The organism is Micromonospora sp. NPDC003241 (assembly GCF_053589795.1).
This window is the reverse complement of the sequence record NZ_JBSFSO010000035.1, coordinates 1-57,671: the sequence shown is the minus strand read 5'-3', so window position 1 is coordinate 57,671 and position 57,671 is coordinate 1. Positions and strand designations below refer to the sequence as shown.

General features: G+C 71.5%; 42 protein-coding genes (1 of these 42 running past the window's edge). 13 read left to right on the top strand and 29 right to left on the bottom strand.

The window, feature by feature from the left end; all coding sequences use genetic code 11:
- The 3 genes from ACWDVW_RS23880 to ACWDVW_RS23870 form a co-directional block, all read right to left on the bottom strand.
- Positions 1-200, bottom strand: the start of a protein-coding gene (locus ACWDVW_RS23880; protein WP_449952684.1) for a hypothetical protein. The gene continues 319 nt to the left of window position 1, outside the view; the window shows 200 of its 519 coding nt (coding positions 1-200); it begins with the start codon at positions 198-200; its stop codon lies off the left edge, out of view.
- Positions 201-312: 112 nt separating this feature from the next.
- A complete protein-coding gene (locus ACWDVW_RS23875; RefSeq protein WP_449952681.1) occupies positions 313-2,097 on the bottom strand; it encodes a DUF4012 domain-containing protein in 1,785 nt (594 codons plus the stop codon).
- Between the two features lie 70 nt (positions 2,098-2,167).
- A complete protein-coding gene (locus ACWDVW_RS23870) occupies positions 2,168-3,427 on the bottom strand; it encodes a glycosyltransferase family 4 protein (RefSeq protein WP_449952678.1) in 1,260 nt (419 codons plus the stop codon).
- Positions 3,428-3,589: 162 nt separating this feature from the next.
- Here ACWDVW_RS23870 and ACWDVW_RS23865 point away from each other — a divergent pair, with 162 nt between their 5' ends.
- Positions 3,590-4,144, top strand: coding sequence for an arsenate reductase/protein-tyrosine-phosphatase family protein (locus tag ACWDVW_RS23865; RefSeq protein ID WP_449952675.1), 555 nt, complete (start codon positions 3,590-3,592; stop codon positions 4,142-4,144).
- Here ACWDVW_RS23865 and ACWDVW_RS23860 read toward each other — a convergent pair.
- Positions 4,125-5,591: a polysaccharide biosynthesis tyrosine autokinase gene (locus tag ACWDVW_RS23860; RefSeq protein WP_449952672.1), complete on the bottom strand. Its 1,467-nt coding sequence runs from the start codon at positions 5,589-5,591 to the stop codon at positions 4,125-4,127. The genes ACWDVW_RS23865 and ACWDVW_RS23860 overlap by 20 nt on opposite strands.
- Before the next feature lie 366 nt (positions 5,592-5,957).
- On the opposite strand from ACWDVW_RS23860, the gene nhaA reads away from it, so the two are divergent.
- A complete protein-coding gene (gene nhaA / locus ACWDVW_RS23855) occupies positions 5,958-7,286 on the top strand; it encodes a Na+/H+ antiporter NhaA (RefSeq protein ID WP_449952670.1) in 1,329 nt (442 codons plus the stop codon).
- Positions 7,287-7,302: 16 nt separating this feature from the next.
- On the opposite strand, the gene ACWDVW_RS23850 is transcribed toward nhaA, so the two are convergent.
- The 9 genes from ACWDVW_RS23850 to ACWDVW_RS23810 form a co-directional block, all read right to left on the bottom strand.
- Entirely contained in the window at positions 7,303-7,581 is a 279-nt protein-coding gene (locus tag ACWDVW_RS23850; RefSeq protein ID WP_396747554.1) for a hypothetical protein, read from the bottom strand.
- Positions 7,578-7,940 carry a DUF1622 domain-containing protein gene (locus tag ACWDVW_RS23845; protein WP_396747551.1) on the bottom strand — a complete coding sequence of 121 codons (363 nt, stop codon included), beginning with the start codon at positions 7,938-7,940 and terminating at the stop codon, positions 7,578-7,580. Before ACWDVW_RS23845 ends, ACWDVW_RS23850 begins: the two co-directional genes overlap by 4 nt.
- A gap of 43 nt (positions 7,941-7,983) precedes the next feature.
- Positions 7,984-8,571 carry a TMEM165/GDT1 family protein gene (locus ACWDVW_RS23840; protein WP_350697298.1) on the bottom strand — a complete coding sequence of 196 codons (588 nt, stop codon included), beginning with the start codon at positions 8,569-8,571 and terminating at the stop codon, positions 7,984-7,986.
- Between the two features lie 246 nt (positions 8,572-8,817).
- Positions 8,818-9,783, bottom strand: a complete 966-nt coding sequence (egtD, locus tag ACWDVW_RS23835; protein WP_449952666.1) for an L-histidine N(alpha)-methyltransferase — start codon at positions 9,781-9,783, stop codon at positions 8,818-8,820.
- A complete protein-coding gene (gene egtC, locus ACWDVW_RS23830) occupies positions 9,780-10,568 on the bottom strand; it encodes an ergothioneine biosynthesis protein EgtC (protein ID WP_449952663.1) in 789 nt (262 codons plus the stop codon). The genes egtD and egtC overlap by 4 nt, the downstream gene beginning before the upstream one ends.
- Positions 10,569-10,590: 22 nt before the next feature.
- On the bottom strand, positions 10,591-11,925 hold the full coding sequence (gene egtB / locus ACWDVW_RS23825; RefSeq protein ID WP_449952660.1) for an ergothioneine biosynthesis protein EgtB: 1,335 nt from the start codon (positions 11,923-11,925) through the stop codon (positions 10,591-10,593).
- Positions 11,922-13,157: an ergothioneine biosynthesis glutamate--cysteine ligase EgtA gene (gene egtA, locus ACWDVW_RS23820; RefSeq protein ID WP_449952657.1), complete on the bottom strand. Its 1,236-nt coding sequence runs from the start codon at positions 13,155-13,157 to the stop codon at positions 11,922-11,924. Before egtA ends, egtB begins: the two co-directional genes overlap by 4 nt.
- A 143-nt stretch (positions 13,158-13,300) precedes the next feature.
- Positions 13,301-14,062: a hypothetical protein gene (locus ACWDVW_RS23815; RefSeq protein WP_449952654.1), complete on the bottom strand. Its 762-nt coding sequence runs from the start codon at positions 14,060-14,062 to the stop codon at positions 13,301-13,303.
- Between the two features lie 16 nt (positions 14,063-14,078).
- Positions 14,079-14,687: an RNA polymerase sigma factor gene (locus tag ACWDVW_RS23810; RefSeq protein WP_449952651.1), complete on the bottom strand. Its 609-nt coding sequence runs from the start codon at positions 14,685-14,687 to the stop codon at positions 14,079-14,081.
- Between the two features lie 499 nt (positions 14,688-15,186).
- Here ACWDVW_RS23810 and ACWDVW_RS23805 point away from each other — a divergent pair, with 499 nt between their 5' ends.
- Together ACWDVW_RS23805 and ACWDVW_RS23800 are read left to right on the top strand one after the other, a co-directional pair.
- A complete protein-coding gene (locus ACWDVW_RS23805; RefSeq protein WP_449952648.1) occupies positions 15,187-16,545 on the top strand; it encodes a serine/threonine-protein kinase in 1,359 nt (452 codons plus the stop codon).
- A gap of 97 nt (positions 16,546-16,642) precedes the next feature.
- Complete coding sequence (locus ACWDVW_RS23800; RefSeq protein WP_449952645.1) at positions 16,643-17,905, top strand: nucleotide sugar dehydrogenase; 1,263 nt, start codon at positions 16,643-16,645, stop codon at positions 17,903-17,905.
- 92 nt (positions 17,906-17,997) lie between these two features.
- Here the strand turns inward: ACWDVW_RS23800 and ACWDVW_RS23795 are convergent, their stop codons facing one another.
- From ACWDVW_RS23795 to ACWDVW_RS23775, 5 genes are all read right to left on the bottom strand, one after another.
- On the bottom strand, positions 17,998-20,433 hold the full coding sequence (locus tag ACWDVW_RS23795; protein ID WP_449952642.1) for an ABC transporter permease: 2,436 nt from the start codon (positions 20,431-20,433) through the stop codon (positions 17,998-18,000).
- A gap of 47 nt (positions 20,434-20,480) precedes the next feature.
- Positions 20,481-21,272 carry an ABC transporter ATP-binding protein gene (locus ACWDVW_RS23790; protein WP_449952639.1) on the bottom strand — a complete coding sequence of 264 codons (792 nt, stop codon included), beginning with the start codon at positions 21,270-21,272 and terminating at the stop codon, positions 20,481-20,483.
- A 132-nt stretch (positions 21,273-21,404) separates the two neighbouring features.
- A complete protein-coding gene (locus ACWDVW_RS23785) occupies positions 21,405-22,088 on the bottom strand; it encodes a response regulator (RefSeq protein ID WP_449952636.1) in 684 nt (227 codons plus the stop codon).
- On the bottom strand, positions 22,085-23,302 hold the full coding sequence (locus ACWDVW_RS23780) for a sensor histidine kinase (RefSeq protein ID WP_449952633.1): 1,218 nt from the start codon (positions 23,300-23,302) through the stop codon (positions 22,085-22,087). Before ACWDVW_RS23780 ends, ACWDVW_RS23785 begins: the two co-directional genes overlap by 4 nt.
- Before the next feature lie 43 nt (positions 23,303-23,345).
- On the bottom strand, positions 23,346-24,044 hold the full coding sequence (locus ACWDVW_RS23775) for a DUF305 domain-containing protein (RefSeq protein ID WP_449952630.1): 699 nt from the start codon (positions 24,042-24,044) through the stop codon (positions 23,346-23,348).
- A 141-nt stretch (positions 24,045-24,185) separates the two neighbouring features.
- On the opposite strand from ACWDVW_RS23775, the gene ACWDVW_RS23770 reads away from it, so the two are divergent.
- The 3 genes from ACWDVW_RS23770 to ACWDVW_RS23760 all read left to right on the top strand — a co-directional run bounded on the left by ACWDVW_RS23770 (position 24,186) and on the right by ACWDVW_RS23760 (position 27,473).
- A complete protein-coding gene (locus ACWDVW_RS23770) occupies positions 24,186-25,640 on the top strand; it encodes an LVIVD repeat-containing protein (protein WP_449952627.1) in 1,455 nt (484 codons plus the stop codon).
- Positions 25,641-25,799: 159 nt separating this feature from the next.
- Positions 25,800-26,021, top strand: a complete 222-nt coding sequence (locus tag ACWDVW_RS23765) for a DUF2188 domain-containing protein (RefSeq protein WP_449952624.1) — start codon at positions 25,800-25,802, stop codon at positions 26,019-26,021.
- A gap of 237 nt (positions 26,022-26,258) precedes the next feature.
- Complete coding sequence (locus ACWDVW_RS23760; RefSeq protein ID WP_449952621.1) at positions 26,259-27,473, top strand: SLC13 family permease; 1,215 nt, start codon at positions 26,259-26,261, stop codon at positions 27,471-27,473.
- Between the two features lie 29 nt (positions 27,474-27,502).
- Here ACWDVW_RS23760 and ACWDVW_RS23755 read toward each other — a convergent pair whose 3' ends face one another.
- The 6 genes from ACWDVW_RS23755 to ACWDVW_RS23730 all read right to left on the bottom strand — a co-directional run bounded on the left by ACWDVW_RS23755 (position 27,503) and on the right by ACWDVW_RS23730 (position 42,806).
- Entirely contained in the window at positions 27,503-29,113 is a 1,611-nt protein-coding gene (locus tag ACWDVW_RS23755; protein ID WP_449952619.1) for an asparagine synthetase B family protein, read from the bottom strand.
- A gap of 2 nt (positions 29,114-29,115) precedes the next feature.
- Positions 29,116-30,087, bottom strand: a complete 972-nt coding sequence (locus tag ACWDVW_RS23750) for a DUF5715 family protein (protein WP_449952616.1) — start codon at positions 30,085-30,087, stop codon at positions 29,116-29,118.
- Positions 30,088-30,190: 103 nt separating this feature from the next.
- Positions 30,191-30,475, bottom strand: a complete 285-nt coding sequence (locus tag ACWDVW_RS23745) for a hypothetical protein (protein ID WP_449952613.1) — start codon at positions 30,473-30,475, stop codon at positions 30,191-30,193.
- A 790-nt stretch (positions 30,476-31,265) separates the two neighbouring features.
- Positions 31,266-31,907, bottom strand: coding sequence for a hypothetical protein (locus ACWDVW_RS23740; protein WP_449952611.1), 642 nt, complete (start codon positions 31,905-31,907; stop codon positions 31,266-31,268).
- Positions 31,908-32,592: 685 nt separating this feature from the next.
- Complete coding sequence (locus tag ACWDVW_RS23735) at positions 32,593-32,865, bottom strand: hypothetical protein (RefSeq protein ID WP_449952608.1); 273 nt, start codon at positions 32,863-32,865, stop codon at positions 32,593-32,595.
- Positions 32,866-33,077: 212 nt separating this feature from the next.
- A complete protein-coding gene (locus tag ACWDVW_RS23730) occupies positions 33,078-42,806 on the bottom strand; it encodes a LamG-like jellyroll fold domain-containing protein (RefSeq protein WP_449952605.1) in 9,729 nt (3,242 codons plus the stop codon).
- A 719-nt stretch (positions 42,807-43,525) separates the two neighbouring features.
- On the opposite strand from ACWDVW_RS23730, the gene ACWDVW_RS23725 reads away from it, so the two are divergent.
- A complete protein-coding gene (locus ACWDVW_RS23725; RefSeq protein WP_449952602.1) occupies positions 43,526-45,556 on the top strand; it encodes a tachylectin-related carbohydrate-binding protein in 2,031 nt (676 codons plus the stop codon).
- A gap of 51 nt (positions 45,557-45,607) precedes the next feature.
- Here ACWDVW_RS23725 and ACWDVW_RS23720 read toward each other — a convergent pair whose 3' ends face one another.
- Together ACWDVW_RS23720 and ACWDVW_RS23715 are read right to left on the bottom strand one after the other, a co-directional pair.
- Complete coding sequence (locus ACWDVW_RS23720) at positions 45,608-46,213, bottom strand: response regulator (protein WP_449952599.1); 606 nt, start codon at positions 46,211-46,213, stop codon at positions 45,608-45,610.
- The gene (locus tag ACWDVW_RS23715; protein ID WP_449952596.1) at positions 46,210-47,373 is read right to left on the bottom strand and encodes a sensor histidine kinase; all 1,164 of its coding nucleotides are present in this window, start codon (positions 47,371-47,373) and stop codon (positions 46,210-46,212) included. Before ACWDVW_RS23715 ends, ACWDVW_RS23720 begins: the two co-directional genes overlap by 4 nt.
- Before the next feature lie 133 nt (positions 47,374-47,506).
- Here ACWDVW_RS23715 and ACWDVW_RS23710 point away from each other — a divergent pair, with 133 nt between their 5' ends.
- Together ACWDVW_RS23710 and ACWDVW_RS23705 are read left to right on the top strand one after the other, a co-directional pair.
- The gene (locus tag ACWDVW_RS23710; RefSeq protein ID WP_449952593.1) at positions 47,507-48,394 is read left to right on the top strand and encodes a hypothetical protein; all 888 of its coding nucleotides are present in this window, start codon (positions 47,507-47,509) and stop codon (positions 48,392-48,394) included.
- 104 nt (positions 48,395-48,498) lie between these two features.
- Entirely contained in the window at positions 48,499-50,196 is a 1,698-nt protein-coding gene (locus ACWDVW_RS23705; RefSeq protein ID WP_449952591.1) for a DEAD/DEAH box helicase, read from the top strand.
- Between the two features lie 223 nt (positions 50,197-50,419).
- Here the strand turns inward: ACWDVW_RS23705 and lon are convergent, their stop codons facing one another.
- The gene (lon, locus tag ACWDVW_RS23700) at positions 50,420-52,756 is read right to left on the bottom strand and encodes an endopeptidase La (RefSeq protein WP_449952588.1); all 2,337 of its coding nucleotides are present in this window, start codon (positions 52,754-52,756) and stop codon (positions 50,420-50,422) included.
- A gap of 265 nt (positions 52,757-53,021) precedes the next feature.
- On the opposite strand from lon, the gene ACWDVW_RS23695 reads away from it, so the two are divergent.
- A complete protein-coding gene (locus ACWDVW_RS23695; RefSeq protein ID WP_350697268.1) occupies positions 53,022-53,366 on the top strand; it encodes a histone-like nucleoid-structuring protein Lsr2 in 345 nt (114 codons plus the stop codon).
- Between the two features lie 77 nt (positions 53,367-53,443).
- Here ACWDVW_RS23695 and ACWDVW_RS23690 read toward each other — a convergent pair whose 3' ends face one another.
- Together ACWDVW_RS23690 and ACWDVW_RS23685 are read right to left on the bottom strand one after the other, a co-directional pair.
- Entirely contained in the window at positions 53,444-54,721 is a 1,278-nt protein-coding gene (locus ACWDVW_RS23690) for a hypothetical protein (protein ID WP_449952585.1), read from the bottom strand.
- 267 nt (positions 54,722-54,988) lie between these two features.
- Positions 54,989-55,897 carry a hypothetical protein gene (locus ACWDVW_RS23685; protein WP_449952582.1) on the bottom strand — a complete coding sequence of 303 codons (909 nt, stop codon included), beginning with the start codon at positions 55,895-55,897 and terminating at the stop codon, positions 54,989-54,991.
- 78 nt (positions 55,898-55,975) lie between these two features.
- Here ACWDVW_RS23685 and ACWDVW_RS23680 point away from each other — a divergent pair, with 78 nt between their 5' ends.
- Positions 55,976-56,701, top strand: a complete 726-nt coding sequence (locus ACWDVW_RS23680) for a helical backbone metal receptor (RefSeq protein WP_449952580.1) — start codon at positions 55,976-55,978, stop codon at positions 56,699-56,701.
- A 254-nt stretch (positions 56,702-56,955) separates the two neighbouring features.
- Positions 56,956-57,516, top strand: coding sequence for a hypothetical protein (locus ACWDVW_RS23675; protein WP_449952734.1), 561 nt, complete (start codon positions 56,956-56,958; stop codon positions 57,514-57,516).
- Positions 57,517-57,671: the final 155 nt, after the last annotated feature.

The following is a 57,671-nucleotide window of genomic DNA, read 5'->3' as shown; positions in this document are numbered from 1 at the left end:
GTGCTGCCGTCGCTGCGGCGGGCGGTGCCGGCGGCGGGTGCCGCCAGCGGCTGGGTGGTGACGGTGATGTCGACCGTCTCGTTCGGCCCGAAGTTGCGGCCGGTCAGGACGACCGTCTCACCGAGGAAGATGGTCGGTCGGTTCACCGTGAGCGAGGCCAGCACCGGCGGGTAGGGCGGTGGCTGGGGCGTTCCACTCACGGATGGCGTCGGCTGCGGCTGCGCCGCCCCCGCCGCGGTCGGCACGGCTACCACGGCCAAACCGACCGTGAGCGCCATGATGATGCGGGATAGCCGCATTGTTGGTTCCCTCCTACTGAGTACAGCTTGGTGCGGTGACAACATGGGTGGTCCATGGGGTGGCGGTGGGCGTGAGCCACAGCTCGGCCGTGCCGCTGTCCGTCTTGCCGGTCAGCAGCGAGACCTGCAGCGTCCGGGTGTCACCCGGTCCTGTCTCGACGTTCACCGTGGCCACCTGGCGGCGGCGCTCGGTCCCGTTGCCCACCGACGTCTCGACACCGTCGAGGTGGGTGTCGAGCACCGCCCCGCCGGCCGGGCCGTAGACCGAGACCAGGGTCCGAACCGTGTACGGGTCTCCTGCCTGGGCCAGTCCGAGCACGGACTCGGTGAGGCCCGAGGCCGGCGCGGTGGATCGCAACGTCACCCGGAGGTGCAGTTCGCGACGGCCGTCGGCGTGGCAGTCGCCGACGGTGAGGTCGGCGGTCTGCCGGAGGTAGTAGCCGAGCTTCGCGCCACTGCCGTCGTTGAGGAACACGCCGACAGTGGGCACGGTGTCCTGTTCCGGAAGCGTCCCGGCCATCCGGCTCTCGCCGAACACCCGCTGTTCCTCCGGATGGGCACTCCAGAACAGTATCCGACGTTCTTGTATAGAGCGGCTAAAAGCGGACAATAGCCCGTTCGGGTGTGTGTTACGGGCGAAAAGGGTGTCGAACACGGTCGCGGCGGCGGCGGCGAAGAAGGTGTCCTGCTCCTTGGGGGCCATCTTCTGATAGGTGTCGCTGAGCAGGGTCCGCACCGCGTTCTCCGCGCTGAGCGACACGCCGCCGGGCACCCGGACCGGCCCGGTGGCCTGCAACAGGTACGACAGCACCACCGGGTCGACGGCGAGCACCCCGTCCACGGTGTCGCCGCTGTGCCGCCGGTACATCTCCCGATAGAGCGCGGCGGCGGTCGGGAAGTGCGGGCTGAGGTTGACGTCGGCCGGGTACATGCCGGGCAGCTCACCCCAGAGGACGCGCTGCTCGGCCGGGACCTTCAGTGGTTTGGCGAACATCCCCATGCCACTGCTGGCACCCTGGTCGCCCATCTCGATGCGGCCCTTGTTGGCCCGGATCACCGCGTACGCGCCGAACATGCCGCCGGTGGAGCGCAGCTCGGCGGAGTTCTGCGACACCAGCAGGTAGCGCCGGGCGCCGTCCACTCCGAGCAGCGGCGGCAGCAGTCGGGTGGCCTTACCGGCCGCCGAGGTCATGGCGGCCAGCCGGTCGATCTCGCCGCGCAGTTCCTGGAGGGCCTCGCGTACCTGCCCGACCAGCCGGTCGGCGGGCACCACGGACAGTTCGGCGCGGATCCGCTGGACGGTGGCGTCGACCTCGACCAGATCGTCACCGACGCCCCGCAGCCCGCTCAGGTCCAGCCGCCCCTCGCGCGGCACCAGACCGCCGAGGTCGACCCGCAGCAGCGCCGGAAACGCCTGGCGGGCCAGGTCGTCGACGGCGACGGAGATCTGTCGGACGGCCGCGAGGTTGGCGCCCGCGTACGGCGCGTGCTGGGCCGTCCACCAGCCGGGATCGGCGGTGGCCTGACGGGCGGCACCGGACTGCGCCTGCAACGCGGCGAGGGTCCGCTGCGCCCGGTCGGTGTCGCCACCGACCAGGTGCGCGCTCAGCTCACCGGCCAGCCCGGCGGCGTTGACCAGGTGCGCGCGGGCCTGCCAGCCCCGGAACCCCACCCATCCGACGACGCCCGCCAGCAGCGAGCCGACCACCAGCGTGACGAGCAGGGCACGGCGCAGTCGGGCCCGCCGTCGCCGGCGGGACCGGCTGCGGGTACGGCGCGTGCTCTCGCGTTCCGTCACACCACTCTCCACTCCGAAATTCGGACAGAAGCCACCATTGTTCCTAACAGGTAACGATCCTGTTGGTGCTTTAATGACGCTCTTGGGCCATATGTGAGTTTCGGTCGCGACTCGTGTTCCGCCGCGCGTCGGCGGCCGCCGCCCGCAGCAGCGCCTCGATGCGGTCCACCCCGGCCGGCAACGCCATCTCCCGCAGGTACGCCTCCCGGCCGCGTCGGCCCATCTCGGCGCGCGCCGGTGCGGGGATGTGCGCGGCCAGCCAGAACCGGTCCGCCAGGGTGGCCCAGTCCTCCGGCGGACAGGAGAGCCCGGCACGGGTGCGTTCGACCAGGGCCGCCGTGTCGCCGCCGGTCGACGCCACGACCGGCGCACCGCAGGAGAGCGCCGCTTGGAGCTTGTCCGGCACGGCGCTGCGCAGCGCCGGCAGGTCCCGGGACATGACCAGTTGGTAGTCGGCGGCGGCGTACAGCTCCGGCATGTCCAACGGCGAGCGGCGGTCGACGAACCGGACGTTGTCGGCGCGCAGTTCGTCGGCGAGCCCCCGCACCCGCCGCTCGTCCGCGCCCGAGCCCACCAGGACCAGGTCCACGGTCCTCTCCAGCGCGGCCGCCGCGCGGACCGCGGTCTCCAGTCCCTGCCGCGCCCCGATGGTGCCGGCGTGCATCACCACGCACCGGTCGTCACGGCGCACCAGGCGACGCGCGGCCGGACCGGCCGTGGCGGGTTGGAAGATCCGCTCGTCGGTCCAGTTCAGCACCGTCCGGACCTTGGCCGGATCCACCCCGACCCCGACGACCGCGTCCTGCAACGAGGGCGCGGTCACCGCCACCACGGTGGCGGCCCGGTAGGTCAGGGCCATCGCCGCCCGCACCCGGGCCGCCCACCGCCCGTCGCCGCCGTCCGGCAGGTCCTCGGCCCACACGTCCGGCACGTGCAGCACCAGCGGGACCGGGCCGAGCAGGCGCAGCAGGGCCGCCGTGGCGAACGCGGTGGGCGGCGGCTGGTGCACGTAGAGCACGTCGACCCCGGCGAGGAACCGGCGTCCGACCAGCGCGGCGCTGCCGGCGAAAGAGAGCCAGGAGGCGATCCGGCCGCGCGGTGTGAGGTCACCGGTGCTGTACCGGGGCACCCGCCGCACGGTCAGACCCCGGCTGCGCGTCTCGTGACGCCAGCGCTGGTGCCACCCCGGGTACACGTGCCCGCCCGGGTAGTCCGGGAAGCCGGTCAGCACCCGTACCTCGTGGCCACGGGAGGTCAGCTCCTCGGCCAGGCTGCCGGGGATGAAGGCCGGTTCCGGCGGGAAGTGGTACGTCAGCAGGCCGATCCGCATCCCGCCACCTCCCTGGCCGGGCGTTCGTCCGGCGCGGCGGCCGGGTACCACGGCGGCCCGGCTGCGTACGATCTCGGCAACCCCTCACCGGACGGTCGCCACCGGCGGTCGTCCCCCGTCGCGGCGCTGCCGCCGGCGGCCACGTCGTCGAAGGGGTCACCCATGCTCACCGGGGTGCTGTTCGTCTGCCACGCCAACCTGTGCCGGTCGCCGATGGCCGAGTACACCGCGCGGCGTCTGCTCGCCGGGCGTCCGCTGACCGTCGCGAGCGCCGGCACCGACGCCGTCGAGGGCCTGGAGATGCACCCGCACGCCGCCGAGATCGCCGCCGGGGCCGGTGCGGATCCGGCGGCCTTCCGCAGTCGGCGGCTCGCCTCCGCGCACCTGACCGAGGCGGTGCTGGTGCTGACCGCCACCCGACGCCAGCGCAGCATCTGCACCTCGCTGGCGCCGGCGGCGCTGCACCGGACGTTCACGTTGCGCCAGTTCGGCCGGCTCGCCGCGGCGGCCGAGCCCGCGACGGACGAGCCGGACGACTCGCTGGAGGCCGCGGTGGCCGCCGCCGCCCTGGCCCGGGGACGGCTGCAACCCGCCCCGGCCGACGCCGACGACCTGCGCGACCCGGTCGCCGGTACGCCCGCCGACTTCCGCGCCTGCGCGGAGGAGATCGAGCGGTCGCTGCGCCCACTGGCGGCGCTCATCGGGGCAGCCGGGTGAGTTCCTGGGTGTGATCGGGCAGGTCGGCCACCGGCTTACGCTCGGCGTGCCGACCGGCACCGGCCCGCTCGCCCGTCGCGGTCGTCGTCTCCGGTGTCTCGGCGACCACCCGGTACGCCTCGTACTGGTATGCCTCCGCCTTGGGCACCCGGGCCATGTTCAGCACGCAGCCGAGCAGCCGTACCGAGACCGAGTGCAGCGCCCGGGCCGCGGCGGCCACCTGCGCCCGTGAGGTACGCCCCTGCTGGGTGACCAGCAACGCGCCGTCGGCCTGCACCGCGACCACCACACCGTCGGTGACCGCGAGCAGCGGCGCGGTGTCGATGACGACGATGTCGGCGGACTCGCGCAGGGCGATCAGCAGGTCGGACATGGCCTTGGAGCCGAGCAGTTCGCTCGGGTTCGGCGGGGCCGAGCCGCTGGGCAGCACCAGCAGGGACTTGTCGCCCCAGCGCTGGACCACGTCGCCGACCTGCACGTCACCGACGAGCACGTCGGTCAGCCCGACACCGGAGTCGATGCCGAGGTAGTCGCCGACCTTCGGCCGGCGCAGGTCGGCGTCGACCAGCAGGACCCGCCAGCCCGCCTCGGCCAGGGCGATGGCCAGGTTGCACGACATGGTGGTCTTGCCCTCGCCCTGCAACGCGCTGGTGACGGCGATGACCCGGGCGGGTTCGTGCACGTCGACGAAGCGCAGGTTGGTGCGGAGCTTGCGGACCGCCTCGGCCCGCGCGGAGGTGGCGGCGTCGCCGACGATCAGCGGGGCGGTGCGGGCGCTGGTGTCGATCGGGATCTCGCCGAGCAGCGGGCTGCCGGTGACCCGTTGCAGACCGGCGGCGTCCCGCAGGCGTACGTCGGCCATGCCGCGCAGGATCGCCAGGGCCACACCGGCCAGCAGGCCGATCAGGGTGCCGATGGCGGTGTTGCGCAGTGGCTGCGGCGAGACCGGGGTGGGGGTGACCCGGGGGCCGCTGACCACCTCGATCTTGATGGGTCCGGCGCTGCCGTCCGGCCGGGCCTCGACCTTCTGTACGAGTTCGACGAACTTCGCCGAGAGCGCCTCGGTCACGCGCAGCGCGCGGGTCTGGTCGGTGTCGGTCACCGACGCCCGCAGCAGGACGGTGCCGGTCTCGGTCGAGGTGCTGACCCGCTGCTGGACCTCCTCGGCGGTCAGCCCGAGCTGGTTGTCCGCGACCGCCGCCTGCGCCAGCCGGTCGCTGGTCAGCAACTCGGCATAGGACTTGACGCGCTGTTGCAGGAAGAGACCACCCTGGTAGGCGTCGGTGACGCCCTGGCTCGGGGTGGTGACGAAGAAGGTGACCGAGGCGACGTAGCGAGGCTGCGCCCGAACGGTGACCAGGGCGGTCAGCCCGAGGGCCACCACGAGGGTGACCAGGACGATCCACCAGCGCTGGCGCACGAGACGCAGTTGGCGGTACAGGTCCATCAGGCGCGCCTCCGTACCGGGCCGGTAACGCCAAAGAAACTCACGAAAACCCCCAAGGTCTCTTCAATCTCGTGAACCATTAAAGCCGCTCATAAGCGTTATGTCCGGAGTTAGGGGTTTTCCTCGGTGGAGGACCGCGCCCGCAATGCCCAACCGGACCGACCGTCCGTCGGAATCGCCTCTCCACCGGGAAAAATGCGATTTCTCCGTCGGGATGTGCCGGATCGGCACACGGTGACCAGGTGCGGGGCACTCCCCCGGGCTCGTCGCCACCGGCGCCGCTGGATAAGGTCGTGGACGGTGTGCCGGGAAGTCTGGTCGGCGTGGCAGTCGTGCTGTCCCCGACCGGCGAGGTGAGAACCAGGCATGTCCACATCCACCCCACCACCCCGACGCCGCGGCCTGTGGCGTCTCTTCGCGCGTACCTCCTGGCCGGAGGCCCGGTTCCTGGGCGAGGTGCTACGCACCGAGACCGTCGGTGGAGCGCTCCTGCTCGTCGGCGCGGTGATCGCCCTGGTCTGGGCGAACTCCCCCTGGTCCGACGGGTACGCCGCGCTCGGCGCCTGGGTGCCGTGGCCCGGCGGCGCGCCCCTGCACCTCGATCTCGACCTGGCGACCTGGGCCGCCGACGGCCTGCTGGCGGTCTTCTTCTTCGTGGTCGGGCTGGAACTGAAGCGGGAGTTCGTCGCCGGTGGGCTGCGCGACCCGCGCCGCGCCGCGCTGCCGGTGGTCGCCGCCGTGGGCGGGATGGTGGCCCCCGCCCTGATCTACGTCGGGGTGAACCTCGCGGCCGGTGGCGAGGGGCTGCGCGGCTGGGCCGTGCCGACCGCCACCGACATCGCCTTCGCGCTGGCCGTGCTGGCGGTGATCGGGGCGTACCTGCCGCAGGGCCTGCGGGCCTTCCTGCTCACCCTCGCCGTGGTCGACGACCTGCTCGCGATCACCGTCATCGCGGTCTTCTACACCGACCACTTCGATCCGGTGCCGCTGCTCGGCGCCGTGGTGCCGATCGCGCTGTTCGGCCTGCTGGTGCAGCGCCGTCACACCTGGTGGTGGGCGCTCGGCCCGCTCGCGCTGCTGGCCTGGACGCTGGTGCACTCCTCCGGCGTGCACGCCACGGTGGCCGGTGTCGCGCTCGGCTTCACCGTGCCGGTGCTGGCCGGGCGCGGGCGCGACGGCCGCCACCGGCCCGGCCTCGCCGCCCACCTGGAACACCGCTGGCGGCCGATCTCGGCCGGGATCGCCGTGCCGGTCTTCGCGTTCTTCGCCGCCGGGGTGTCGCTGCGCGGCGCCGACCTGGGTGCGGTCGTCACCGATCCGATCGTCGTCGGCATCGTGCTCGGGCTGGTGGTCGGCAAGTGCGTCGGCGTCCTCGGCGCCACCTTCCTGCTGGCCCGGTTCACCCGGGCCAGGCTGGCCGAGGACATCACCTGGCCGGACCTGCTCGGCGTGTCGCTGCTGGCGGGCATCGGGTTCACCGTGTCGCTGCTGATCGGCGAGCTGGCCTTCGGCGCGGCCGGCACAGCCGGGGACAACGTCACGGTGGCGGTGCTCGGCGGTTCGCTGCTCTCGGCGCTCTGCGCCACCCTGGTGCTGGTCCCCCGCAACCGCAGGTACCGGGCGATCGCCCGCAAGGAGCGGGTGGACGCCGACCGGGACGGCGTACCCGACGTCTACCAGCGGCCCGCCGACTGAGCAGGTCCGCGCGCCGTCAGCCTCCGGACGCCCGGCCGACCCGTTCGGCCGGGCGCGCCGACCAGCGGAAGTTCTCCGTCAACGCGCTGCTGAGGATCCGCCGCAGCAGCACGATCACGACGGCGGCGGCGAGTTCCCGCCAGGTCTGCTCCCCGGTCAACCGCAGCAGACCGGCGGCGACGAGCATGTCCAGCAGTACCCGCAGCGCCGTCGACCGGGACCCGGTGGTGACCAGCACGACCCCGGCACCGAGTACGCCGAGCGCCGCGACGACCGTCGCCAACGCCTGGATCACGAGGCCCGCCCCGGCCGACCGACCTGCTCCTGCTCGTGCTCTATCTCCCGGCCGAGCACGTGGTTCAGCACGGTCCGGATGGCGGCGATCGCGGCGAGCTGGCCGATCTGGGTGAAGGTCGGCGACAGCGCGGTCCGCAGGATGTCCGCCGCCAACTGGAACTCCAGCCCGAGCACCAGGAACCGGCCAAGGGTCAGCCGGATCCGGGTGAACACGGTGGCGTCGCGGTAGCGGATCCCGTCGACCACGAACCGCAGCGCGGCCCAGGCCGCCCCGATGACGATCACCGCCGCGCCGACCAGCTCCACCCCGATCACCAGCGTGTGGTGACCGCGCTCCAGGAGCACGTCGACGTTCACGCGGGCGACTACCCGGCGAGGCTCCGGGTAGTCGCCCACCGGATCAGGTCAGCTCCGCGACCGCCTCCACGAGCAGCCAGATGCCGCTGATCGCGAACAGGGCGGCGGCACCGTACTTGATGGTCCGCTCCGGCAGCTTGCGGCCGAGCAGCCGGCCGACGACGATGGCGAGCGCGTCGGCGGCGACCATGCCGATGGTCGAGCCGATCCAGGTGCCGAACCAGCCGTACTGGGTGGCCAATGTGATCGTGGCGAGCATGGTCTTGTCGCCCAGCTCGGCAAGGAAGAACGCGACACCGACGGCGAAGACGGCCGACTTGCCGCCCTTGGCCGCCTTGCGCTTCTCCTCCTCGGTGAGCGTGTCCCCGCGCAGGGTCCAGAGGCCGAAGCCGATGAAGGCCAGACCCGCCAGGAGCGAGATCCAGCCGGTGGGCAGGGCGGCACCCAGCCCGACACCGATCGCCACCGAGGCCAGGTGCACCACGGCGGTGGCGACGGTGATGCCGATCAGGATCGGCACGGTGCGGTATCTGGTGGCGAATGCCAGGGCCATGAGCTGGGACTTATCTCCCAGCTCGGCAACGAAGATCACGCCGAAGCTGACCGCCAGCGCGACGAGGAACCCCTCCATGACGTCCTTCCGGGTCAGGCCGGGAGGAGGATACGGGGTGCCCTCGACCCGGCTGTTAAGCCTGGGTCGAAGGTCTCGCCCGCCCCGTCATGACGAGGCCGCGTGGCCGGATGCGGAACGCACCAGTATGTCGACCACGGCGTTGCGGGCTACTCCCCTTCGCTGCGGCACAGCCTAGCCGATCGTCGGCCGGCCGGGCCGCCGGGTGACCCGACACACCCCCGTCAGTCCGCTTGCCGGCCGCTCTCAGTCGGCGCGGGCCAGGGTCACGCCGAACAGGTCGTCGGGGTCGGTCCAGAAGCGCTCGGCGTGGAACCCGGCCGAGGCAAGCTCCCCGGCGATCCCCTCCGGGCGGAACTTCGCCGACACCTCGGTCCGCAGTTCCTCCCCCTCGGCGAAGGCGACGTCCAGGTCGAGTACGCGTACCCGGACCGGCCGCTGCGCCCGCAGCCGCATCTCGATCCACTCCTGCTCCGGGTCCCAGAGCGCGACGTGGGCGAAGTCCGCCGGGTCGAAGTCGGCGTCCAGCTCGCGGTTGAGCACCCGCAGCACGTTGCGGTTGAACTCCGCGGTCACCCCCGCCGCGTCGTCGTACGCGGGCACGATCACCGCCGGGTCCTTCACCAGGTCGGTACCGACCAGCAGCCAGTCCCCCACCTCCAGCACGGCCCGCATCCGGGTGAGGAACTCGGCCCGCTCGGCCGGCAGCAGGTTGCCGATGGTGCCGCCGAGGAAGATCACCAGTCGCCGGCCACCGGCGGGCAGCCGGTCCAGGTGCCGGGTGAAGTCGCCGACGATGCCGCGTACCCGCAGCCCGGGGTAGTCGGTGGCGAGTGCGGCGGTGGACGCGGCGAGCGCGCTGGCCGACACGTCCAGGGGCACGAACGTGCCCAGACCTCGTCGCCGGGTGAAGGCGTCCAGCAGCAGCCGGGTCTTCTCCGACGACCCCGACCCGAGCTCGATGAGCGTCTTCGCGCCGGTCAGCTCCGCGATCTCGGTCGCGTGCGCGGCCAGCACCGCGCGTTCGGCCCGGGTCGGGTAGTACTCCGGCAGCCGGGTGATCTCCTCGAAGAGGTCACTGCCCCGCGCGTCGTAGAACCACTTCGGCGGCAGCCACTTCGGCGCGGCGGTCAACCCGACCCGGACGTCGTGCCGGAGGCTGCGGCCGATGTCCCGGTCGTCGAGGTGGATCTCCAGCGGCTCGGTGCTCATCCGTCTTCCCTTCCGTCGGGCGGTCGGTGGTGGTGTTCGGGCCGGGTCAGGGGGCGCAGGTGCATCCCGGTGGCGGAGGCGGTGACGAGGTGGTCGTCCGGCACCTCCCGCCAGGCCGGGTCGTCGTCGTGCGGTTCCGAGGCCAGCAGCACCGAGTCCGGCGTGGTGCGGACCGACAGGGCGTGCCCGGCCACGCTGGCGACCACCGTCGCGCCGTCGGTGAGCAGCAGGTTGAGCCGCGACCCCGGGGCCGCCGCGGCGACCGAGGTGACCGTCTCGGCGACCGCCTGCTCGGGCGGCAGACCGGCGCGCAGCCGGTGCCGGACCAGGGCCCACAGCAGCGCCGAGTCGGTGGTGGCGTCGAGGGTGAGCAGGTCGCGGACGGGCAGGGTGGCGGCCAGTGGCACCACCGTGTCCGGCCAGCCGCGCACCACGCCGTTGTGGCTGAACAGCCACCGGCCCTCGGCGAAGGGCGCGGCGGCGGCATCCACCACCGCCATGCCGACCGTGGCCGAGCGCACCGCGGCCAGCACCGCGCCGGTCGAGGTGGCCGCCGCCAGGTCGGCGATGGTCGGGTCGCTCCAGATCGGCTGCGCCCGCCGGTACCGCACCGGGTCGCCGCCGGACGGCGGGTACCAGCCGACACCGAACCCGTCCGCGTTGATCGTCCCGCCGCCCCGCATGTCGCGGGGCGCCCAGGACTGGCGGACCAGCGAGTGCGGCGGGTCGAACAGCAGCTCCCGCAGGGTCAGCGGCGGCCCGAGGTAGGCCAGGTGGCGGCACATCAGGCCACCCTGTGCACGACCGTCACCGGTCGGCCTCCTCGGGTCGGGCGTCGCGGGCGCAGCGGAAGCCGCTGAAGATCTGCCGACGGATCGGGTAGTCCCAGTTGCGGAAGGTGCCCCGACAGGCGGCCCGGTCGGTGCCGAACGACCCGCCGCGCAGCACCTGGTAGTCGTCGCCGAAGAAGACCTCGGAGTACTCCCGGTAGGGGAAGGCGGCGAAGCCGGGATAGCCGTGCAACGGCGTCGACACCCACTCCCACACGTCGCCGACGAGCTGGTGCACGCCGAGCGGCGACGCCCCGGCCGGGTACGCGCCGACCGGCGCCGGCCAGAGGTGTCGCTGGCCCAGGTTGGCGTGGGCCGAGGTGGGGTCGTCGTCGCCCCACGGGTACCGGCGGGACCGACCGGTGGCCGGGTCCCACCGGGCCGCCTTCTCCCACTCCGCCTCGGTGGGCAGCCGCTTCCCGGCCCAGGCGGCGTACGCCCGCGCCTCGTGGAAGCAGACGTGCACCACCGGCTCGTCGTCGCGGACCCGGTCCCACCGGCCGAACCGCCGGTACGCCCAGCCGTCGCCGTCACGCCGCCAGTGCATCGGCGCGCCCAGTCCGGCCTCCTGCCGGTGCCGCCAGCCCGCCTCGCTCCACCAGCGCGGGTCGTCGTAGCCGCCGTCGGCGATGAACTCGCGGTACGCCCCGTTGGTCACCGGGGCGGCGTCGATGACGTACGCGGGCAGCTCCACCCGGTGGGCCGGACGTTCGTTGTCCAGCGCCCACGGGTCGGTGTCGGTGCCCATGGTGAACGGGCCGGCCGGCACCAGCACCTCCCCGGCCACCCGGGCGGCCGGTTCCGGCGGCGGCGGCGCGTGCAGCACCACGGGACCGGAGCGCAGTTGGTGGGTGGCGAGCATCGTCTCGTCGTGCTGCTGCTCGTGCTGCACGATCATCCCGAACGCGAACCCGTCGGTGACCAGTCGACGCTCCTCGAAGGAGACGCTGTCGAGCAGGTCGTACACCTTCTCGCGGACGGTCGACACGTACGCCCGGGCCTCGGTCGGCGGCAGCAACGGCAGCGACGGACGGTCCTTGCGGGGCTGCTTGAAGGCGTCGTAGAGCTCGTCGATGTCGCACCGGACCGGTTCGCGTCCGCCGACGTCCCGGACCAGCCAGAGTTCCTCCTGGTTGCCGATGTGGGCGAAATCCCAGACCAGCGGGGACATCAGCGGCGAGTGCTGGCGGGTCAGGTCGCCGTCGTCGACCGCCTCGGTCAGCCCGACGGTGCGGGCCCGGGTGCGGTCCAGCTCCGCGGCGATCCGGGCGCGCAGTTCCTCCGCGCCGAGGCCGGTGGTGGTGTCGGTCATCGCTGCCTCCTCCGGGCGGCGTCGCGCCGTCGTCGTATTCCGTGGTCGATCTCGTCGTGCAGGGCACCCGGCAGGTCGAGCCGGGGCAACGCCGTCAGGGCCAGGTCGAGCAGGCCCACGGCGACGGGGGCCAGGCACGGGTCGTGCAGTCCGTGCCGGGCGGCGATGAGCCAGCGGTCGGCCACCGGGGCGGCCAGCGCCATCGCGGTCTCGGTGGTGTCGGTGGCGCCGAGCAGGGCGGCGAGCACCGCCAGCGGCAGCGTCCAGTCGCGCCCGGGTTGGGCGTCGAAGTACCGCAGTTCCAGGTAGCCACGGGGCCGTACCGGCGGGAACAGCGTGCTGACGTGGTATTCCAGGTCGTCGGTGGTGGGCGGGCGGGGCAACGCCCCGTCGACCCAGTCGGCGAACGTCACGTCCGGCGGCGGGGTCCAGTCGCCGCTGTCGTCCCGTACGCAGAGCAGCGGGGCGGCCAGCGCGTACCGGACCCAGGCGGCGACCGGATCGACGCCGGCCACGTCGGGCGTCCAGACCGGCGCGGTGCGGGCCGGGTCGATGCGCGCCCAGGCACCCATCCGGGCCGACGCCCACCCGGTGTTCCGGCCGGCGTGCCGGTCGGCGGTGGCGAAGGCGGCCAGCAGCGGTGGCCCGACCGCGTGCACCAGCGCCCAGCGGGCGGCGACCTGCTCGGGCCGACCCGCGTCGAGGCAGACCTGCAGGCCGGCGGTGCTGTACATCATCGTCCGGCCGTCCGGTCCGTGCCGGTCGAAGACCCGGCGCATGGCCCGGTAGCGGGGCGTGTCGATCACCGGTCGCGGTGGCCGGTACGCGTCGATGCCGGCGCGGCCCAGGCGCAGGCCGGCGGCGTCGAGCAGGCGGGTGACCTGGTCGATGTCGGACTGGGTGGCGTCGATCAGAGCGGTGACGGAGGCTTGCGGCGGGGTGGAGATCTCCACCTGCCCGCCGGGCTCGACGGTCACCGTGCCGCCCCGCAGCAGTCTGCGGGCGGGGCTGGTCCGATCCAACGTGATGGGGCTGTAGGGCCCCAGTGCCGCTCTCAGCCGGGCGGCGTCGACGGGACGTGTGGGGTCGACGGCCTCGTGGACCGTCCATTCGAGCTCGACGCCCGTGTAGGTCGGTGGGCCGGTCTTGAAGCAGATCCGGGCGAGATGTCGGGCGGCTGCGGCACGGTCCCGCAGCACGGGGATGTGATCGACGTCCGGTGAGGTGACCACGCAACGGCTCCCTTGTCCGATGCCGGCTCGGTAATCGCCACCGTAACGCGTCGCAGTGACATCTTCACGCTGTCGGCGCTTCCGTCGAACCGAATTCACGTTCCCGTCGCAATCGGTGCGCGGGGCGCCGGTGGCCCCCGCCGCTATCCCGTGGCGGGGGTGGCGTCCGGGTCGGTGCCGTGCTTGGCCAGCCAGTCCGGGTCGACCTCGGCGAGCAGCGCCCGGCAGTACGCCGCCACGTGCTCGGCACCGCCGGCCGCGTCCCGCAGGTCGGCGAAACCGGTGCTGTCCATCGCCTTCTCCCGCTGCCGCTCGGACTTCGACAGGTACGACCGGCAGTGGCCGGTGTGGCCGGAGTCGAGCGGTCCGCCGTACGTCGACGCCTCGGGGGTGCCCGTCTGGGACGGGCTGGGCGAGCCGGTGGGCGACGCGGTGGGCGACGGCGACACGGAGGTGGACGTACTCCCGGTCGGGTCGGCGGTGGTGTCCGGCCGGCTCTCGGACGGGGTCGGGGTGGCGGGCGCGGAGGTCTCGGCGGGGGCGGAGGTGGCCGGCGGCACCGGCGGCGGGGCCGGGCGGTCGAGGTTGACCGCGGCGAGGGCGGCCCCGGCGGTGGCGGTCGCCGCGACACCGGCGATCCAGGCCACCGCACCGGCGGTGAGGCGGCGACGGCGCGGCCGGGCCGACGGCGACGTGACCGGCGCAGCCCCCTGCCGGGCGGCCCGGAACGCGGCGAGAGCGGCCTGTTCCCCGGCGAGTTCGTGGTCGCGCGGTGGGGCGGTGGCGGCCCGCAGGAGTCCGGCGAGCGGGTCGCCGGTCCCGGCTGACGAGGGCGCGGCGGCGGTGTCGAGCAGCCGGTCGGACTCGGCCCGGGAGACGGCCGTACCCGACCGACGCCACCTCATCCACAGTCCTCTCACGTCAGCCGTCCACCGGCTCGGCGTGCGGCGTCTGCGCGGGGCCGGTACGCGGACGCGGCGGGACGTCACCCTGGGTGGCCTGCCGGTCCAGCATCAGCGCCAACCGCCGCAGTCCCCGGTGCGCGGCGGTACGGACCGCTCCGGCGCGGCGGCCGAGCACGCGTCCGGCGGTCGCGGCGTCGAGCCCGACGACCGCACGCAGCAGGACCGCCTCGGCCTCGCGGGGTGGCAGGCTGGCGATCATGGCGAGGGCGGCCTCCGTGCCGATGGTCTCCCCGGCGCGTTCGGCGGTGTCGGCGTCACCGGCCAACTCGCTGAGTTCCTGCACCGGCACCGGGAGTGCCGGTCGGCGGCGCTGCCGCCGCAGGTGGTCCATGGCCCGGTTGCGGGCGATGGTGACGACCCAGGCACGGAACTCTCCACCCGTGAAGTTGGGCAGGTCGCGGGCGACCTGCAACCACGTCTCCGAGGCGACGTCCTCGGCGTCCGCGCCGACCAGCGCGGTCAGGTACCGCAACAGCCCCGGCTGCAGGCTGCGATAGAGGAAGCGGAAGGCTTCCTCGTCCCCACTCTTGGCCGCCTCGACCGCCTGGCTCAGTTCACCGGTCATGGCACTGCCGCTTCCGTCCACCGGTTCTCTCGCGGGACGTGGGCCGGGCGGACGATCCGGTGCCGGCCCGGTCCACGACCCGGACCTCTTCCCGCACCCCGCCCCCGTGACCTGTTCGCCTACGGACCGCCATGGCCCGGAAGCGGATTTTTCCCGACAGCGTCGCGATCCACAACCACACCGGCGGAACTTTCACGAGCTCTCCGGATCGGGCTGACGTTAGAGCGTCCGCCCAGGTCGGACAAGCTACCGGAGGCCGTTCGACACAGTGACAATTCTCAACCGGCCCGGACGGTGTTTCGCCGTAACGCACCGCGGTCCGCCGACGCTACCTCCGGCGGGCCCGGCCGCCTGACCTCGACGGGTCGGCGGGCCACCCGTACACCGTGACTCACGGTACACGTCACGATACGACACGCCCCGTGTCGGACGCGGTCGGCGGTAAGATGCGTCGCCATGCCGGCGCGCCTCTCGGTCCCCTAGTGGGTACGGTGGTGCCGTGTTGTCTTCGGAGGTCGTACTCAGCGGTCGGTACCGCCTGGACGAACGCGTCGCCACCGGCGGCATGGGTGACGTCTGGCGCGCGTCCGACCTGATCCTCGGCCGGCAGGTCGCGGTGAAGGTGCTGCTGCCCTCGCTGGTCTCCGACCCCGATTTCATCGCCCGCTTCCGCGCCGAGGCCCGGATCATGGCGGCGCTGCGCCACCCGGGCATCGTCCAGGTCTACGACTGCGGCGAGGACGACCTGCCCGACGGTGGCCGGGCCGACTACCTGGTCATGGAGTACGTCACCGGCCAGCCGCTGTCCAAGCGGATCGAGGCCGAGGGTCGCCTGGACGTGGGTCTGGCGATGTCGGTGGTGGCGCAGGCGGCGCAGGCGCTGCACGCCGCGCACCTCGGCGGCATCGTGCACCGCGACGTGAAGCCGAGCAACCTGCTGGTGCAGGAGGACGGCACGGTCGTCCTGGTCGACTTCGGGGTGGCCCGGTCCGCCAACGTGACCAGCATCACCAGCACCAACGCGGTGCCCGGCACCGCGCTCTACATGGCGCCCGAACAGGCCGCCGGACGCCCGGTCTCCGGCGCGACCGACCTGTACGCGCTCGGCGCCGTCGCCTACTGCTGCCTGACCGGCAGCCCGCCGTTCACCGGGGACAACCCGCTCCAGGTCGCCGTCCGGCACCTCGACGACCCGCCGCCTGACCTGCCGCCCGAGATCCCGGAGGCGGTACGCCTCCTGGTCGCCCGCGCGCTCGCCAAGGACCCGGCCGACCGGTTCAGCAGCGGCGCGGCGATGGCCGAGGCGGCACGGGCCGCGGTCTCCGACGGGTCACTGCCGACCGCGCTGGTCCCGGCTGCCGCCGGAGCACTGCGCGAGGCCGGCCCGGACACCCGCACGGACGTCCCGGCGGGTGTCGCCGCCCCGGCCGGTCGGCGTCGACGCGGCGCCCTGGTCGGCGCGCTCACCGCCGTGCTGGTCGGCTTCGTGGCCCTCGGCGCCGCGCTCGGCGCGACCAGCGATGCCAACACCCCGGCGGTGAAGCTGCCGACCAGCTCGCCGAGCCCCGACGCCACCGGGCCCGCCGAGACGTCGGCGAGCACCGACGAGAGCAGCCCGGCCCGGGTTCCGCCGCTGCGCCCGGCCGGCTCCACGGCCAGCCCGACCGAGTCGCCGTCGGCGCAGCCGAGCAGCCCGCAGCCCAGCGAGCCGAGCGGGTCCGCGTCGCCGACGCCGAGCGCGACCAGCCCCGAGCCGACCACGCCCAGCCCCACGCCGTCGCAGACGCCCGGCAGCACGCCGACCACCACCACGCCCCCGCCGCCGGTCGACCCGCCGGACAACGGCGAGGCGAGCTGAGTCCCACCAGCCCCTATATCACCGAAACGGATGTACGGGGTCACACTCCGCTCTAGGCTCCTGACCAGCAGGTATTTTCTACCGGTCAGGAGCTCGGGTGAGCCTGGAGAAGTTGGTCGTCATCGGGCAGGGGTACGTCGGCCTGCCGCTGGCCATGCGCGCCGTCGAAGCCGGCCTGGACGTGGTGGGTCTCGACGTCGACACCGACCGGGTCAAGCGGCTCGCCTCGGGTGAGTCGTTCGTGGCGGACATCCCCGCCGACCGGCTCGGCCGGGCCCTGTCCAGCGGCCGGTACCGGCCCAGCAGCGAGTACGCCGACGCGCAGGACTTCGACATCTGCGTCATCACGGTGCCGACCCCGCTGCGCGACGGCACCCCGGACCTGAGCTACGTGGAGCAGGCCGGCACCGGCATCGCGCCGTACCTGCGGCCCGGCTGCACGGTGATCCTGGAGTCCACCACGTACCCGGGCACCACCGAGGAGCTGCTGCGCCCGCTGCTGGAGTCGGTCAGTGGGCTGCGCAGCCCCGGCGACTACCACCTCGGGTACAGCCCGGAGCGGATCGACCCGGGCAACCCGAGCTGGCGGCTGGAGAACACCCCGAAGGTGGTCTCCGGGGTCGACGAGGTGTCCCTGGCCCGGGTCGACGAGTTCTACCGGCGGCTGGTGGAGCGGACCGTGCCGGTCGACTCGACCCGGGTGGCCGAGTTGACCAAGCTGATCGAGAACACCTTCCGCCAGGTCAACATCGCCCTGGTCAACGAGCTGACGATGCTGTCGCACCAGCTCGACATCGACGTCTGGCAGGCCATCGACGCGGCCGAGACCAAGCCGTTCGGTTTCATGCCGTTCCGGCCCGGCCCCGGCGTCGGCGGGCACTGCCTGCCGATCGACCCGTGCTATCTGTCCTGGCAGGTCAAGCGACGCCTGGGCCGGCAGTTCCGGTTCATCGAGCTGGCCAACGACATCAACCACGAGATGCCCGAGCACGTGGCGCAGCGGGTGATGGCGGGGCTGAACCGCTCCGGCCGGGCGGTCAGCGGCGCGCGGCTGCTGCTGCTCGGGCTGGCCTACAAGCGCAACACCGGCGACATGCGCGACTCCCCGGCGGTGGACGTGGCCCGCCGGCTGCGGGACCTCGGTGCCGAGGTCCGCGCGGTGGAGCCGTACGCCGAGGCGCACCACCTGCCCGACGGGGTGCTGATCGTGGACCTGACCGAACGCGAGCTGCGCGAGGCCGACGGTGTGGTGGTGGTGACCGACCACGACGCGTTCGACTACGACCTGGTGGCCCGGCAGTCCCGCTACGTCTTCGACACCCGCAACCGCTGCACCGGCCCCACCGTCGAACGCCTCTGACAGCCCGGACACCATCGTGGCGGTGTAGCTGTTCCCGCGTCGGCGTGTCGAGCAGCCACACTGCCACGATCAGCGCTGTCAGGGTCTGACAGTCACTGGTCGGCCAGCGCCTCGACGACCGGCCGGGACAGTGCGCGCCGTGCCGGCAGCACCGATGCCAGCAGCGCGGCCAGCACCGCGACGGCCAGCACCCCTCCGAGCCGTGCCCAGGGCACGACCAGGGTGAACTCCCCGGCGAGCCGGGCCAGTAGCGCCATCGCCCCGGCGGTGACGCCGGTGCCGAGCGCGACTCCGAGCACCGCGCCGACCAGTGCGGTGAGGACCGCCTCGACGGCCAGCATGGCGCGCATCCGCCCACCGGTCAGCCCGACGGCACGCAGCACCGCGTTCTCCCGGGTCCGTTCCACCACCGACAGACTGAGCGTGTTGGCCACCCCGACCAGGGCGATCACCACGGCCAGCCCGAGCAGCGCGACCACGAAGGCGAGCAGCATGTCCACCGTGGAGGTGAGCATCCGCTTGTACGCCGCCTGATCGAGCAGGTTGACCGTCGGGTAGTCGACGAGTACCGCCTCGATGGCGGCCCGTGCCGTGCCGACCGGGACGCCCTGGGCCGGGTCGACCTCGGCCTGGAAACCGCGCTCGCCGGGGAAGAGCCGGGTGTGGTCGGCGTCGACCAGACCCACCGCGTGTCCGGGAGGCACCGTCGACCCGGTGCCGCCGGAGGCCAGTCCGTCGACCACCGCCGCCACCTCGAACGGCTGGGACCGCAGGGTGACCCGGTCCCCCGCCGACCAGCCGCGTCGCTGGGCCAGCTCGCGGTCCGCCAGGATCCGCCCCGGACCGAGCCGGTCGAGCTGCCCGGTCACCACCCGCTCGATCCGGTCACCGACCAGTGCCGGGTGGACCGCCCGGTACTCGACGTCGTCGGCGGTCCGGGCCCGTGCCTCGTGCACCACGCCCAGCTCGGGCCGGGCGGCCAACGCGCCGGTCAGCCCGACGGGCAGGTCCACACCGATGCCGGTGACCAGGAAGTCCACCCCGACCTCGGTGTCCACGGTCCGCTCGATGGCCACCTTGGTGCTCTGCGCACCGACCAGGAACGACGACACCAGACCGATGCCGATCACCAGCGCGGTGGCGGTCGCGGCCACCCGTCGGGGGTTGCGCACCGCGTTGGCCACCGCCAACGCGCCGGTGACGCCGAGGAGCCGCCGCACCGGTGCCCCGAACAGGCGGACCAGCGCCGGCACCAGCACCGGACCGAACAGCACGATGCCGAGGAAGCTCAGCACCCCGCCCAGGGCGACCAGCACGACCTGTCCGGCGGAGGCCGCACCGGCCAGGGCGGCGATCCCGGCGACGAGGACCACCGCGCCACCGGCCAGCCGTACCCGGCCGGCGGGGCGGGTGACCTGCACGGCGGCGTCGGTGAGGGCCGCCACCGGGGCGACCCGGGTGCCCTGCCAGGCCGGTACGCAGGCGGCGGCGACGGTGAGCGCGGTGCCGACGACCAGGCAGCCCAGCACGGTGCCGGCGGTCACGGTCAGCTCACCGCTCAGCGGCATGTCCAGTCGGGACACCAGGGCGGTCAGCGCGGCGGCGAGTCCGGCCCCGGCCAGGACGCCGAGCGCCGAGGCGGCCAGTCCCACCACCGCCGACTCCAGCACGGCGGCCCGGAACACCTGCCCCCGGGTGGCCCCGACCAGGCGCAGCAGCGCGGTCCGGCGGGTGCGCTGGGCCAGCACGATGGTGAAGGTGTTCGCGATGACGAAGGCCGCGACCATCACCGCCACCCCGGCGAAGGTGAGCAGCACCAGGTGGAACTGGTCCACGTCGCGGACCGCGTCGGCGACGGCGGCGTCCAGGATCTCCGCGCGGGTCCGCACGGTGGTGCCCGCCCCGGCGACGTCGGCGAGCCGGGCGGCCAGCTCGGTGTCGGTGATCCCGGGCTCGGCCGCGACCATGATCCGCCCGTACCCGGACCAGCCGGTGACGGCGAGCGCGTCGGCGCCGACCAGCCCGACGAACGGCCCGCCGATGTCGCGCGGGGTGTCGGCCACCTCGACCACGCCGACCAGCGTGTACGGCTGGGCCACCCCGGCGGCGCCGCCGACGCGTACCGTGCCGCCGAGGCGGAACGACTGGTCGTCGACGGTCCGCCGGTCGAGCACCACCTCGCCGGCCCGGACGGGCAGCCGCCCGGACAGCACGTCGTAGGACTGGAGCACCGGATCGGTCGGCACGGCGGCGAGGACGCCGAAGCCGAGGACCGGCCGCCCGTCCGAGCCGACCACCCCGGCGGTGTCGGTCAGTTCCCCCTCGGCGGCGCGGACCCCGTCGACCGCGCGGACCCGGTCGACAAGCGCCGGGTCGATCGGCTCCCGGTCGGCGTAGATCCCGGCGTCGGTGTGCCGGTCGAAGGTGCCGGCCCGGTCGTACGCGCCGGCCCGCATCCCGTCGACGAAGATCAGCGTGCCGGCGATGAAGGCCACACCGAGCACCACGGCGAGGGTGGACATCACCATCCGTGCCGCCTCGGCGCGAAGCGAGCGAAGTGTCAGCCGGAGCACGGTCACCGCCCCCGGGTCGACGCGCCGGCCGCAGCGGCGGACGGGTCCAGCCCGGCGAGCACGTCGAGGACCAGCTCGGCGGTGGGCTCGGTCAGCTCCCGGACCGGACGCCCGTCGGCGAGGAAGACCACCCGGTCGGCGTACCCGGCGGCGACCGGGTCGTGGGTCACCATCACCACCGTCTGGCCGAGGCTGTCGACCGCCGCGCGCAGCAGCCGCAGCACCTCGGCCCCGGCCCGGGAGTCCAGGTTGCCGGTCGGCTCGTCGGCGAAGATCACCCACGGTGTGGTGATGAGTGCCCGGGCCACCGCGACGCGCTGCTGCTGGCCGCCGGAGAGTTCGGCCGGCCGGTGCCGGACCCGGTCGGTCAGCCCGACGGCGGCGACCACCTGACGCAGCCAGGCCGGGTCGGCGCGGCGACCGGCGATGTCCAGCGGCAGCGTGATGTTCTCCGCCGCGCTGAGCGCGGGCAGCAGGTTGAACTTCTGGAACACGAAGCCGACCCGGTCCCGGCGCAGCAGGGTGAGCCGCCGGTCGTCCAGGCGGCCCAGCTCGGCGTCACCGACGCACACCGTGCCCGCGGTGGGCCGGTCCAGACCGGCCAGGCAGTGCATCAGCGTCGACTTGCCGGAGCCGGACGGTCCCATGATGGCGGTGAACCGGCCGGCGGCGACGTCGAGGTCGACCCGGTCGAGCGCGACGACGGCGGCCGGGCCGTTGCCGTACCGCCTGGACAGGCCCCGGGCGGTGACGGCGACACCGGCGACGGCATGGGCGGGTGGGGCGAGGGACACGTGCGACTCCCCGTGCGGAGGACGGACCAGGACTCCTCCGACGCTAGGAAGTCCACCGGCCGGTCGAGATCCACCCGCGCGCTCGACCTCGGTACGCCGCAGGTCGTCCCGGACCTGGCGGACCCGTACGCCTCAGGTCGTACGCCGGTTCTCCGCGCCCGGGGTGACCAGGCCGCTCTCGTACGCCAACACCACGGCCTGCACCCGATCGCGCACTTCGAGCTTGGCCAGGATCCGCCCGACGTGGGTCTTCACCGTCGCCTCGGCGACGTGCACCCGGGTGGCGATCTCGGCGTTGGCCAGGCCCTGCGCGACCAGCAGCAGGATCTCCCGTTCCCGCTCGGTGAGCCGGGTCAGCCGGGGGTCCTCGGTCGGGCCGGCACCGAGCTGCCCGGCGAACCGGTCCAGCAGGCGTCGGGTGATCGACGGGGCCACCACCGAGTCGCCCTGGGCGACCACCCGGATCGCGGCGAGCAACTCCTCGGGCGGCACGTTCTTGAGCAGGAATCCGCTGGCACCGGCGCGCAGCGCGGCGAAGGCGTCGGCCTCGGTGTCGAACGTGGTCAACACCAGCACCCGGGGACCGTCGGCGGGCTGGTCGGCGCAGAGCCGTCGGGTGGCCTCCACTCCGTCCATGGTCGGCATCCGGACGTCCATCACCACCACGTCGGCCTCGACGCGGGTGAGCAGCCGCAGGGCGTCGGCACCGTCGATCGCCTCGCCGACCACCTCCAGGTCGGGCTGGGAGTCGAGCACCATCCGGAAGCCGGCCCGGACCAGGGCCTGGTCGTCCACGATCACCACCCGGACCGTCATGCCGTGACCACCTCCGTCCCGGGGGACGAGGGTAGCGGCAGTCGCGCCCGCAGCAGCCATCCCCCGCCCGGGCGGGGGCCGGCGGTGAGGCTGCCGTCGTACACCGAGACCCGCTCGCGCATGCCGACCAGGCCGTGACCGCCGGGCGGTGCCGGGGTGGCCGGGGCACGGCCCCGCCCGTCGTCGAGGACCTCGAGCACGACGGCGTCGGCGCGGTGCGCCAGGTCGACCTCGGCGGTGGCGCCGACCCCGGCGTGCTTGAGCGTGTTGGTCAGCGCTTCCTGCACCAGCCGATAGACGGTCAGCTCCAGCGCGGGCGGCAGTGCCCCGGAGTCGCCGGTGACGGTGTGGCGCACCCGGAGACCGGCGGCGCGGAACCGGTCCAGCAGGGCGGGCAACTCGGCGACGGAGGGACGCCGATGCGTCGGCTCGGCGGGTTCCGGTGCCGGGCCGCGTCCGGCCGTCGGCTCCGGCGGGCTCGGTTCGCGCAGGACGCCCACCAGCCGCCGCATGTCGGCCAACGCCTGTCGGCCGGTGTCCGCGACGATCCGGACCGCCTCCCGGGCCGCCTGCGGGTCCTTGTCGAGCACGTACCGGGCGCCGTCCGCCTGCACGATCATGACCGCCATGCCGTGCGCCACCACGTCGTGCAGCTCGCGGGCGATCCGGGTGCGTTCCTCGGCCACCGCCGCCCGCGACTGCGCCTCGCGCTCCCGTTCCAGGGTGGCCGCCCGCTCCTCCAGGCTGAGCACGTACAACCGGCGGGTCCGCACGTTCAGCGCGGCCAGCCAGACCGCGCCCACGACCAGCCCGTAGAAGACGGCGGTGAAGGGCCAGGCGACCTGGGACGGCGTCCGTGCCGCAGCGAACACCACCCCGACGGCGGCGACGACCCCGGCCAGCACCCCGTCGCGCAGCCGGTCGGCGTACTTGACCATGCTGTAGAGGGCGATCAGCACCGCCACGTCGTACGGCAGGGGCGCCCAGTCGAGGGCGACCTGGACGTACGCCAGCACCGCCACGACCACCGTCACGCCGACCGGTCGTACCCGCCGCCACAGCAGCGCCACCGCCATGCCCAGCCCGAGGACGGTGCCCGGCCAGCCGGCGGCGCTACCGGCGGTGGACCCCAGCGCAAGCAGCGCCACCAGGCCGGAGACCGCCACGTCGAAGGCGACCCCGCGCAGCGGGCGGCCCAGGACCGTCGCTCTCATCGTCGCCCAGCCTACGGGTGACGCGGGGTCATCCCGGTGCTGGTCAGGGAGTGAGGTCGCGCATCCGGACGATCTCCACGCCCTGCTCGGTGGCGACCGAGGTGGCGAACTCCGACATGCGTTGGTCGAGGCCGACCTTGAGCAGGTCGGTCGCCATCACCACGGCGCCCTCGTGGTGTTCGGTCATCATCCGCAGGAAGAGACGGTCGAAGTCGACGCCCCGGGCCGCGGCGAGCCGGCCCATCGCCTCGGGCGACTGCATGCCCTTCATCGTGGCGTGGTCGTGCCCGGACACCTCGGTGGTGAGGTGGCGCTCGGCCAGCCAGGCTCGCAGCACGCCGATCTCGGGTCGCTGGCCGGCGCGGATCCGGTCGGCCAGGGCGCGTACCCGGGGGTCGGCGGCCCGGTCCGGGGCGAGCGCTGACATCTCCAGCGCCTGCTCGTGGTGCGGGATCATCATGCGCGCGAACCAGGCGTCCAGGGTGTTGAACCGTGGTGGCGAGTCGTCGCGCACCTCGGTGCCGGGCCGCTCGACGGCCGGTTCGCCGGGACGTCCGGGCACGATCACCAGTGGCGCGTCCGGATCCGGCGACGAACCGACCGACGACGAGGCCTCGGCGGCGGCGGGCGCCGGCCCGGGTGGCGCGGACTCGTCGCCGTCGCGCAACGCGAACGCCGACACCGCGAGTACCACCACGACCGATGTGACGACAGCCAGCAGGCGTCCACGTCGGGCGGTCATGCGACACCCCCTCAGGGTCGAGGTCGCAGCGATCGTATCCATTCACGATGTTTGCTAGATGTGAGCCAGGTCACATCGATGAGCGTCGTCGCGGAGTTATGGTACGGCCCATCGCCACTCGCCTCTCGAAGGGCATCGCCGATGGTCGGATCGACCCCGCCGCGGGGGCGGCAGCTACGCGTCGTCAGCGTGGCCGCCACCGGGCTCCTCCTCGCCAGCATCGCCGTCGCCTCACCCGGCAACGCGCAGACGGTCACGCGGACGGCCACCGAGTCCGCCGCCGTCGAGGCACCCCTCGGTGTCGACGAGATCTCCCACAGCCCCAACCTCACACAGATCGCCAACCTGCCCAAGCAGGCCCCGTTCGACACCACGGCGGCGCTCGGCACCGACATCGCCTTCCAGGGCAAGTACGCCTTCGTCGGCAACTACGACGGCTTCGTCATCTATGACGTCGCCAAGCCGAGCAAGCCGAAGATCGTGTCGCAGGTGCTCTGCCCGGGCGCGCAGAACGACATCTCCATCTATGGTGACCTGCTCTTCCTGTCGACCGACGCGTCCCGCAGCGACGACTCGTGCAGCAGCGTCTCCCAGCCCGCCACGATCAAGGAGTCGTGGGAGGGCATCAAGATCTTCGACGTCAAGGACAAGAAGAAGCCGCGCTACCTCAAGGCGGTCGAGACCGCCTGCGGCTCGCACACCCACACGCTGGTGCCGGCGAAGGACAAGAAGTCGGTCTACCTGTACGTCTCCTCGTACAGCCCACAGGCCACCTTCCCCGACTGCCAGCCGCCGCACGACTCGATCAGCATCGTCAAGGTCCCGCTGAAGAAGCCGACCGACGCGGCCGTGGTCGCCACGCCGAACCTCTTCCCGGACGGCGGCTACGAGGGCCGGACGGGCGGATCGGCGACCAGCGGCTGCCACGACATCACCGCCTACCCGGAGAAGGACCTCGCCGCCGGGGCGTGCATGGGTGACGGCGTGCTGCTGGACATCAGCAAGCGGGAGGCCCCGCGCGTCCTGCACACGGTGCGCGACACGGTCAACTTCGCGTTCTGGCACTCGGCCACCTTCAACAACCGCGGCACCAAGGTCGTCTTCACCGACGAGCTCGGCGGCGGTGGCGGAGCCACCTGCAACGAGGAGATCGGCCCGAACCGGGGCGCCAACGCGATCTACGACCTCACCGGCCGGGGCGACAACCGCAAGCTGGAGTTCCGCAGCTACTTCAAGATCCCGCGCACCAACGGCGACACCGAGAACTGCGTGGCGCACAACGGCTCGCTGATTCCGGTCCTCGGCAAGGACATCATGGTCCAGGCCTGGTATCAGGGCGGCATCTCGGTGTGGGACTTCACCGACTCCCGCAAGCCCAAGGAGATCGGCTTCTGGGAGCGGGGCCCGCTCTCGGACAGCCAGCTGGTCGTCGGCGGCTCCTGGTCGGCCTACTACTACAACGGGCACATCTACTCCTCCGACATCCAGAAGGGGCTGGACGTGCTCGAACTCAACGACTGGCGAACGTGGTCGGCCAAGCTGGTCCACTACCGCGAGTTCAACGTCCAGACCCAGCCCAGCTACCTGAGCTGGTAGCACCACCCGCGCCCACCGGGCCCGGTCCCCTGCTCGGGGGCCGGGCCCGGTCACGTGTACGGGGCGGAAGCGGTCAGACGCACCCCGCGTCGTGTTTTGCCCCGTCCGTCCCGGGTACCTCGTCCGGCACGTTCCGTCACGCAGTTAAGGGGTGCAGCAATGGCGCGGACCGAGTACCACGTGGTGCCGAACGGCGACGGCTGGAAGGTCGAGCAGGGCGGGACCGTCGTCGGCACGTACGACACGAAGCAGCACGCGGTCGACGCGGGGCGGAAGGTGGCGCACGGCAACGAGCCGAGCCAGCTCGTGGTGCACACCGCCGACGGTCAGATCGAGACCGAGTACACCTACCAGGACGACCCGTACCCGCCCGCCGGCTGACCGCGATCCCCCCGGCGGCCTGCCGACCGCACCGATCCCGGTGCCGCCGGCAGGCCGCCATCGTGTCTGCGCCACGATCCCGGCGGGCCGCCGCCGCACTCCGCAGGTCTCCGGCTCGCCGCCGTCGCGTCCGGGGCGGCACCCGCCCGCGCCACCGTCGCACGACCCGGCGGTACCGGTCGTCACCTCGCCCGGCACCCGAGCGGATGAGGCCGCCCGGCCGTGCGAAGATGCGCCGTGACCTCCCCAGAGGCTGTCCCGGCCGGACCCGGCCGACGCCGGCCGCACCCGCTCGACGTGATCGCCGTCGGGCTGGCCGTCCTGGGTGCCGCGTGCGTGGCGACCGGTCTGCTGCCCCGCGCCGACGCCGCCGACACCCTCGCCCGCGTCCTGCCGCTGCTGGTCTTCCTCGGCACCGTGGTGGTCCTCGCCGAACTGACCGCCGCCGCCGGTGTCTTCGACGTGCTCGCCACCCGGCTGGCGGTCGCCGCCCGGGGCCGCTGGCCGCTCCTGTTCGCGCTCTGCGTCGGCTTCGCCGCGCTCACCACCGTCGTACTCAACCTGGACACCACGGCGGTGCTGCTCACGCCGGTGATGCTCGCGCTGGCGGTCACCCTGCGCACGGCGGTGGCCCCGCTGGCGGTCACCACGGTCTGGCTGGCGAACACGGCGAGCCTGCTGCTGCCGGTCTCCAACCTGACCAACCTGCTGGCCGCCGACCGGATCGGACTCGACCCGCTGGCGTACGCGAGCGTCATGTGGCTGCCCCAACTGGCCGCGCTCGCGGTCACCACGGTCCTGCTCTGGTACTTCTGGTGGCGACGCGACCGGCCCACCGACGGCCGGTTCCCGCCACCGCCGGTGCACCGACCCGCCGACCCGGTGCTCTACCGCACCGCGCTCGTCGCCTGCCTGCTCTTCGTCGGCGCGATCGCGGCCGGCGCACCGGTCGGCCTGGCCTCGGCGGTCGCCGCCGGCCTGCTGCTGATCGCCTTCGCCTTCCGCTCCCCCGGTACGCTGCGCCCCGCCCTGCTGCCCTGGCGGCTGCTGCTCTTCGTCACCGGCCTGTTCCTGGTGATCCAGACCATCGGCGCGTTCGGTCTGAACGACCTCGTCGCCCGCCTCGCCGGTGACGACGGCGGGGTGCCCGGCCTGCTGCGCGCGGGCGGCACCGGCGCGCTGCTGTCCAACCTGGTCAACAACCTGCCCGCCTACCTGGCCGGCGAGGCGGTGCTGCCCGCCGGTGACCGGCAACGCCTGCTCGCCCTGCTGATCGGCACCAACATCGGCCCGCTGGCGCTGCCGTGGGCGTCCCTGGCCACCCTGCTCTGGCTGGAGCGCTGCCGGGCCGCCCGGGTACGGGTGCCGGTGGCCCGCTTCCTCGCCACCAGCGCCGCCGTCGCGACCCTCGGCACCCTCGCCGCCGTCAGCGCCCTCCTGCTCACCACCTGACCCGCCCGCACCCCCACGACGAGGCCGGGTCAGCCGGGCAGGGGTGCCTCGTCGCCCCGGGTACGGCGTGGGGTGACCAGCCGGCGGACCATCGGGGTGGCGTTCCAGCGGGCCGCGCCCACCAGGTCACGCGCGTGCTCCAGCACCGTGTAGTCCGGTCGGGTCCGGCCGGCGGCGATCGCCGCGTCCAGGTCGTTGCCGCAGCGCGTCAGCACGCTGTCGAAGTCACGCCGGACCGGTTCCAGCAGGTCGTAGCCGAACGAGCGGTGCAGGCGGGCGAAGAGCGGCTTGTACAGCCGGGCCCGCTCGTGCAGGCCCGAGGAGTACGACATCGGGTTCTTGGGACGGCGCCGGATGTACTCCGGCAGCAGGTCGGCGAAGGCCCGGCGGACGATCCACTTCTCCTGACCGTCGCGCATCTTGAGGTCGAGCGGCAGCCGCATGGCCAGCTCGACCAGGGCCAGGTCCAGGAAGGGCACCCGAGCCTCCACGCCGAAGCCCATGCTGGTGCGGTCGACCCGCTGCAACTCGGTACGACACAGGTTGCGGATCTTGTGGAGGAACAGCCGACGGGACGCCGCCGGGCCGACCTCGTGGTACATCGGGTAGCCGCCGAACAGCTCGTCGGAGCCGTCCCCGGTGAGCACCACCTTGACGCCCAACTCGCGCAGCCGACGGAAGATCGGCACCGAGACCACCGCGTTGATGATGTCGCCGTACTCGGTCAGCTCGGAGATCCGGATCGCCTCGCGCACGTCGGCGAGGCGGATGTCGCGCGGACGCAACTCGACCACCTCGTGCGGCACCCCCAGTTCCTTGGCCAACCGCCGGGCGTACGCCAGGTCGGGGCTGCCCGGCGCGCCGACGGTGACCGCGACGCAGTCCGGGTGCGCCTGTGCCGTGTGCAGCAGCGCCAGCGAGCTGTCCAGCCCGCCGGAGAGCACCACGCCCACCGTGAGGTCGGTGTCCAGGCGTACCCGGATGCTGTCGGTGAGGGTGTCCCGGACGAGCAGGGCGGCCTCGTCCGGGTCCGTCACCGGCGGCAGGTCGGCGCCGAGGGAGAGCAGGTCCACGTACGGGCGGAGCCGGACTCGGTGCTCCCCGTCGACCCAGCCGTGGTGCCCCGGCGGCACCTCGGTCACCGGCGCCCGCGCCGGGACCAGCGCCTTGACCTCGCTGGCCACGTGCAGACATCCCGGTACGCGGGACCAGTACAACGGTTTCACGCCGAGCGGGTCCCGCACCAGGTACACCCGGCCGGTGGCCCGTTCCACGACGGCGAAGGCGTACTCGCCGCGCAGCCGGGTGACCATCCCCTCGCCCCAGCGCTCGAAGGCGGCGAGCACCACCTCGGTGTCGCTGGCGCTGGTGAAGCGGTGGCCCAGGGCGGTCAGCTCGGCGCGCAACTCGTGGTGGTTGAAGACCTCGCCGTTGTAGCAGAGCAGCCACCGCTCGTCGGCGGAGAGCCAGGGCTGGACCGCGCGGTCCCGGTCCACCACGCGTAGTCGCCGGGTGCCGGCGAGCAGACCGCTCTCGGACCGTGTCTCGGTCACCTCACCGCGCGGGACCAGCGCGGCGAGCATCCGTCGGAAGATCGCCGGGTCGGCCTCCGGACCGACGCTCAGCGCGATGCCGCACATCGTCAGATCCCCATCTCTGCCTCGTACGCCCGACGCAGCCGCCGCGTCGCCGAGGGCGCGAGGCAGATGTGCCAGGCCTGCCCCTCGTCGATCACGTTGAGCTCGCCGGAACGCTGCCGGTCCAGCAGGATCCCGGCCAGCGTGTCCCGCGCGCCGAAGCGCTCGTACCAGGTCATCTCCACGTCCACCGCCCAACCCAGGCAGTGCCCGCTCGGCACCATCGCGGCGTACCCGAGACGGCGCAGCCGGTACTGGTGCTCGGCGCTGCGGACCAGGCTGGTCACCCAGAGCGGCGGAGTGCCGACCGTGGTGGCCGCGGTGAACTCCCGGCCGATGTCGTTGAGCAGCGCCACGACCTCCCGCCGGGCCCGGCGGAACAGCAACCCGGCGGTACGCGGGGTGGCGTCCGGCAGTACCCGGCGACGCACCGCCCGTACGCCACGGCCGAGCACCGTGCGGGGCTGTTCGGTGTAGCGGAACCGCAGCAGCCCCCGGCGACGCAGCCACTCCAGGTCGACGAGTTGGGCGCTGTGGTGCACCTCGGCGTCGGTGACGAAGGTGGACGCGTCACGCCACCACATCACGTCGATGCGCGACAGCAGATAGATCCGCACCAGCGCGGCCAGGTCGCTCGCGGAGCTGCGGGCGTTCGGCTGGTACCGGGCCATCTCCAGCAGCAGGGTCTCCCGCGCGCCGATCAACCCCTGGGGGGTGTCGTCGAGCACCGCGGCGATGGCCGGCTCCCGCAGCCGCTGGTCGATCAGCACCTGGCGGGCCTTGGTGCTGCTCGCCGACGCGAGCGCGCCCACCTCGACCAGCAGCTCCCCCACGGCCTCCCGGTAGGCGTCCAGGTCCGGCCCAGCCGGGGAGGAGTTCGCGGGGCCCCGCACTGACATGCGACGCCCGACCGGTGCCGCGTACGGGACAGGAGGACGCGGTTGCTGCCGTCTGGGGCTACGATTGGGCACACGCATGGCCGGTCCTCCCTCAGTCGCGACATCACGGTGTATGTCACCCTCTGCGGCACCGTAACCACGCAGACGGGAAGGACCCCGAACAATCCTTCTGTATTCCTCCCTAAGGGGTCAGAACAGACCTCAACGCACGGTCATCCTGGTGAAAACGGTCCCGGCCAGCCTTGCGGGCCGGCCGGGACCGATCAGCTCTTGACTCTGCCGGTGGCGGCAGAGTGTGGTGCTCGAACGACATCTCGGCGACCTCGGCGCCACGCAACCCCGCACCGCGATCCAGACGGCGCTCGGCCAGACCGATCGCGCCGTTGCGGTTCCGGTAGGCGATGACGAAGGACTGCGTGCTTCCAGTGGAGATCGTGGCCACGGTGGGATCGGTGGCGACGTTCAACGGGCGTCCACGGGTCCGGGTTGAGTGACCGCCACTGTCCCCACTCCCCGCACCGGAGTGCGCCGTCGGGATAGTAGAGCGCCGTCCTCACCGTGCTGGTGGTGGACCGCGCAACCAGCCGTACCGCGTTGTCACTCTCCTCGACCACGGCGACCTGACCGGCCAGGCCGGCGACACCGAGGCTCGTCCAAGACCAGGCGGTCCCGGCCTGGCGGTAGTGCCATAGGCGACCGTCCGCGTCGACGGCGAAGAGGACCTCGACGGGGCTACCGCCGTTGTCGAGGCGCACCCCTGTGGGCGGCCCAGCCATGGAACCACCGAGACTCGACGGCGCTTCGAAGACACCGCCGGCAGCGGACGTCTCGGCGGCAGACCAGATGTTGGTGCCGATGTTCTGCGCCGCCACCTGGACCTTGCTGTCGGGACGCTGGTGAAGCGACGGCAGACCGGTGTACGCCTGTTGACCGGAGATGGCCGTCCAGGCGATGAATCCCCAGGAGCTCGGAGCGGCCGAGCCCATCCGCAGCACTCCCGCATTGTCGGTGTAGGCGAACGTCACCTTGCGGACCGCCGTGCCGTCCGGTGAGCCCTGCATCACTGTCGTACGGGTGAATGGTTCCGGCGTGAGCTCCTGCACCGGGCTCCTGCACCGGGTTGGCGAACCAGCCCTGGAGGTCGACCACCACGTGCAGCGTGTCGCTACTGCCGTTCGGGATCCTGATCTTGCCCTCGGTGCCGACCTTGGTGACGGTGAGGCTTCCCCTAGCCACCTGGCCGGTGCTGAAGTTCGTCACCGAGGCACTGTTAGCGGTCGCCCCGAGCGGCCAGACCTCAGGTAACCGTTGTTGCTCGGGCTGGCCGCAGTGATGTTCAGTAGCGCGGCAGCGATACCCCGAGTCGGCAGACCGTTGGTACCGCCGATCGCCACGTCGACCGTCCCGTTGGCGGGTATCGGCGTTCGTGCCCCGACACTTCGGGTGTCCAGCAGCCGGCTGGCCGCCAGCGTGCGCAGACCGGCACCGGTGGTCGGCGCGGCCGTGAAGTAGTCCTGCACCGAGATGACTATGTGGACACTGCCACTACCACTATTAGTGATCACTACCCGACCGTCGGCGGGCAGCTTCACGCTCATGCCCATTGACGTCATGCCCATCTGATAATCCAGGGCGTTCGCGGCGCCGGCCTGGTTCGCCGGTGCGATGGTGACGAAGCTCGTCGTGGTCGCGCCCGTCACCACCACGTCGATCATCGCCACCGAGGCACCGGTGGGAATGACACCACCGGTCAAGGTGACCGTACGGGTACCACCGCTCGCACCGATCGGTCCCGTCGTGGTGCCGAGGCCGCTGCGGGTATCGACGACCTGGACAGGGGCGATCAGCACGAAGCCCCCGCCCGTAGTGGTCGTGACACTGGTGAAGTAGCCCTGCACGTCGAGCTTGACGTGCGTACTGCCGCTGTGGTTGTAGAGGCTGAGCTTGCCGTCGCTGCCGGGGCAACGACGACCGAGTTGGTCAACACCTCATCTTTGGACACGTTGAGCGAGGCCACGATCGGCCGGGTCTCACCGTTCGGGAAGACCGTCAAGTAGGTGTTCCCAGACGGGGTGACGGCGGTGACGTCGATCAGCAGGGCCCGCACTCCGCTCGTCGGCACCCCGCCCACGCCAAGCGCGGTGAAGGTCGTCGTGGACGCCGCGCCACGCGCCCCCGTCACTCCACCTACGCCGCTACGGGTGTCCAACAGAACGGTATTGACTGGAACGAAATGCCCACCTCTTCCGGCCGCATCGGCACCCGCCGGCCCCGCCGGAACCACAAGCACCGGCCCTAAGACCAACGACGCGGCTGTCGACACGATCATCACTCAAGGTTTCTGAATCCTACCCAAAATCCACCTATCGCCTCAATCAAACGCCAGCCGCTAAACGAAAAGAACCAATTCCCGGTAAGCTAACCACGATATTTATCCGGAAATTCCTCGTCACGCATCTGCTAGGGCGCATGTGACGCCAACTAGAAGTCGAGAGAGCTCAACTTCGATCAGAGGCGTGTTCGGGGAAACAATACCATCAACATTGAACAAAACGACGAACTTGAGTTGAGGTATCCGAAAAATCATGAATCAACTCCATCCGACAGCCCGGCGTCGGCCAGCGTAGGTTGAAATCCACGGCCTACCGCCCAAGCCTCGGCCCTCACCAGGAGGCCGCCCACTTCAGCAGGAGAGAGTTTGAGATCAGCTGCGATCGACGCAAAGAGCAGCATCTTCAACCCCTCACGCCTATCCCCAGAAATTCCGACCAATGACACGTGCTCACCCAGCGCATCGCGCATCACCAACTCCACCTCGTCGACGTCAAGGCGAGAACCCTTAAAGCGTGCCACCATCCTGCGTGCACACTTTCTTATGTCAGTTAGGCTCGGAGAGTCACCAAACCGCTCCGCCAAGGCGACGGCCAGGGCACCATCAACTACACCTGCCGCATCTATCCAACGTGCAGTCGCCAACCCTTCCCTCAGTCGCTCCTGGGCGGATCGGTCGCCCCGAATCGTAGCCAGGATAAACTGCGCCATTAGCGTCCTAGGACCATTATTCGGGTTCATGGACGATGTCTCCCCTTATAGCCACCACGCAGGACATGTCTAATTCCTATTCCGAACGCATACAGCACGATCCCAACGTTACTGACGCCGTCACCTACGGCCACATCCGCAATCTGCGGACCTCCAACGTTTTGATATACCTCGGCAAAGAACTCGGCACCCCCCTCGACGCTATCAACACGGCGCTCGATCTTATCTCTCCGCGCCTGATTCGGCGCATCAAAATCCGGCCGGCTGCGATCAACGACGACACCTTCGCCGTCAACCTCGAAGCGGGGAGATTTCCCGCATCGACAATCTTCAAGGTGTCCGGCGAGTTGGCCGCCGCAATTGTGTACGAGAACAGAAGTTTCAGCGGCCGCCACATAGTACGTGTGGATTTCGTCGACGGTGAGGTTGTGGACCTGCTGTTGCTCGATCCACTTCCGGACGGCCACCACAGAGGCAGGGCGGTGGTCGGCGGTCTCGAAGACGTAGCCGGGCCGAAGATCCTTCGCGTCGACCCAGCGGCCCTCGCTCGCCACCCAGAACGGGTGTTCGTCGGTGGCCGTGAGCTTGCCGGTCTGGTCACCCTTGTCACCGTCGGTGTCCACGGTGATCTCGACCAGGTTCTTGCTGCCCGATCCGACGATCAGAGCGGTGACCGGTCGGATGGCGGTCCGGCCGGTGGTCGGGTCGGTGGCGACCACCTCGTCGCCGACCCTGACCTCGTCGATTCGCTTGCGGCTGCCGTCGGCCATCAGCACCCGGGTCTCCGGGGTGAAGCTGTTCCGGCTCAGGCAGCTCTTGCCGACGAGACCGCGACCGATGCTGCGAGCCTCCGCCATGCCCGCGCTGACGGCCTTGCCACCGGCGGCCCGAAGTCCGCCGCCGAGGGCGCGTACGCCTGCGCCGAGTGCTTGGCCCGCGACGGAACCCAGCGCACCACCGACCGCACCGGTCAAGGCGCCCAGCGCAGCGGTCCCGACCAGGTCGAGGCCGCGCTTGCCGTTCATGTAACCGGTGACCGCCGAGCCGACTGCCCCGGCCAGGGCCCCGCAGGCCACCGCGCCGACACCGGTCCAGCCGATCGCCGCGCCGCAGCCCAGGCCGACGACCGCGCCGACGGCGAAGCCGGCGATCTCGGCGGCGTGGTCCTCGACGAACTGGGTCGCCCTGTCCCACATCTCGCTGGCGCCCTCGACCAGGGGTGCGAGCTTCTCCGCCGCGGCGAGCATGAGGTTCTGCCGGAACTTCTCCGGGTCCTTGATCGCCTGTGCGGTGACCGCGACGACGCTCGCCGCCACCTTGACGCCGGCCGACACCAGCTTCGCTGCCGCGATCAGCGGCTTGGTCAACGCCTTGACCACCGGTAGCTTGGTGAACTTGATGGCCTGCCTGACCGCGGCCTTGGCGGTGTTCATGACCGCGACCTTGGCCTGGTGTATTCGTTGGGCTACGGCCTGGGCTTGTTGTCGTGCCCAGTCCTTGAAGTTGCCGTTGCGGATGGCGCTGACGCCCTCGCTGACCTTGCGCACCACGGTCTGTACACCGCTGGCGACCTTGTTGGCGACCCAGCTGATGCCGTTGCCGATCGCTTTCAGCGCGGACCGACCGAAGTTCCAGACTGCGGTGGCGGCGCTGCGCACGCCCTGGTACGCGCTGTAGGCGAAGTTGCTCACGGCACTACTGACGGTCGAGACCGTGTTGGTCACGGCACGGCCGACTCGCTTCATCCACCGTGGCCAGTGGCCGTCTGGGTCGTCGAAGTCGAGCGGCGCGCCGGCGGCGTAGGTGTACCGGTTGGCCAGGATCGACTCGCCGCCGCTGTAGTTGACGCTGTCCCGTGAGGTGAAGGTGCCGGTGCCGGGGTTGTACCAGCGGGCACCCATGTCGACCTGACCGGTGTCCGGATCCGTCCAGTCCCCCTGGAAACCCAGGTTGCCGGTGTTTCCGGCACTCTCGATCTTCTTGCCGAACGGGTCGTACGCGGTCGAGTCGTTCAGTGACGTGAGGGTGGTGTTGGCCGGATCGAAGGCGGCGACCACATCGCCGTGCGCGTCGGTCAGCGAGAGCCGCTCGGTGCTGCCCCGACTCGTAGCGACCAGCTCGCCGGCCGGTCCACGGGCGAAGTACTCCACCCCGTCGGCGACCACATTGTCGTCGAGGCCGGCGTAGGTGAAGGCCATCCCGTTGCGGGACACCACCCGGTCCAGGCCGTCGTAGGCGTAGTTCTGGTCCTCCGCGACGGTGAGCCGGTCGAAGGCGTCGAAGGAGTACGGCTCGGTCAGGCCGGAACTGGTGCGGCTGCGCAGTGTGCCACGGGCGGTGTAGGCATAGGTGTAGTCACCGTCGGACAGCAGCCGGTTGCGCTCGTCGAAGGTGGCGGTCTTGGTGCCGGCGCGGATCCGGTTGCCGCTGTCATCCCATTCGTAGTCGACCCGGCCCGCCGGGCCGCTCCAGGAACTGAGGCGGCCGGCCCTGTCGTATGTGTAGGTGTTGTTGCCGGCACCCGCCGTCCCGGTGTTGTTCTTGCTGGTCAGATGCCCGTTGAGGTCGAATCCGTACGTGATCTGGGCGACCACCGACCCGGTTCCGTTGCGGAGGGTGTCAGTCGTGAGGCGGCCGAAGTCGTCGTACCCGAAGCTGCGGACCCGCCCGGCACCGTAGTCGACGGTCTTCACCGCGCCGGTGGCGTCGTAGCCGATTTGCTGGCGCTGTCCGGTGACCGAGTCGGTGAGCGAGTCGAGCCGACCCTTCACGTAGCCGAAGGTGGCGGTGCCGGTGACGTCGGTCCGGGTGGTCATCTGACCGTCGAGGTCGTAGCCGAAACTGGCGGCACCGGAGGGACCGGCGCTGGCGAGCAGGGCCCCCCGGTCGTTCCAGGTGTAGGTGTTGGTGCCGTTCGGCGCGTTGACACTGACGAGGCGGCCCGCTCGGTCGTACCTCAGGCTGCGGGCCGCAGTGGAGGTCTCACCGCCGGAGCCGGTCTCCTCCGTGAGCCGTCCCGCCGCGTCGTAGGTCCGTTGCCGGCTGACGCCGCCCGGTGCGCTGAGCCGCACCGCGCGGCCCTCGGCGTCGTAGCCGACGGTCCAGGTGCGATCGGCCGCGGCCGGGTGGGCGGTGGTCGCCGGCTCGATCGCCGACTCCGGCAGGCCGAGGGTGTTGTACGTGTAGACGGTGGAGTTGCCACGGCCGTCGGTGTACCGGGTCCGGTTGCCGGCGACGTCGTAGCCGAAGCTGGTGGTGATCGACTTTCCGGCGGACACGGGCTCGATCTGCCGCACCAGTCGACTCGCCGCGTCGTACTCGTACCGGGTGACCGTGTCGTACGGGTCCTTCGACGAGGTCAGGTTGCCGGCCGCGTCGTACTCGTACGTCTGACTGCGCAGGATCGTGCCGTCGGAAGTGAGGTTGGCGTCGCTGACGCGGTTGCCGAAAAGGTCGTACCCGATGCGGGTGGTCCGGCCCAGCGCATCGGAGGCACGGACCTGCCGCCCGGCGTGGTCGTAGCCGAAGAGAGTCGCCTCGCCGGTCGGCGCGGTGCTGCGGATGACGTCGCCGACCGTGTCGTAGGCGTTGACCGTCGTGGCGCCCGACGGCGACACGATCGAGGTCAGATTGCTGTTGTCGTCGTAGACCATCCGGGTGACGAGGTTCTGGGTGACCGGATGGCGCTCCACCCGGGTCAGGGTGATTTGGCGGTCCAGGTCGTCGTAGGTGGACTCGATGACGGCGCCGGTCGGGTCGGTGACCGACAGCACCTCTCCGGTGCGGGTGTAGGCGTACCGGGTGACCGCCCGGTCGGCGTTGGTCGACGCTGGTTCGTCCCGGGTGACCAGGCGGTTGAGCTGGTCGTAGCCGAGACGGGTGGTGCCGCTCGGATCGATCCGCTCGACGACGTTGCCCAGCCCGTCGTAGGTGCTACGGGTCTCCGGCGTGATCAGTTCGGTGACGCCCGGCGGCAGGTACGACGGGGCGACGACCCGCTTCGACCGACCGAGCTTGTCGTACTCCGTTCGGGAGATCTGCCCCCGGGGGTCCCGGACGGCGATCTGCTCGCCGAAGGTGTTGTAGCTGATTCCGACCTCGGGGCGGGCTGTGGTCGGGGCGGCGCCGTTGCTCTCCACCGCGACGGCCGGGCCGGTCGAGCCGACCGGGCGGCCGAGTTCGTCGTAGCGGAAGGTGCTGGTGAAGGCCGCAGGATCGGCGCCGCTGACGTTGCCGCGCGGGTCGGTGACAGAGAGCCGCAGGCCACGGCGGTCGTACGTGTAGCTGGTGCTCCGGGTCTCGGTGCCGGCGACGACCCGCTCGGTGAGCAGGTTGCCGTCGTTGTCGTAGGTGTAGTCGACGGTCTCGTTGACAACGGGCACGAGCCACGGCACGTTGGACGCCTTCCCACTGTGGGTGGTCCGGCGGACGTTGCCGTTGGCGTCGTAGGTCATGGTGGTGGTTCGGGCCAGGCCGGCCGGGTCCAGCACACTGGTGAGCACCTTGCCGGCCCGGTCATAGGTGAACTGGCTGGTCCGGGTGCCGTTGGCCTCGACCTTCCGGGTGAGGTTGCCGGCCGCGTCGTAGGTGTTCTCCTCGACGACGTAGTCGCGCTTGGTGCCGTCCGGATTCCGGAAGCCCTTCATGGTGATCTGGTGCAGAAGATCGTCGCGGTAGTAGGTGTACTCCAGCCGGCGACCCATCGCGTCGGTGTCGCTGGCCAACCGACCCGCGAAGTCGTACGAGTAGGCGTGCAGCACCAGGTAGTCGCCGGTGCCGGTGCCCGGCGCACCGGCGGGGTCGCTGCGCCAGTCCCGCAGCCGCACCTCGGCGATCTTGTTCTGCGCGGTGTATGCCCAGTCGTAGCGGTTGCCGTTGGCATCGACCATGGACGTTCGGTTACCGAAGCGGTCGTAGCCGTAGCCGGTCTCGTTGCCCTCGGCGTCGATCACCTTGACCGGCCGGTTGTACTCGTCGTACTCGGTGGTGGTGACCCGCTCGGGATCGCCTCCCAGCAGATCGCTGACGGTGACGGCGGTGACGTTGCCGTCGGCGTCGTAGTCGTTGGTGGTTCGGCCCTGATGCCGGACGCCGGAGATCGCCTCGGTGGTGACCGGGCCGGTCGCCGTCTTCAACCGGGAGTGCTGGTCGTAGGTGAAGGCGGTGGTGACGCCTGCGGGATATGTGTCCGACACGACCTTCTCGGTGAGCCGACGACCGAGAGCGTCATAGGTGTACTCGGTGACCAGGCCACCCGGCTCGGTGACACGAGCCAGGTCGCCGTTGCCGTAGTAGCTGTAGGTGGTGACCTTCTGTTCACCGTCGGTGCTGCTCCGCAGCAGACCGGCGGGTTGGATACCGCCACCGACCGCCGCCTCCGCACCGATGGTGTACGCGTGCAGCACGACGCTGCCGTCCGGATTGCTCTGTCGGGTCAACTGCCCGTCCACGCCGAACTCGTGACTCGTGCGGTACTGGTTGTCGGTGGGGCCGCTCGACCTCCCGTCGCGGGAGTCGACGGCAAGGTCGAACCGAGGGTCGAGCGGGTCGGTGACGCTGGCCGAATAGGTGTAGTAGTTGGTGGAACATTCAGTGGCGGTACGACACGTCTTACGGGTCGCCATGCGCCCCTGACTGTCGTAGGTCATCTCCACCGAGTCGCCGTTCTCGTTGGTGACCTTGGTCTGATAGCCCTCCCGGTCGTAGGAGTAGCTGCGGATCGCCATCCCGTCGAGCGGGTGCAGCACGAAGACAGGGCCGCCGGAGTTCCCGGGAATGATGGTGCAGAAGGCGGGATCGTTCGGGTCCGGCTGCGTGCAGGTCTCCGTCGGTGGCGGGCTGGGTGGCGTGGTCGGCTCCCCCGGCCGGTCCTCTGGTCGGGTCTCCAGGCCCAACGGGGTGCCGGAACGCACCAGCCGCCCGGCGAGCGCGTCGTACTCGTACAGGTAGGGGCGGTTGGCCGGATCCAGCACCTGGATACTGCGCCGCAGGTCGCTGTCACCGCCGTAGATGGTCGGTGGTCCGATCTTCCAGGTGCCGCCGTTCTCGTCGGTGTACTCCTTGACCCGGTCGGTCGCGGTGTCGTAGGCGGTCTCGCTGGCAACGCGGCCGCTCGGTAGCGTGACCTTCGTGAGCTGCTGCGCGGCGGGCTTGGCGTAGCGGAAGTGGGCGGCCACGGTCTCCGGGCCGAGCGGATGCGAGTAGACGGCGACCTCGTCGACCACGCCGGCGAAATACCGCTGGGCGGTGCTGCCCCAGCCCGGCCAGGAGGCGGGGGCGGTCGCCGAGGCGACGCCGACCTGGTTGAAGGTGAGCAGCGAGTGCTCGATAGTCTGCCCGGTCCGCTCGCCGACCTTGACCCCGTCCAGGTACATGGTCTGGGTGTTGCCCATGGCGTCGAGTACGACGTGGTGCCACCGGTTGTCGTTGACTGCCGTCGCGGAGGTGATGGGCGCGACGGTGCCTCCGGCGAACTGGCCGCGTAGCCGCCCGTCGGTGCCCGTGTAGAGGATCGGGACACCGCTGGTGGCGGCAGTGCCGACAGCCTTGTCCTGGTAACCGATGAGCGGGCCACCGGTCTGCGTCAGCCCGATCTTGAACCACAGCTCGACGCTGGCGTCCCGGCTCTTCTTGAGCAGACTCTTCGGCAGCTCGACGTACGAGGAGGTGCCGTTGAAGGCCGCCGCCGTGTTCGTGGTGCCCTCGACCACGCCCGGCTGGGCCAGCGTCACGTTCCGGTAGGTGGCGGCGTCCTTGCCGAGGTTGATCGCGACGTCGCTGGCCGCTGCGGTGCCCTCGCTCTCACCCAGCCGGTAGTACGAGTCGGGCCGGGCATCGAGCACGGCAGTGCGGTAGTGCGAGCCAGCGGCGTACTCGTAGCTGGTGCAGGCGTTCGTCGGCGAACAGACCTCGGTGAGCAGGTCTCCGAGGTAGGTGTACCGCCAGACGAGCGGTGCACCGTTGACCGTGTCGGTGCGAACCTCGCCGATCCGATTGCCGTTCCAGACGAAGTGCAGGGCGCGACCGGCGGTATTGGTCTGGCTGTTGGAGACCTGCGCCCGCGCCAACTTCCCGGTCATCGTGTCGTAGGTCAGCCGCACCGACCGGCCGCGCTTGTCGGTGATCAGCGTGAGCCTTCCGTTGACGAACTCGTAGGTCGTGCCCGAACGGTCGAGCAGTCGCCAGATGGTGCCGCTCACGGCCAGTCGGGCGACCCGGCCCGAGGGCGGCACGTAAGACCCGTCGGGGTTACGACCGAAACGCACCTCCTGCCCGTCCGGATAGCGGATCACCACATTGCCGGAGCCGTCGTTGTCCGGCGTCAGCTTCATGTCGTACCGGCTGGACCAGCCCGCGCCGAACACGCCGGACGTCCGCGGATCAAGGCTGTTGTAGGTACGAAGCAGGTTGAGCTCCGGCCCGACCGTCGCGACGGCGGCGTCGATCGCCGAGGTGGTGAAGTTGCCGACCTGGGCGTCGAATTCCCGACCGCGTTCCGCCTGCGGCGCACCGGCGATGCGGGACAGCAGGTCAGGTTGGGGCACCGACGGCAGCAGTTCGGAGTCCTGAGACCGGACTTCGCTTGCGGTGTCCTTGACGTACGCCCGCCACAGATAGGACTTGTTCCAGGACAGCCGTCCGGCGGGGACCACCCACGAGTGCCGGTTCAGGTAGCCGGAGTCGGTGCAGTTGGTGACGGCACCGGCGTCGGTACGGTCGCAGACCTCGAACTTGAACGTCAGCGACGATCCCGGCGGGGCGTCGCTGTCCACGGCCCGCGCCCAGAGCAGCGGCGTGAGCGTCGGCGCCCGGTAGCCGTTGTTCGGATACGTCTCCTGCAGAGTGGGCGGCACGTCGAAGACCTGGAGCACGATCCGGCCAGGCGGCACCTGGTGGTCGGTGAAGACCACGCCACCGGTCCGGACCATGGTGAAGTCCAGGAAGTACGCTCCGGGCTCCAGCCGCTTCACGGTGGCGTCCAAGGTGACCTTGGCCCCACGGTTGAGCGTGGCTGGCAGGCTGGCGGCCCGTTGCTGGGTCACTGCCGCGCCCGTGCGCGCGTTGTAGACGCGGTAGGCGAGGTAGTAGTTCGCCGGCGTCCAGTTCTCGGCACCGAGGTTCGTGACCGTGACCTTCACCTTGCCGTCCTGGTTGCGTAGGACAGCCGGCTCCGGCGTCGGCTTGGGGATCGCATACCCCGCGTTGTACGGCGAGTGGGTGATGTAGAGCTTGGGTGGGTTGGCGGTCCCGGTGCCGGCGAACCGCTTCCAGGCCGTCGAGTCGGTCGTCGAGGCCCGCAGCGAGAGACCGTTGTTGGCCTGCTGACCGTTGACCCAGCGCTGAACGAGGTTGCGGCCGGCGACGCCGAGATCGAACATCTCCCCGGCCGCTGGGCAGGCTGATTGAGACTGCCCCAGGCCGATGTGGCCGTGCGCGAAGGATCGGCTGGCCAGTGATCCACCCACGGACGGACCGGGAAACGAGTGGCCGCTGCCCGCGGTCCACGACTCGGTCACCGGGTGGACGCTGACCGGGCGAGGCCGGCAGGAGGCCGCGTCGTAGTTGACCACCGAGAGGGCGACGCCGTGGATGGTGTGGTCACGGAGTTGGGGGACCAACCCACCGAACTTGATGTACGCGGCCGCGTTCTCCTCGATGCTCGAGTTGTTCCGCTTGACGCGGCCCACCAGCAGTTCCTGGCTGCCCGAGATGGAATTGCTGCCGTGGACGAACATGCTGCTGTCCGCGCCGATGCCGGTCACCGGCGGGCCGACCGTGGGATCGACCTCCACCGGGTACTCCCGCTCCGGATCGGCCAGCCACGCTCGGTCCAGCGTCATCCGCAACGCCGGTCGACCACCGGTGTCGAGCAGTTCGTAGCGCACGCCGGTGGAGGTGGCCGGACCTCGGGACCCGGCACCGGCGTCCACCATGTAGCCGGGCGGGATGACGGCCCGTTGTACGCCGTCCTGGTCCGTCAGGACGACCTGGCCGTCGACGAGCTTCGCGGTCAGGTCACGCAACCGCAACGGGAACACGTATGAGGTCGGCGCGGCGGCGGAGTGCAGCACCAAAGTCTCCTTGACCCCGCCGGGGCGCGGTTCAAGGCGCAGGTCCACCTCCGGCCGGACGCCCGGGTAGGTCACCGCGTCGTTGGCGACCTGTCCGGCCACCCCGGCGGCGTCGGCGAGCCGGAACCCGAACTCGGCTCCGCCCTCGAACGTCAGCCGGACCAGGTCGTCCGCGTCGGAGCGGCCGGCTAGCCACACCTGCGTCGCGTCCGCCGAGTTCTGCCAGCCCGAGCCGTCCGGGGCGGACATGAGGGCACTGTCGATGGGTGCCCAACTGCCGTCCAGGCGCCGGAAGTTGAACGGCGCGGCGGAGAATTCGGTGGTCTGGCTGCCGTCGGCGTTGTCGTACACCCGCTTGCGCGCATCCCGCTCGGCGGGCCGCTCCCGGCTGGTGGCCGGGTCGAATCCCTTGGCGGCGCCGGCGGGTCGCTTGGCCACCCGTGCCTCGTTCTGGGGTGGCTTGACCGCCTCTGCCGGCCGGCGCAGCGGGTAGTGACCCCGCTCCGTGGTCGGCAGTTCGCGGTTCACCTTCTGCCGCGCGACGGCGGCGCGCCCGGCCGCCGAGCCCCACTGCTGGCCCGGTTTCGCCCCGGCGGCGGCGACCCCGCCGCCGTCCGGGCTGCGCTGCCCCGCAGGGAGCGGCGGCAGGCCGACCACCCCGCTGCCACCAAGGTTGAGTGTCATCACGCCGGCCAGGGTTGCCGCGACGAGCGGATTCACCGCGGCCGCACGCAGCAGGGCCGCGCGCCCCGCTGGTCGCCTGGACCGGTCGAACGTGCGCCGAAGACCGAAGGACATTGTCAACCCCGGGAATGTGGGAGAAATGGGCGGGTGAGGGCGCCGAAGCGGCGGGATAGCCGTCAGAAGCTGGTGAGATCGGCCTGCTCAAAGCGACACGCTGATATGCGGGACTGCCTGTCCCGGTCAACAGTCAGATGTGTTGGTGTCGGAGGCGTTCGAATAGAGAAGGTCAGACCTCTAGTGCGAATGAGGGCCGCTCCGACAGATTCCTCGAGACCAATACTCCAGCATGCGGATGAAACATAACCTCACACCCCCGTGTGCTGTTCGCCTTCAATGCGCCGCTGTACGGTCTCAGTGCATGCTCGCCGTGTCAAGGAATAATCTCATCGACTTAATCCGACACGATGCCAGCCTGCGAACATCACTCAAAGTTATCGAGCTAGCCTGGACTATCGGGACCATTAATCGTGACTCATCCGACCATGTCCGATATGCACGCCAAGTGGGGCACCCCTTGGCAACCAGGAGCCTAGGGCCGCATGATGAGCGTCATAACCGCGTCGAACCGGGTCCGATCACGTCACACATGAACCGTCGGCCGGCACGACAATGGACCCTCCTGCAGGGTCGAATAATCACGGGGAGGCATTACTTCCATCATGTCCGATACTGGTTCAGTAAACGCGCCGCGTTCTCGAACTTGGCGCAAGGTGAAGCATTTTCTAATGGCAATCGCGGTCGCCACCGGAAGCCTCTCGACACCGCTCGCCGCATCACCGGCACAAGCTGCGGACGGCTTCACATGCTCGGGGGCAGGCACCTTCTTCCGCGTTGCCGATGACGGCCGGGGCAGCATGACAGTGCGCCGGTACAGCACGCCGGGTACGTCTGGCGGGGAGTGGCTAGCAGGCACCAACCCTCCTCCCAGTGTGGGATGGCACGGTTACGGCCGCCTGCTGGGCGGTCCGGACGGCCGGGTCTACGGCATCAATTCGCAGGGGCTTCACCGTCACCGCTGGACCGGCTCCGGGTGGGCCAGCGGCGACCAGGAGACCTGGCGAATGAGCACGGGTTTCACCCAATTCGCCACGGCGGCCAATCGAGACAAGATAACCGTCGATGAATCGGGCGACTTCTATCTGATCGACGCCAACGGCGCATTGCGCTGGTACCGCTACGTCGAGTCGACGAAATCGTGGGCCTTCTCTGGGCGGCTGATCGACAGCGGCTGGAACAAGTACAACCTGTTGGTCGCCACCTCACCCGGGGTGCTCTACGCACGGGACGCCAACGGTCAGCTCTATCGCTACCGCTTCGACCCGGTGGGGCAACGCTGGATCGACCGGGACCGTCTGGTCGGCGGCACCGGATTCGCTGGATTCACCAAGGGTCTCTTTACCGCTGGTGGTGACACCCTCTTCGGCGTCCGGAGCAATGGGGAACTCCATCAGTTCCGTTACCGCGAGGACATTCTGAACTGGGAGTTGACCTACAACCGGATCGGCACCGGATGGGACACCACGATCGCGTCGTTCGCCACCACGAACACCTGCCGCCAGAGCGCGGTCAGCAACCCTCTACCATCGACGCCGGTTCAACCGGACGCCCCGATCGCCGTGCTGCAGGCGCCGGCCGTGAACAGCGCGGTCGGCACCCTGGAGGTCGCCTACGCGGACAACATCGGCCAACTGCGACACGGCCGGGTCGACCCGAACTCCCTCTGGTCGATCCAGTGGTCCGCGGTGCCCGGCGTCGAGGCGTACACCGGCAAGCCGGCCCTGGCCGCGGACGCGCAGAACCGGATGAACGTCTTCGCCCACGAAACCGGCAGCCACATCGCGCAGCTGACCCAGAAGACCCCGGCCATGCCGGACTGGGAGCCCTGGTTCGGGTTGGCCGGAGCAATGAAGTCCGAGCCCACCGTGGTCAGGCTCGCCGACAACAGCCTCGTGATCTTCGCGTCCGACGCGGCTGGCCTGCTCTGGCATCGCCGCCTGAACAGCGACGGCACCCACCCGCTGCCCTGGACGTCACTCGGCGGCACCCAACTGACCGGCACCCCGATCGTGCACGCCGGCGCGGACGGCACGGCGACCATTCTCGGGGTGAACGCGGCCGGTGAGGTGGTCACCGCCACCTGGCGGGCCGGCGCGCTGACGACCGCATGGGTCAGTCTCGGCGGCACCGGTTACCTCGGCACGCCGACCGCCACCGTGCTGCCGGGACGCCGCATGATGGTCCTCGCCCGACACGGCGACGGAGCTGTCCGGGCCCAGCTACAGAACAGCGACGGCACCTGGCCGCGCACCTGGACGGCAGTGGGCGACGGCTCGATCACCCTCGCCGGATCGCCCAGCGCGCTACTCAGCCCCAGCACGGGGCGGGTCTGGGTCTTCGTCCGGGCCACCGACGGAAGCATCTACCGATCACGGCAGACCCTCGCCGGATCCACGACGTGGACCTCCTGGGGGCCGGTCGCCTCGGGTGAAACCTACGTCGCCGATCCGACGGCGTTCACCTGGCAGAACTCGGGCGGGCAGCAGATCGGCTTTGTGACGCGGACCGTCAACTCCAGCGTCCGGCTGTACGCCGGTGACGAGACGATCGACACGGCGGCGGTCCGGGCCAGCCGGACCGCCGCCGGGGACGCGTTCACCCGGCACGATCTTCCGGCGCCACCCGAGCGCTGATCGCACCGCCGGCGGCCGCCGGGTCACCTCGACCCGGCGGCCGCCGCTCGATCACCACCAGCCGTGCTCGCGGGCGAGGCGGACCGCCTCGGCGCGGTTGTCCACACCCAACTTCTGCACCGCCAGCGCGAGATAGTTGCGGACGGTGCCGCTGGAGAGATGGGCGCGGCGGGCGATCGCCGCGACCGACGATCCGTCCTCGGCCAGCCGCAGCGTCTCCAGCTCGCGCGGGGTCAGCGGACACGGCGGGATGGTCAGCGCGTCGGCCGCCAGCGCCGGGTCGACGTACCGGCCACCGGCGTGCACCCGGCGGATCACGTCGGCGAGCGCCCCGCCCGGCGCGCCCTTGGGCAGGAAGCCGCGCGCTCCTGCGGACAGCGCGCGGGCCAGGTGCGGCGGGCGGCCCTGCCCGGTGAGGATGACCACCGCGCAGTCCGGCAGCACCCGGGACAGCTCGGCGGCGACACCGAAGCCGTCCTGCCGGGGCATGGTCAGGTCGACCACGGCCACGTCGGGCCGGTGGGCGAGAGCGGCGCTGACCGCCGCCGTCCCGTCGGCCGCCTGCGCGACGACCGTCAGGTCCGCCTCCAGCTCCAGCAGGGCGGCCAGGGCGGTACGGATCAGTTCCTCGTCGTCGGCGAGCAGGACCCGGATCATGCGGTGGCCGGTACGGTCGCCTCGACGGTGAACACGCCGTCGGCCCGGTCGACGCGCAGCCGCCCACCGGCACCGGCGAGCCGCTCGGACAGCCCACGCAGGCCGTGGCTGTGCCGGTCCGCCGTCCCCGTCCCCGTTTCGGTCGCTCCGTCGTTCGTCACGGTCATCCGCACCTCGTCCTCCCGCTGGCTGATCTCGATCCGGCACCAGCCGGCCCGGCTGTGTCGCAGCACGTTGGTGCCGGCCTCGCGGAGCACCGCCGCGAGCTGGGTGGCCGCCTCCGGCGGCAGCTCACCGGCGGGCGGCACGACCGTGCACCGTACGCCGGACGACCGCAGCACCTGCGCCACCGCGGTCACCTGCTCGCCGAGGTCGACCCGGCGGTAGCCGTGCACCGTCCGGCGCAGTTCGGTCAGCGCGGTGGCGGCCAGCCGCTGCGCCTCGCCCGCCTCCCGGGCGGCCCGCGACGGGTCGGCGTCGGCCAGCCGGGCGGCCAGCTCGGCCTTCAGCGCGATCACGGTCAGGTGGTGCCCGAGCAGGTCGTGCACGTCCGCCGCGAAGCGTAACCGCTCGTGCGCGGCAGCCAGCCGGGCCTGGGCCGCCCTCCCCCGCTCCGCCTGCACCAGCAGCCCCCAGAACCACACCTGGAAGCCGTTCACCAGCGCGACGCCGGGGCCGGCGGTACCGACGACCAGCAGCGCCTGGCCGATCGACGCGCCGGTCACCCCGGCCACCGCCCCGGCGACCACCATCGCCAGCACAGTGGCCGGAAGGGCCGCCCGCAGCGGCGCCAGCAACGGCACCCCGCCGACCGTCGCCGCGCCCAGCCAGGCCCAGGTGGGCCAGTCGCCGACGGCGACCGGTGCGGCCAGCGGGATCCCGAGCACCGCGACGGCGGCGTACCCGATCCGCAGCCGTCGGCGCTGCCGGGCGGACCCGCCGGTGGTCACCGCCGCACCCACCGCCGCCGCCAGGACCAGCGTGAACGCGACGATGGCGAGTACGCCGGAGGCCACCCGCCACGGGTCCGGCTCCCGCAGCGGGCCGATCGCCGGCAGGAACAGGGTGGCGACCATGCCGGAGGCGAGCGAGACCCGCGTCGCCGTCCGGGCCCGGCGCAGCGTCCGCTCGCCGCCCGGCACCGTCCCGTCCGTCACCACGCCGGTCAGGGTAGAACCCGCTACCCCACGGGGCGTACCCCCGTTCCGCCCGGTCCGACCGGGCGTCGTGCCCGGCCGACCGGGGACAGAACGCGGATTGTCGCCGCCGCCGCGCGCCGCCACGATCGACGTCATGACCGACGCCCTCGCCACCCCCGGCGGACCGACCCCGTCCACCCCGACGATCCACGGGCCACCGGCGACGCCGGTCCGCCACTCGCGCCTGACGCCGCTGGCCCGGCACCTGTTGGAGATGGCGCTGGCCATGGTGGCCGGCATGCTCGTGCTCGGTCCGGCCCGCGCCGCCCTGGGCGGACTGCTCGGGCTGGCCCCGGCCACCCCCGGCGTCGCGGCGCTGCTGATGGCCACCGACATGAGCATCGGCATGGCCGTCTGGATGTGGTTCAGGGGACACTCCGGTCCGGCCGTCGGCGAGATGGTCCTGGCCATGTACGTGCCGCCGCTGGTGTTGCTGCTGCCGTACCAGGCCGGGCTGCTCGACGGGGATGCCCTGATGATGGGCGCGCACGTGCTGATGGTGCCGGCGATGGTGGCGGCGGTGCTGCGGCGCCGGGCCGAGTACGCCGTGCACCGCCCGAACCGCGCCGCGCCGCGACACCCGTGGGCACGGGCGGTGACGCAGCGCTGGCCGGCCGGGCTGGCGCTGCTGATGACCGCCGACACCTGGAGCGCACCCGCGCCGCTGGCCGCGTACACGCTGCTGGTCCTGCCGGCCGGGTACCTGATCATCGGTACGGTCCGGCGGCAGTGGAGCGTACCGGGCGCGCTCCGGCTCCAGCTCGTCGGCCTGGCCGGCTGGTCGGGCCTGGCGCTGCTCGCCGTGATCGTCGGCGGCACGGCCGGGCAGTGGCTGGTCGCGATCGGGTGGCTGGCCCACGCGGGCTGGGACGTGATCCACCACCGGACCGGCCAGGTGGTGCCTCGCGCCTACGCCCAGTGGTGCGGTGTGATCGACGCGGTCCTCGGGATCACCATCATCCTGGCGCTGGTCACCGCGTAGCCGACTGTCTCCGTGGGGCCCGCCGACACCCGGCGGCGGGCCCCGACCGCGTGTTGCCGGTGGTCGCCGCAGCGGCCGGGTGGGCGTGATGAAAGGCTTGACCCATGAGTTCCACGCCCGTACCGCCCGACGCGACCATGGATCCGCCCGCCTTCACGGACCTCGGCCTGCGGCCCGAACTGCTCGCCGCGCTCTCCGCACTCGGCTACGAGGAGCCGACGCCGATCCAGCGGGAGGCGATCCCGACCCTGCTGACCGGCCGTGACCTGCTCGGGCAGGCAGCCACGGGTACGGGCAAGACGGCCGCGTTCGCGCTGCCCCTGCTGCAACGGATGCCGGACGACCGGCCCGGCGGCGATCCCCTGGCGTTGGTGCTGGTGCCCACCCGGGAACTCGCCGTGCAGGTGTCCGAGGCGTTCCACCGGTACGGCAAGGACCTCGGCGCCCGGGTGCTGCCGATCTACGGCGGGCAGCCGATCGGCCGCCAGCTGCGGGCGTTGGACCTCGGTGTGGACGTGGTGGTGGCCACCCCCGGCCGGGCGCTGGACCACATCGCCCGGGGCACGCTACGGCTCGGCAACCTGATCACGGTCGTCCTCGACGAGGCCGACGAGATGCTGGACATGGGGTTCGCCGAGGACATCGAGGCGATCCTGGAGCACGCCCCCGCACAGCGCCAGACGGTCCTCTTCTCGGCGACCATGCCGTCGCGCATCGAGGGCATGGCCCAGGCCCACCTCACCGACCCGGTCCGCATCCTCATCGCCCGCGAGCAGCCGGTGGCCGGTGCGGCACCCCGGGTACGCCAGAGCGCGTACCTGGTGGCGCGGGCGCACAAGCCGGCGGCGCTGGGCCGGGTGCTGGACGTCGAGTCGCCCACCGCGGCGATCGTCTTCTGCCGCAGCCGCGAGGAGGTCGACCGGCTCACCGAGACGATGAACGGACGCGGCTACCGGGCCGAGGCCCTGCACGGCGGGATGAGCCAGGAACAGCGGGACCGGGTGATGGGCCGGCTGCGTTCCGGCACCGCCGACCTGTTGGTGGCCACCGACGTGGCCGCCCGGGGACTCGACGTCGAACAGCTCAGCCACGTGGTCAACTACGACGTCCCGTCGGCACCCGAGTCGTACGTGCACCGCATCGGCCGGGTCGGTCGCGCCGGCCGGGAGGGCGTGGCGATCACCCTGGCCGAGCCCCGGGAACACCGGATGCTCAAGACCATCGAGCGGGTCACCGGCCAGCGCATCACGATCGACAAGATCCCCACCGTCGCCGACCTGCGTACCCGCCGGCTGGAACTGACCCAGGCCGCGCTGCGGGAGAGCCTGCTGGAGGACGACCTGGAGCCGTTCCGGGTCATCGTGGAGACGCTCAGCGACGAGTTCGACCTGATGGAGGTGGCGCTCGCCGCGGTGAAGCTGTCCCACGAGGCGACCCTGCCCGGCTCCGACGAGGCCGAGGAGGAGATCCCGCAGGTGGCGGTCCGTCCGACCCGGGACGCTCGGCCCGGCCAGGACACTCGGGGTGACCGTCGGCCGGCACGGCCCCGCACCGGCGGCACCACCCAGGTCTTCATCGGGCTGGGCCGGCGCGCCGGAGTCCGCCCGCAGGACCTGGTCGGGGCGATCACCGGGGAGACCGGCATCCGGGGCCGGGACATCGGCTCGATCGAGATCGCCGACCGGTTCTCCCTGGTCGAGGTGCCCAACGGGGTGGCCGACGAGGTGATCGCCGGGCTGCGCAACAGCACCATCAAGGGCCGCAAGGCGACCGTACGCCGCGACCGCGACGAGCGTCGCTGAGGTGTGTGTGTAAGGAAGGGCCCCTTGTTAACGCCTGCGGTATAGCAGGGAGCCCTTCTCACCACGGCATGCCCTGACATGCGGCGACTGGCGCCACCCCGCACGGGATGACGCCAGTCGGCGGTGCTTCGTGTTAGTAGGGGACCCCTGCTCTACCGCAGGCGTTAACAATGGCCCCCTCCTTACATGCCTCCTTACATGCCGCCCTGCACGCGCACGTCGCTCAGGCGGCGGCGAGCGCCTCACCGCCCAGCGACGCCGGGTCGATCTCGGCCGGGCGCAGCGCCAGGGCGAGTACGTCGGCGACGTCGGCGAGCGTGTGCACGGTCAGCGCCTCGCGGACCTCGGTGGGCAGGTCGTCGAGGTCCGGCTCGTTACGGGCCGGGATGATCACCTCGGTCAGACCGGCCCGGTGCGCGGCGAGCAGTTTCTGCTTCACCCCGCCGATGGGCAGCACCCGGCCGGAGAGCGTCACCTCGCCGGTCATCCCGAACTCGGGGCGTACCGGTCGGCCGCTGGCCAGTGACGCCAGCGCGGTGACCATGGTGATGCCGGCGCTGGGGCCGTCCTTGGGTACCGCGCCCGCCGGGACGTGCAGGTGGATCCGCCGCCCGGCGAGGGCGTTCGGGTCCAGACCGAGTCGACGGCCGTTGGCGCGCAGGTAGGAGAGCGCGATGTGCGCCGACTCCTTCATCACGTCGCCGAGTTGACCGGTCAGGGTCAGTCCCGGCTCACCGTCCATGCTGGTCGCCTCGATGAACAGCACGTCGCCGCCGGCACCGGTGACCGCCAGCCCGGTGGCCACGCCCGGCACCGCCGTCCGCTCCGCCGACTCCGGCGTGTGCTTGGGTCGGCCGAGGTAGCGGGTCAGGTCGTCGGCGCCGACGCGGACCGGCGTCGGGTCGTCGGTGAGGGCCACCGCGACCTTCCGCATGACCTTCGCCAGGGCCCGCTCCAGTTGCCGTACGCCGGCCTCCCGGGTGTACTCCCCCGCGATCCGGGCCAGTGCCGGGGCGTCGACGTCGACCTCGTCGGTGGTCAGTCCGGCCCGCTCCCGCTGCCGGGGCAGCAGGTGGTCCCGGGCGATGGCCACCTTCTCGTCCTCGGTGTAGCCGTCCAGCGTGACCAGTTCCATCCGGTCCAGCAGCGGGCCGGGGATGGCCTCCACCACGTTGGCCGTGGCGAGGAACAGCACGTCGGACAGGTCGAGGTCGACCTCCAGGTAGTGATCCCGGAAGGTGTGGTTCTGGGCCGGGTCGAGCACCTCCAGCAGGGCGGCGGCCGGGTCACCGGCGTACCCGACGGAGAGCTTGTCGACCTCGTCGAGCAGCACCACCGGGTTCATCGAGCCGGCCTCGCGCAGCGCCCGCACGATCCGGCCGGGCAGCGCGCCGACGTAGGTGCGCCGGTGGCCCCGGATCTCGGCCTCGTCGCGTACGCCGCCGAGGGAGACCCGGACGAACCTGCGGCCGAGCGCCCGGGCGACGGACTCGCCGAGGCTGGTCTTGCCGACGCCGGGCGGGCCCGCCAGGGCCAGCACCGCACCGGAGCCGCGACCGCCGACCACACCGAGGTTACGGTCGGCCCGCCGGTTGCGCACCGCCAGGTACTCCAGGATGCGGTCCTTCACGTCGGCCAGGCCGGCGTGGTCGGCGTCGAGCACGGCCCGCGCCGCCGCCAGGTCGGTGTTGTCCTCGGTACGCGTGCTCCACGGCATCTCCAGCACCGTGTCGAGCCAGGTACGGATCCAGCCCGCCTCCGGGGAGGCGTCACTGGCCCGCTCCAGCTTGCCGACCTCGCGCAGTGCCGCCTCGCGTACCTTCTCGGGCAGGTCGGCGGACTCGACGCGGGACCGGTAGTCGGCGGAGCCCTCCGGGGCGTCCTCGCCGAGTTCCTTGCGGATCGCGGCGAGTTGCTGGCGCAGCAGGAACTCCCGCTGCGACTTCTCCAACCCCTCGCGGACGTCGGAGTTGATCTGCTCGGTGACCTCCTGCTCGGCGAGGTGGTCCTTGACCCAGCCGACGAGCAGTTCCAGCCGGGCGGTGACGTCCGGCGCGGCGAGCAGTTCGGTCTTCTGCGCCAGGGTGAGCCAGGGCGCGTAGCCGGCCGAGTCGGCCAGTTCGGAGAGTTCAGTCATCCGCTCCATCGCGTCGATGACCTGCCATGCGCCGCGCTGTTGCAGCACGGAGGTCACCAGGGCGCGGTACTCGCGGGCCAGTTCCCGTGCCTTGCCGGCCGGGGCGGGCTCGTCGATCTCGGTCGCCTCGACCCAGAGCGCCGCGCCGGGCCCGGGTACCCCGGAGCCGATGCGGGCGCGGGCGAGGCCGCGGACGACTGCGGCGGGCTCGCCGCTGGGCAGCCGACCGACCTTCTCGATGGTGGCGATCGCGCCGACGGAGCCGTACTCGCCGTCGAGGCGGGGCACGGCGAGCAGCCTGCGGTCGCCGGTCGCGCGGGCCGCGTCGACGGCGGCCTGGGTGGTCGGGTCGAGGGTCACCGGGATGACCATGCCGGGCAGCAGTACCGCGTCGGTCAGTGGGAGTACCGGAAGAGTTGCCATCGAACACCTGCTATCGCATTGAGTTGAGCGTGTCTGACTCAAGTCGAAGCGCGCCACCGTTGTTCCACGGTGTGACCCAGCACACGAACCACCCGACCTTCAGGTGGCGCCGACACATCCGTACCGACCACGGGAACGCCGGGTAATCGGGATTTACGCGCGGCGCAAAACGCGAGAGCCGGCAAGCAGGGGCTTTTGTTGCGCAATTGCCGGGCGATGAGTCAAACTTTGACCACACCCCGCCAGACACAGGGAGTAATCGACGATGGCGAGAAAAGTAATCACGGTGCTGACTGACGACCTCGACGGCGGAAAGGCCGATCGGACGGTCGAGTTCAGCCTGGATGGCGTGAGCTACACCATCGACGTCTCCGACGAGAACGCGGGAGTCCTGCGCAAGGCGCTGGATCCGTTTATCAATGCGGGCCGACGGCTTGGACGCGGCAGCACCGACACCGGTCGCGGTCCGCGTCGGGTCACCGCTGCGGCCCCCGGAATGAACCGCGAGCAGAACCGCGCGATCCGGGAATGGGCGGTCAGCAACGGCTACAAGATTTCCGAGCGGGGTCGTATCCCGGTCGAGGTCGTCGAGGCGTACAAGAACCGCTGAACAGCGGCGTCGCCACACAACGTCGCGGGCCGTCCGGAACCTCGTTCCGGACGGCCCGCGTGTCGTTTCGGGTCGGGTCAGTTGACTTGGATCCGCACCGCGTCGAAGGCGGGGGTCTGGTTGGCCCGCTCCGACATCGGGATGCGGTGCGAGCCGTCACCGGCCCAGACCGCGCACTGCGCGGTGCCGGAGTCCGGCAGACCCGGGATCTGGATGACCACGCTGTCCGGCTGGCGACCGCCGCCGCCGTCCTCGGTGGCGACGAAGAAGGCCGGTACCGGATCCGCCGCCGGCGCCTCGTTCGTGTTGTTCAGCATCCGGCAGGCGGTGTGGAAGTGGCCTCGGGTCAGGCCCTCACCGTTGAGCAGCGAGCTCTCCAGGTAGTAGCCACCCTGACCGGCCGGGAGGAACCGGTCCCGGACCAGGTTGCGGGTGCTGACCCGCAGCGAGAAGCCCTCGTTGCGGTTGATCTGCTGCGGGAACTCGGTGATCAGCAGCGACGGGTTGTTCGCGGCCGAGCCGACCTCGCCGAAGGCGGTGCTGATGCAGCGGTTGCCGTTCTGGAAGCCGTCGTGCGGCTGGAGTTGGCTGTTGTTGCAGTTGTTGGCCAGCACGTCGAGGCCGTTGTTGCCTCCGCCGTTGTTGCCGCCGTTGTTGTTGCCCCCGCCGTTGTTCCCACCGTTGTTGGGGTTGTTGCCGCCGTTGTTCCCACCGTTGTTGTTGTTCACCGGCTGCACCTGGCAGGCGGCCAGACCGGCGAGGCCGCGCGGCCGAGGGCCGAAGCGGTCGATGGAGATGGTGATGCGGTCGAGCGTGGCCCGCCGCTTGCTGGCCAGCGGGTCGAGGATCGCGTTGCGGATGAACGCCTGGCCCTTGTTGCCCTCGGCGGCCAGGCGCTGGTCGGCCTCGGTGATCTGGGTCTGGAGCAGGGCCAGGTTGCGGTCCACCTCGGCGCGGGCCCGGTCGGGCACCTGCGGCAGGCGGCTCACCACGTCGGGACAGGCCACGGCGAAGGAACCGGCGGGGGTCGCGCCACCGTTGCCGCTGCGGGTCTCCTGGCACTCCTCCACGGACTGCTGCCCGTCACCCCAGTGGTTGGTCACCCATCGACCGTTCTGGAAGGTACGGGTGGTGGTGGCGCCACGGGCGGTCGGCGCGGTCGCACCCGGGCTGGGCTCCACACACTCGGCCGAGATCGGGCGGGTCTGCTGCTTGTTCGGCCGTCGGTCACCGGCCGACGAGATCTGGGTAACGGCGACGACGCCACCGAAGACGGCGAGCGTGGCACCAACGGCCAGAAGTCGTTTGGTCCGCGTGTTACCTGATGGTCTGCGTGACCGGGTGGACCTGCGCATCGAATTGCTCTCCTTCTCGATCCGGTACCTGACGCGTGACTCGACGGACCGAACGGAATCGTGGTGGCGCGCTCGACGGAGGCCGTTCGAACGCACCGGTGGCACGTCGACAGACGACGATGCCCTTTCCGCACCGTCTCCCGCGCCGCCCGGCGCGGGTTGGGGAGATCCTGTCCATTCCCGGTGAGGTACGGCCCCGCCGTGGCGGGAGTTCAAAAGAAGGTGGACTTTTTTTCGGCGACCCGGGGCGTACTGCTCCGGGGCAGGTCAGACCTGGTGCAGATGGTCGTAGGCGAAACCGTCCACGAGTTCGTCGCGGCGCTGCCCGAGTCGCCGGATGTCGTCGAGCAGATCGGCACGACCCACCACGTCGGGAGTTTCCGTATCGAGGGTGCGCAGACGCTCACCGACAGCGAGTGCGGCGAGGTCCTCGGCCAGTCGTGCCGGATCGACACCGCAGGAGAACCGGTACGTCCGCAGGACGACCCGTTCCACCAGGAACTCGCCGGGACGCACCTCGACCCAGCTCCACCCCTCGACCGGGCCGTCGGCCCAGCGCACGTGCAGCCCGCGCAGGATCGGGTCCGCCAGTCGCCGTGCCACGTACGCCTCGACGGCCTCGGCCCGGGCGAGCGCGCCGAGGTCGTTGACCGCGCCGGTGCGCCCGTCGGGCAGCCGGCCGACGATGTCGCGAAACCCGACGGCGGGTACGTCCGAGCCAGCGGCACCGTCGGCGTACCGGCGGGCGTCCAGCACGTACCCGACGATGCCCGGACCGTGGTCGACGGCGCGCAGGGTGGCCGAGCCGATCCGCAGCAGCGGCAGGCCGACGCTGGCGGTGACCGCCTCGACGATCCGGTCCACCCGACGGGCGGGGGCATCCGGCGCCGGCTCCCGGAACTCGACCGCGAACTGCGGCAGGCCGGTGTCGTCGGCGCAGACCACGTGGTCGAGCACCACGCGGGCGGCGGTGTTCCACTGGCTGCCGGTGAGCCCCGGCGGGCGACGTCGGATCACCTCACCCAGGCGCCGGCCGGCGTGCACCCGCTGCCCCGCACGGGCCAGCACGGGCGTACGCCCACCGGCCGGAATCGTCGACAGCCACGCGTCGCCACCGGTCATCGTCGTATCCACCCAATCCTGCCGCCGACCGACCGAGTCTAGGATGACGATCATGCCGGGCGGCTCCCCCGGTGGGCCCCTGGTGACCACCACGACGGTGACCGACCGCGCCGGAGGCGAGGAGGTGGACGGGTGCGGGTGGTCTCCCTGGTGCCCTCGCTGACCGAGGCGGTGGCGGTGACCCTGCCCGGGCTGCTGGTCGGGGCCACCGACTGGTGCACCGCTCCGGCCGATCTGGACGTGCCCCGGGTGGGCGGCAGCAAGTACCCCGACCTGGACCGGGTCCGCGCGTTGCGACCGGACCTGGTGCTGCTCAACGTCGAGGAGAACCGGCGCGAGGACGCCGACGCGCTGGCCGCCGCCGGAGTGCCGGTCCGGGTCACCTATCCGCGTACGGTGGACACCGCCCTGACCGAACTCGCCGACCTGCTGCACGACCTGGGCGCATCCACCGAACCCGAGTGGCTGGCGGAGGCGCGTCGGGCCTGGGCCGACCGGCCGGCTCCTGCGGTGCGGCACCGGGCGGTGGTGCCGGTGTGGCGACGCCCCTGGGTGGTGCTCGGCACCGACACCTTCGCCGGTGACGTGCTCCGTCGGCTGGGCGTGGCCAATCTCTACGCCGGGCAGCCGGAACGGTATCCGCGACCCACGCTGGACGAGCTGCGCGCCACCGCACCCGACCTGGTCGTGCTGCCGGACGAGCCGTACCGCTTCACCGCCGACGACGGGCCGGAGGCGTTTCCGGGCGTACCGTGCGCCCTGCTCTCCGGACGGCACCTGACCTGGTACGGCCCGTCGCTGGCCGAGGCCCCGTCGGTGCTGGCCGACCAACTGGCGAACCCGGTCGTCGTCGGCTGAGCGCCACCGGCGCCCGGACACTCCGGTGCCCGACCCCACGGCGCCCGACTCACCCGACGCGTGAGCGCCCCGACGCCGTGCCGACAGCGCTGGCGTGCGCCCGTCCCGTACCCGGTCCGACGGCCCGGGCCGGAAGGGGTCGAAGGTCCCGTCCGGTCCGGGCCCGGTCGGCCCTGACCGCACCCGACCCCACCGGCGTCCAATGGAGGTGTCACCGGGACAGCGGTGCCAAGCAGAGAAGGGACGTGGACATCATGACCGCGATGATGGAGCGGAACACCGCCGCCAAGACCCCGGGGGCCGAGACCGTTCGGGAGCAGGTCAACCGGAAGCGAGCCACCCGCTACCTGCTCGCCGGGCTGCGCCTGGCGCTGGGCTGGATCTTCCTCTGGGCCTTCCTGGACAAGCTGTTCGGCCTGGGGTTCGCCACCGAGGGCAAGAACGCCTGGATCAACGGCGGCAGCCCCACCAAGGGCTTCCTCAGCTTCGGCGTCACCGGTCCGTTCGAGGGCTTCTACCAGAGCATGGCCGGAGCGGTCTGGGCCGACTGGCTGTTCATGATCGGTCTGGCCGCGATCGGCACCGCCCTGATCCTCGGCATCGGGGTACGCGTCGCCGCCGTCGCCGGTGGTCTGCTGCTGGTGCTGATGTGGACCGCCGCCCTGCTGCCCGCGAACAACCCCTTCATGGACGACCACCTGGTCTACGCCGGGGTGCTCGCGCTGCTCGCGGTGACCAACGCCGGTGACACCTGGGGCCTCGGCCGCACCTGGGCCCGGCTGCCGATCGTCAAGCGCTTCGCCTGGCTCCGCTGACCTGTCACCTCCCTCCCCACACGGCGGGCGGCACCCCTGCGGGTGCCCCAGCGCGCCCACCCCGGCGGCCCGCTGCTCGATGAGCGGCGACACTGCGGACCAGTCCGGGTGGGTGGCCGCGTACCCGATCAGCTCGTTGTAGACCTCGGTGTTCT

What these genes read in the sequence shown, in the direction of transcription:
- ACWDVW_RS23870 (WP_449952678.1), bottom strand. Translation starts at nt 3,427, where the DNA reads ATGCGGATCGGCCTGCTGACGTACCACTTCCCGCCGGAACCGGCCTTC.
- ACWDVW_RS23865 (WP_449952675.1), top strand. Translation starts at nt 3,590, where the DNA reads ATGCTCACCGGGGTGCTGTTCGTCTGCCACGCCAACCTGTGCCGGTCG.
- ACWDVW_RS23860 (WP_449952672.1), bottom strand. Translation starts at nt 5,591, where the DNA reads ATGGACCTGTACCGCCAACTGCGTCTCGTGCGCCAGCGCTGGTGGATC.
- nhaA (WP_449952670.1), top strand. Translation starts at nt 5,958, where the DNA reads ATGTCCACATCCACCCCACCACCCCGACGCCGCGGCCTGTGGCGTCTC.
- ACWDVW_RS23840 (WP_350697298.1), bottom strand. Translation starts at nt 8,571, where the DNA reads ATGGAGGGGTTCCTCGTCGCGCTGGCGGTCAGCTTCGGCGTGATCTTC.
- egtD (WP_449952666.1), bottom strand. Translation starts at nt 9,783, where the DNA reads ATGAGCACCGAGCCGCTGGAGATCCACCTCGACGACCGGGACATCGGC.
- egtC (WP_449952663.1), bottom strand. Translation starts at nt 10,568, where the DNA reads ATGTGCCGCCACCTGGCCTACCTCGGGCCGCCGCTGACCCTGCGGGAG.
- egtB (WP_449952660.1), bottom strand. Translation starts at nt 11,925, where the DNA reads ATGACCGACACCACCACCGGCCTCGGCGCGGAGGAACTGCGCGCCCGG.
- ACWDVW_RS23815 (WP_449952654.1), bottom strand. Translation starts at nt 14,062, where the DNA reads ATGAGGTGGCGTCGGTCGGGTACGGCCGTCTCCCGGGCCGAGTCCGAC.
- ACWDVW_RS23810 (WP_449952651.1), bottom strand. Translation starts at nt 14,687, where the DNA reads ATGACCGGTGAACTGAGCCAGGCGGTCGAGGCGGCCAAGAGTGGGGAC.
- ACWDVW_RS23795 (WP_449952642.1), bottom strand. Translation starts at nt 20,433, where the DNA reads ATGGTGATGTCCACCCTCGCCGTGGTGCTCGGTGTGGCCTTCATCGCC.
- ACWDVW_RS23785 (WP_449952636.1), bottom strand. Translation starts at nt 22,088, where the DNA reads ATGACGGTCCGGGTGGTGATCGTGGACGACCAGGCCCTGGTCCGGGCC.
- ACWDVW_RS23780 (WP_449952633.1), bottom strand. Translation starts at nt 23,302, where the DNA reads ATGAGAGCGACGGTCCTGGGCCGCCCGCTGCGCGGGGTCGCCTTCGAC.
- ACWDVW_RS23775 (WP_449952630.1), bottom strand. Translation starts at nt 24,044, where the DNA reads ATGACCGCCCGACGTGGACGCCTGCTGGCTGTCGTCACATCGGTCGTG.
- ACWDVW_RS23770 (WP_449952627.1), top strand. Translation starts at nt 24,186, where the DNA reads ATGGTCGGATCGACCCCGCCGCGGGGGCGGCAGCTACGCGTCGTCAGC.
- ACWDVW_RS23765 (WP_449952624.1), top strand. Translation starts at nt 25,800, where the DNA reads ATGGCGCGGACCGAGTACCACGTGGTGCCGAACGGCGACGGCTGGAAG.
- ACWDVW_RS23755 (WP_449952619.1), bottom strand. Translation starts at nt 29,113, where the DNA reads ATGTGCGGCATCGCGCTGAGCGTCGGTCCGGAGGCCGACCCGGCGATC.
- ACWDVW_RS23750 (WP_449952616.1), bottom strand. Translation starts at nt 30,087, where the DNA reads ATGCGTGTGCCCAATCGTAGCCCCAGACGGCAGCAACCGCGTCCTCCT.
- ACWDVW_RS23735 (WP_449952608.1), bottom strand. Translation starts at nt 32,865, where the DNA reads ATGGTGGCACGCTTTAAGGGTTCTCGCCTTGACGTCGACGAGGTGGAG.
- ACWDVW_RS23730 (WP_449952605.1), bottom strand. Translation starts at nt 42,806, where the DNA reads ATGACACTCAACCTTGGTGGCAGCGGGGTGGTCGGCCTGCCGCCGCTC.
- ACWDVW_RS23725 (WP_449952602.1), top strand. Translation starts at nt 43,526, where the DNA reads ATGTCCGATACTGGTTCAGTAAACGCGCCGCGTTCTCGAACTTGGCGC.
- ACWDVW_RS23720 (WP_449952599.1), bottom strand. Translation starts at nt 46,213, where the DNA reads ATGATCCGGGTCCTGCTCGCCGACGACGAGGAACTGATCCGTACCGCC.
- ACWDVW_RS23710 (WP_449952593.1), top strand. Translation starts at nt 47,507, where the DNA reads ATGACCGACGCCCTCGCCACCCCCGGCGGACCGACCCCGTCCACCCCG.
- ACWDVW_RS23705 (WP_449952591.1), top strand. Translation starts at nt 48,499, where the DNA reads ATGAGTTCCACGCCCGTACCGCCCGACGCGACCATGGATCCGCCCGCC.
- lon (WP_449952588.1), bottom strand. Translation starts at nt 52,756, where the DNA reads ATGGCAACTCTTCCGGTACTCCCACTGACCGACGCGGTACTGCTGCCC.
- ACWDVW_RS23695 (WP_350697268.1), top strand. Translation starts at nt 53,022, where the DNA reads ATGGCGAGAAAAGTAATCACGGTGCTGACTGACGACCTCGACGGCGGA.
- ACWDVW_RS23690 (WP_449952585.1), bottom strand. Translation starts at nt 54,721, where the DNA reads ATGCGCAGGTCCACCCGGTCACGCAGACCATCAGGTAACACGCGGACC.
- ACWDVW_RS23685 (WP_449952582.1), bottom strand. Translation starts at nt 55,897, where the DNA reads ATGATCGTCATCCTAGACTCGGTCGGTCGGCGGCAGGATTGGGTGGAT.
- ACWDVW_RS23675 (WP_449952734.1), top strand. Translation starts at nt 56,956, where the DNA reads ATGACCGCGATGATGGAGCGGAACACCGCCGCCAAGACCCCGGGGGCC.